The organism is Nitrosococcus watsonii C-113 (assembly GCF_000143085.1).
Classification (GTDB): domain Bacteria; phylum Pseudomonadota; class Gammaproteobacteria; order Nitrosococcales; family Nitrosococcaceae; genus Nitrosococcus; species Nitrosococcus watsonii.
Map to the genome: position 1 here is coordinate 977,592 of NC_014315.1, position 57,671 is coordinate 1,035,262.

Below are 57,671 nucleotides of genomic sequence, written 5' to 3' on the forward strand. Positions count from 1 at the left end.
CTTCTTTGTTGATTTCACCTCGGGATTCTGATGAGGGTGCCGCGCCGCTGTTTAACGACTTAGTTGTTTTAGCCGTTCTTAGTTATCGGCAAGCCCGGCGGATTGTGGTGCTTGTTCTCGGTACTTCGGTACTTTTAGTAGGGGTCGCAATGATTGTGCTGCCGGGACCCGCGGTAGTTGTGATCCCAATTGGTTTAGGCATTTTGGCCATTGAATTTGCATGGGCGAGACGGTGGTTGCAAAAAATACGTCAAACGGCTGGAAAAATTAGACAGCGTATACGACATTAGCTGGTTGGATTATGTGGGTATGAGGAAGCTGATAGGAATGCGAAATGATAAGGATATTCTTTTTGTCTTAAGGCTATTTTTAGCGCTTATTTTTCTCCTCCCTCCTGCTTTATTGGCAGAACTTGCTTCAGTGACATCGCCGGATGGATTAAATTCCTCCGTAGCCTTAGAGCAAGTCCGGAATAAGATGAGAGGGCTGGAAGAGGATCAAGGATTAGATGAGGCACAAAAGAAAAAGCTACTGGATTTATACCAGTTAACTAAAGAGCGTTTGCAGGCAGCTCAGGACTATGGGGACAAGGCTAGGGTTTATCGGCAGGCTATTGAAGCGGCGCCGGCCAAACTAGAAGAAATTAATAGGCACCTCGCTTCTCCAGGCACCGATAAGGCAATGGCAGCCTTGGAACAGATACCTACGGGAACCCCTCTCGCCGAATTAGAACAACAGCTAGCGGCAGAGCAGACTGAACTCGCTGCCCTAGAAAGCTCCCTCTCTGGGTTAGACAAGCAATTGCAAGAGCAACAATCTCGACCTCGGCAGGCCCGAGATCAGCTCATAGAGGTCAAGCAGCAGCAGGAGCTTATAGAAAATGACCTTAAAGCATTACCGCCGGGGGAAACGTCCCTTATTTCTGAAGCCCGTCAGCTAGCCTTGCGGGCACGGCTAGAGGTATGCCTCAATGAAATTGACATGCTTGAGCAGGAACTATCAAGTCACAATATCCGGTTGCAGTTACTGAGGGCACAACGGGATTTGACGGCACAGCAGGTTTGGCAAACCCAGGCGCGGATCAAGCTTCTTGAAGCATTAATTAGACAGCGGCGACGAGAAGAAGTAGGACAAATTCAGGAAGCTGCTGCCCGGGCAGAGCAGGAAGCTATTGGTAAACATCCTGCTATTCAGGAGCTGGCTGCGCAGAATGGCCGCCTCAGTAAAGAGTTTGCCACGTTAGCTGCGCGCTTGAGCCGCATTACTGCTGAACGCGAAGCTGCGGAAACCCACTTAAAGCAGCTGGAGCAGGACTTTAAAAATGCCCGGCAAAGTTTAGAAATCGCTGGATTGAATAAAGCGTTACAGCAGTTTTTGCAGGATCAACGCCGTAGTCTACCGGACCTTAGCCATTACCGAGAGGAAACCGAACAGCACCGGGTGGAGATGGCTGAAGTTGGTCTTAGCCAACTTCGAGTAGATGGACAGCGCCGGCAACTCAGCAAGCTTGAAGATGCCGCCAACCAGGTAATGGCGGAACAAGTGGGGCCGGACTTAGCTCCTTCCTCGCGAGAAGAAATTAAGGTAGAGGTGCGTAATCTGCTGAAAGACAGGCGGGCTTTATTGGATAAGCTTAGCGCTATTCAAGGTCAATACCTGCGCTCGGTGGGAAATTTGGAGTTTGTACAGCAGCAACTCGTGGAGAGGGCCAGGCAGTATGCAGCATTTTTAGATGAACATCTGCTATGGATTCCTAGCGCTGCTCCTTTAGATTTCCAAACGGGACAAGGTTTGCTAGCGGGAATGGCTTGGCTGTTATCTCTAGAGAGTTGGCGGGATACCGCCCAGGCATTGGGCTCTATTGCTATGGAAGAGCCCTTGTTGGTTATCGTGGTAATACTGATCTTTATTGGGTTACTTCAGCTGCATTATAACCTAAGCAGGATTTTAAAAGTTGCTACAGAGAGAATAACCATGCCCTATGCGGATCGTTTCAGCTTTACTCTCAGAGCCTTCATAGCTACCCTGCTGGCTGCGGCGCCCTGGCCCCTGCTGGTAGGTTTTATAGGATGGCTGTTGCGAGTTTCTCCGGAAGCTCCAGGCTTTGCTAAAGCGGTAGGTGCTGGACTGGCCGCTATTTCCCTGCCCCTGTTTTTAATGCATGGATTTCGCCTCTTGTGCCGCAGCCATGGGGTTGCCAGCGATCATTTTGGTTGGCAAGAGCAAACCGTGACACTCTGGCGGAAAAATCTTACCTGGGCGATTCCGGTGATGCTGCCGGCCTTGTTCGTGGCAACAGTGGCGGGTGCCGAAGCGAATGAGATGTATGCTGAAAGTCTTGGCCGGGTAGGACTATTAGTGAGCATGGTGGCACTCGCGGTCTTTTTTCAACGGATATTAAGACCTAAAGGGGGGATTGCCGAACGGTATTTAGAAGAGCAACCGAGAAGCTGGCTGTCTCGTTTCCGTTATGTATGGTATCCGGCTATTGTCTTTCTTCCTATCTTTTTAGCGGGCTTGGCGGTGGTAGGGTATTTCTATACCGCGCTCCATCTTAAAAATGAGATGGTTGTTACCTTATATCTGATCATCGCCGCCGCGCTGGTGCATGATTTAGCTATCCGCTGGCTTGAGGTGACGCAGCGTAAGCTGGCCTTGCTTAAAATGCGGGAGAGGCGGGAAATTGAACGAGTGACCCAATCTGCCAGAGAGGCGGCAGGCCGCTCTGGTGCGGGGGTCCCCACTAAACTGGACATTTACCAAGTGGACATTCAAACGGTTGATTCTCAAACCCGCCAGCTACTCCGGACGGTGGTGGTTTTATCCGTTATTGTTGGCTTTTGGCTTATTTGGGCGCCTACTTTTCCTGCGCTGGGTATCCTTAATGACGTTACCTTGTGGCATCATACCGTGGTTGTGGAAGGCGAAGAGGTGCAAAAACCTTTTACGCTTGCTAATCTGGCGCTAGCCCTGGTTTTGGCTTTGGTGGCCTTTGGCGCGGCCAGAAATCTTCCCGGTGTTTTGGAAATACTGGTGCTGCGCCGGCTTTCTTTAGTGCCTGGCAGCCGTTATGCCATTACAACCTTATTGCGCTATGCCATCGGGAGTGCCGGTATTGTCTTGGTATTTGATGCTGTTGGGGGCAGCTGGTCCCAGATACAGTGGTTGGTGGCCGCCCTTACCGTGGGGTTAGGGTTTGGATTGCAGGAAATTTTTGCCAATTTTGTTTCGGGCCTGATTATTTTATTTGAACGGCCCATTCGGGTTGGCGATGTAGTGACGGTAGGTGATATTTCGGGCACGGTTTCTCGAATTCGAATCCGCGCTACTACGGTAACGGATTTTGATCGTAAAGAACTGATTGTTCCTAATAAGTCTTTTGTGACGGATAGGCTAGTAAACTGGACTCTTTCTGATCCTATTACCCGGATCACGCTGAAGTTGGGAGTTGCTTATGGGTCGGATACTACCCTCACGCATCAGATCATTCTAGGGGTTGTTAACGCTAATCCCTTGGTATTGGAGGACCCTCCTCCTAGCGTTTATTTTGTGGGTTTTGGGGAAGGCACCTTAGACTTTATCGTTTGGGCCTTTGTGCGGGAACTAGGAAATCGTTATCCCTTAATGCACGAACTGAATACGGCTATCAATCGGGCCCTGGAAGAACAGGGGATTGAAATACCGTTCCCCCAACGAGACATTCATGTCCGTTCGATCAATATGCCACCACTAACTGGGTTAGATTCCCAGAGACCATCGGAGATGGATTATCCACCCTCACAACAGGAGGGTTCCGTTACCTAGCACGAGGGATGAGGATACCTCTTCGTACTGATTTTCAGTAATAATTATACCAATGCAGCCGGGTATAAAGTGATTCAATATAATTGGCGTCTCTAGCTATTGTGCAAAAATCAAGTTCTGATTCTAGCCAAAAAATCCCGGTGAGGAACGTGCAAGGAAATTTCCTGCTGGTAAACCTGATATCGTTTTCCCCCTAGCCAGCGTTGAAATAAATCCCACTGCTGGCTGTGGGGGCGGATTGATTCCGCCATCGCTTTTTCAAAAAAATCGAGTTTTGCCAAGAGCGCTTCTTTCTGTAAAGGTAGTATGTTCCACGCCGAAGAAGCACTGTTCACATTAAACCCGTTTTCCAGAAACAATTTTTCCATCTCCCGTCCACAGTGAGCTGCCATGGCTTGGCCAAAATGCTGGGGCCGGTGCATGAGGGATTCGTAACGGCAGCACCAGTGTTCTGTTTCCTTATCAGTAGGGTAAAATCGGATGCCTCGATCCAGATTGAGCGTAAATAAAAACAAGGGAGATTTCTCCGCCCATGCTTGCCGAAATAACTGAAGCAGCCTTTGAAATTGGCTGGCGCTTAAGAGATCGAAAACAGCGTTGGCTAGCACTAGATCGAAGGAGCTTTTATAAATGGGGCAATCCGGCGCTAAAAAATCATCCGCCAGAGGATGAACGGTGTTTATTTCTTCTCCCAAAAAATCAATAATGAATTGAGGGAATTGGCCTAAAAGCTCACTATCCCGTTCTACCAGCCACCACTGGGTTGAGGAAGGCAAAAGGTGGGCATAATAGCAAAGATTAGCTCCAGCACCTGCCCCCAGATCCAGGACCCGAAGCTGTTCCCCCTTTGACAGTTGGGTTAAAGCCTGAGCTTCAAGAGAGCGATCACGAGCAGCCCCATCCAATTGATAGCGGAGTCGAAGCCAATCGAAATGGGCCTTTTGATAAGATCCCTTTGGGTTATTGGAATGTATGTGTGTGACACTATTGTCCCTAATAAATTTCATTATTGAAACCTACACTGTTATTTGGCGCCTAATGACAATAAGAGTTTCTCTTTTGTATACGATAAATAATTAAAGTCAGATGACAGATAAAACCAGCAAATCACTCCGAAAACCATCCAGCAGCAGTGAGGTGGACGCCTTCCTCAAGAAAGTCGCTGCCATGCCCCAGATTAAATCTGGTAGCCGCCATGGCCGGCTAATCTTCGCCATGGATGCCACCGCCAGCCGGGAGCCAACCTGGGACCGAGCTTGCCATATTCAAGCCCAAATGTTCCAGGAAACAGCTGCCTTGGGTGGGCTGGAGGTACAGCTATGTTATTATCGCGGTTTTAAGGAATTCTCCGCCAGCCCTTGGCTCCGCCATTCCGATGCGCTTTTACGGCAAATGAACGCCGTTGCCTGCCGGGGCGGTCACACTCAAATTGAAAAAGTGTTGCAGCATACCCAGAATGAAACCCGGAAACAAAAGGTCAATGCCCTGGTTTTTGTAGGTGATTGCATGGAAGAAAGGGCAGACCGTCTCTGCCATATAGCGGGTGAGCTGGGCATCTTGGGTGTTCCCGTTTTTATCTTTCAGGAAGGCTATGATTTGGTAGCGGAACGAGCTTTTCGGCAGGTCGCTCAATTAACCCGAGGGGCCTATTGCCGCTTTGATGCTGCTAGCGCGGCTCAATTACGGGACTTATTAAATGCCGTGGCTGTCTATGCCACCGGAGGGCGGGCTGCCCTGGAAAATTTCAGCCAGCGCCAAGGGGGAGTCACGTTGCAGCTCATTCACCAAATCAAAAAAGACTAGCCTAGGTGCGTCCTATCGTTCTGCTTGCTTTACTTGGCCTCATCGGGGCTATTTTATTGCGCCGTTGGATCGCTAATACCCCCCGTCCAGTAGTGATACGGGCTATGCGCCGGACCGGTATCGCGCTAATCGTCGGCATCTTCCTGCTTCTTATGGCCACGGGCCGACTACCCTGGATCATAGCTCTATTAGGGGCTCTAGCAGCAGGGGTCACACGGTTGTTGCCTTTGCTTCGTTTTGTTCCTTTGCTGCAACGGCTATGGGCTCACCACCGCGCTAACGCGGGTTTTGGCAATCAGGGCGCTGGCAGCGCCGCCCCCCAGCAGTCCACTGCCGAGGCCCGGTTTGTGCGCATGACTCTGGATCACGAAACAGGGGAAATGAGCGGAGAAGTGCTGGCGGGCACTTTTGCTGGCCGATCAATGGATACGCTGGAATTGTCCGATTTAGCCCAATTGCTGTTGGAGTGTCAGGCCGCGGATGAAAAATCGGCCGCTCTCGTGCGAGCCTACCTAGAGCGGGTTTATGGAGAGGATTGGCAAGCTCAGGCCAGTGCTCAAAAACAGGGAAATACTTCCTCGGGGCAAACGGAAATGACCCGGGAAGAGGCCCATCAAATTCTGGGCTTAGCGGTGGGTGCCAGCGAGCAAGAAATTATGGCTGCCCACCGCCGACTCATGCAGAAAGTTCATCCGGATCGCGGCGGCTCCGATTATCTTGCCGCGAAAATTAACCAAGCTAAGGAAATATTGCTGGGAAAATAAGGAGATCGTTAATTTTTTTCTTGGTAAAGATCCGCGCCTAAAATTTCTAAGCCAGCGCGGGCGCAGTTCTCATCCAAAGCCCCGCCGGGAGCTCCCCCCACACCAATACCCCCGATGACTTCACCTTCCATCTTAATAGGTAGCCCTCCACCCAAAATCAGAATAGATTCGTTCATATCCCTTAGTGCTTGAATTTCGGGCTTTCGGGCAATAAGCAACGCCAGCTTTTGAGTCGATTCCCGTAGGCTCGCGGCTGTGTAAGCCTTACGCTGGCTGCTGTCGACGGTATGGGCGCCAGCTCCATCGGCCCTCAGTAGGGCTTTGATGACTCCCGCTCCGTCCACCACCGTTGCGCTCACCTGGTAGCCCTCTTTTTTGCAATGGTTCACCGCGGCAAGTACCGCTTTATTCGCTAAATCAAGGGGCAGTATGGATTGTTGTGGCAGCTCTTCCGCAAGCGCTAAACGATGAGCATTAATCAACAAACCCCACCCAAAAATCATTACATAGGAGAGGACTCTAACGTTTAATACCGCTTTATTCATCATAGAATTTTCTTCCAAATTGCCTGCTGGATACCGCTATTTTAATAGCGTTGCTCGGATAAGGGGAATTTTCTTGAAACCAAACCCCCTTTTGCTAATCTTAAAATATAGAGGAGAGAAAGCAATGATTAAAGTCCAATCAAGCATTCTCATTGATTGTCCAGTGGATGATGCTTTTCAGTACGTCTCTGCTGGTTTCTTTGAGAACTATCCCAAATGGTCCCCCGAAGTAGTGGAGCTAGAGAAGATAACCAACGGCCCCGTAAGGATGGGAACCATGGCCAGGCAAGTACGTATAGATAAGGGGCGCCGAACAGAATCGATTTTCCAGGTAACCGAGCATCAGCCGCCGTGGCAGATAGAGTTTGGAAGTCTTTCAAGTCCCCGCTATCAGGCACGGTATAATTTAGAGCCAGTGGCTGCTGAAAAGACCCATATCCGGTTTACTTTCGAATTGAGGCTGGAATTCTTTATGAGGCCCTTTGAGAATGTGATTGCTTCTGCTGTAAAGGCGGGGAGCCAAAACGTGGTTTGTAATCTAAAACAGTTACTCGAAGCGGAAAAACCCACCCAATCGATGACGGCATTGGTATTCTGAGGATACCGTGTCTGACTTCCTTCTCCCCTTGGAAGTGGCAATTTCTTGACTGTCGGCCTATTATTTTGTCTGGTTATCCATTATTAGCGTTATCTCAGCCGAATAATAGTGGAAGATATTCTTGGAGCAGACCTATGGCGAAATCACGTAATAATACCCTGGCTTGGGGTGTATGGTTATTATTTTTCTGGCTTCCTTTCTCTTCCGTCACTCTGGCCCAGCCGGTTTGCGATCCAGACAATGGAGGGCTTACCCTGCCCCAGGGTTTTTGTGCCCTTGTGGTTGCGGATAAAGTAGGGAAAGCCCGTCATCTTACCGTAGCATCCAATGGGGATGTCTTGGTCGCTCTTGACGCGAACAAAACATCCTCGGGTGGAGTGCTGGCGCTACGGGATACCTCAGGTGATGGCGTCGCTGACTTAAAGAAGCGCTTTGGCAGCGGTTCCGGGGATGATGTGAAATTCCATGATGGTTATCTTTATTTTGCGACTCACGAAAAAATTGTGCGCTATCCTTGGCGCAATAAAGATTTAGAACCAGCGGGACCGGCGGAGACTATCGTTGAAAAGCTCCCTGCTACCGCCAGCCACCAGGCTAAAAGCATTGCTTTCGGTCCTGAAGGCAAGCTCTATGTCAATATCGGTTCGCCCTCCAACGCCTGTCAGAAACAGGACCGCACCGCCGGCTCACCAGGGAAGGAACCTTGCGATGAACTTGCCACCCGCGCTGGAATCTGGCGCTTTGAGGCCGGCCAACCCAACCAAAAGCAGCAAGATGGCAGCCGTTTTGCCACGGGGCTTCGTAATACGGTCGCGCTAGCCTTGCGTCCCCAGGATGGTCAGCTATACGGCGTGATTCATGGCCGCGATCAGCTGAGTCTGTGGCCTCAATTCAATGATAGCCAGAATGCGGAAAAACCCTCGGAGGAACTGGTGCGCATCCAGGAAAACAACGATTTTGGCTGGCCCTACTGTTACCATGATCCCGCCCTTAACCAGAAAGTCCTGGCCCCTGAATATGGCGGAGATGGGAAAACCGTGGATCGTTGCCAGAAAAAACAACCTCCACTCCTAGCCTTGCCTGCCCATTGGGCGCCCAATGGCTTGCTTTTTTATTCCAGTGAACACTTTCCGAAGCGGTATCGGGGCGGGGCTTTTATTGCTTTCCATGGTTCCTGGAATCGGGCACCCTTGCCCCAGGGGGGTTATAATATTGTCTTTGTCCCTTTTAAGGGAAAGGACCCCACAGGCGAATGGGAAGTGTTTGCCGAGGGTTTCGCCAGCCAGCACAAGACTCCCCGCGCCGCTGAGCATCGACCGGTGGGCGTTGCCGAAGGCCCGGATGGTTCCCTCTATATTAGTGATGATCAGGGAGGTCGGATCTACCGTATTCTCTATAGACCATAGTTGTTTTGCATGCTTAATTTTAGCAGTGCCCGTCTTGGGGAATAGTTCTCTATATATTTTTTGGAGTTTCGCCATGACTGATGTCGATTTTGTTCCTACAAAACCTCATCAGCCTGGAGAATTCGCGCTTCTCAGGGTGCCGATAAGCTGGCTACGACTTAGCGCGCAAGGCTTATCAGTTGGGTACCACCCTCCACGCGCATCACGTCCCCTCCTACCGAGGGTAGGTTGCGCTTGTGGCAACAGGGAAAATCATAGCGCCAATTCATGGCCAAAGGCAAGTTACTTGGCCCTCGTGCCTCTTGTGCCGTTTCACTTCGCAACTCGGCGAGGGGGTCATTCAACATCCATGTTTAATTCCGAAGTTTTCCAGACGGATATTTAGCCTCCAATCTTGCCCCCATCGGTTTTAGTCACTACGATAACGCTGGGCCGCGGCGGTTGGCCGTGGCCCTCCGGCCAGTCGCTAAGCCGCTGACTCAAGGTACCGCCCTCTCCTGGATGCTGGATGTTGACAAAAAGCGTCCGGTTATCCGGAGTAAATTCTGGTCCGCATACTTCGCACCCCTTGGGGCCGCTTAGGAACTGGCGTACCCGTCCTCTTTCCTTCCCTGCGGTTGGCACGGCATAAAGGCCATTATTAATAGGCTCCGCCAAATTCAATCCATGGGTTTCGCCATCCGTGGCAATCCAGAGATTTCCCACCTGATCAAAGGCCAGGTTATCAGGAGAGGCGAGGGGACTAATCTTGGCAGCAGAAGCATACCCCCCAAAATAGGTATCCTGGGGGCCTACCACAGAGGAAGCGGTCAGGGAGGTCAAGAATTTAGCCGCTGGATCAGCTGGATTGCCGCAAAGAATGAAAACCTCCCAACTAAAGGTAAGGGCAGTGGGATCATCGGAATCCTCGGCCATTTCAAGAATATGGCCCATTTTATTGGGCCCGCGGGGATTTGCGCCATCCACTGCCCCCACTATCTGGCGGCCATTAAGGGTTTCCAGCTCCAGGCCGCGCAAAATATTATTGGTCAGCGCTACATAAATTTTACTATTGACCGGACTAACCTCAATATCTTCAGGCCGGTCCATGGGAGTCGCTCCAAGCAGATCGGCTGCCCGCCGCGTGTTAATCAAAACTTCCGCTTGGCTGGCAAAGCCATGGTCCTTATTGAGAGGGTTGCGCCCAAACACCAAGGGCAGCCATTCCCCTGAACCATTCTCCTTAAAGCGGGCGACATAGAGCGTTCCCTTATCCAGGAGGGTTAAATTATGGGCGCGATTGTTGGGATCATAAGCCTCGGCGCTCACGAATTTATAGATATATTCAAATTGCGTATCATCGCCGGAGTAAACGGTAACCTGGCCTTCCGGTCCTACCATCATATTGGCCCCCTCGTGCTTAAACCGGCCTAGAGCGGTTCTTTTCTTGGGAGTGGATTTGGGGTGGTAAGGATCAATTTCAACGACCCAGCCAAAACGTAATGCTTCGGTGGGATTCTCAGCTATGTCAAAGCGCTTATCCACTAGCTCCCAACCCCGGGGACTCAGTTCTCTCGGAGGTGACAAACGCCCATGAAGCGCCGCGTATTTCTTTAATTTTGCCTGGTTTGGACTTTCTTCCGTCGCTAGGCTTTCCAAGCCCTCCAGATTGCCGAAGTATTGATCAAAATTTTCCTCGCAGGTCAGTAAAGTGCCCCATGGGGTTTTGCCGCCAGCGCAATTATTCAAGGTGCCTAAAACTTTTTTACCGGAAGGGTCAGCGGCAGTTTGCAGCAAATCATGCCCGGCGGCGGGACCCGTAAGCTCCATGGGAGTCTCCCCCGTAATCCGGCGATTAAAGGAGGAATTCTGCGCCAAATGCCATTGGCCATCACGCTTAATTACTTCGGCAATCGACACGCCGTGGGCGGCTTTCATGGCGGCGACCATTGCCGGGAATTTGCGCACAAAATTGGCTCGTTCGGGATTGTCATTACCTGGCCAGCCGGAGAAAATAAGCTCTTCGGAGGTGAATTCATGGTTGGTTGCCAATAATCCCCGCCGGGAGGAATTTTGCTGAAAGAGGGGAAAAAAACCGTTGAAATCGCAATTATAGCCAAACCGCTTCGCCTGAAGATCCGCTCCCTTGGGAGTCAGCAGCGTTTCCAAGTGCTGGAGATCCAGATCCGGTACTTCCGGAAATAGGGCTTTCCCCCAGGAAAGAAGCACCTGGGCCTGGTAGCCCTTGGGCACAGTCACTCGATCAGCGCCGCTGCCGGTAATCGTTTCAAACCGTAACGCTGACTCAGAATCTGCTGGAACCTGCTCTAAGGCCAAGAGGGGAGAGGCCCAGGTTAGCATGGGGGAGGCTGCTGCTAACCCGACACCTTTTAGCAGAGTGCGCCGCTTGAGACGGCGTGCCAGAATAGAAGTAAACGGATCACCTGCAGCAGTCAGCCTAACTTCATTGGAGGCAAGAGGAGCGGTTTTCTCTTTACATTTATTGCTCCTTATTTTCATGTTGCCTCCTTAAATTCTTGGCCTTGATGCGCTGAGTTACCAGTATTCCGCAATATTAGACAGCTGTAGTAGTTATTATGAATTTTTTGCGTTTAGCTTTGCAGACTTTAGCAAAATTAAAGGCATCACTTCAGTATCCTTGAAAACTGATACTGCCAAGTAATGGGTTGAAGATCTTAGCACGGGAATGCCTTCCTCTACCCAGCCTTGGTCCCCAATGGCTTTAGTAATAAAGGTAGGGCGGGGAAGCGGAGCGCATCCCGCCCTATGTGCTTCCAACTTCAAGATAAGGTAGGGAAAATCCTACTACCTAACTCTTTCCTGGGAAGCTAGAAGCGAGTCTGATTGATAAATCGAGCGCTTAGCAATCTATCGTTTAAATTTGAGCCGCCCTAGAAACTTTGATGCGGTGGAGAATGTCAAACCCGTCGGCTGGCAGAGCCAGGCCCTGGGACGGGTGAGAAATAGCCGCCGATGGGGCGTATTCTGGTAGCGGGTCAGGTTCTATCAGGCTATTCCGTTGAGAAAGCCAGACCATCAGTTTAATCTTCCAAGCATTAATGTCCTAAGAAATAATATAAAGAGGAGCGCTTTGATGATCCGAGTAGAAGCGGTGACAAGAACTTATGGCGACTTGGTCGCGGTTGATCAAGTGTCCTTCCAGATTGGCCAGGGGGAAATCGTCGGCCTGCTGGGCCATAATGGGGCGGGTAAAACCACCATCATGAAAATGTTGACCGGCTATTTGGAGCCCACCAGCGGTTCCATCGAAATAGATGGTTTGGATATTGCTACCTGCCGGGAAGCTGTGCAAAGCCGCATTGGCTATCTGCCAGAAAACGATCCGCTTTATCCCGAGATGACGGTCATCGACTATCTGGATTATTCGGCTTCCCTGCACGGGGTTCCAACGGGAGAGCGGGACGGGAAAATCAGGGAAGCCATCGCCAGTACCGAACTATCCCTCAAGGCGGCGGATACTATCGGCACCCTTTCCAGAGGTTATCGCCAGCGGGTCGGGGTGGCGCAAGCGATTTTGCATACTCCCCGCTTGCTTATTCTTGACGAGCCCACGAACGGCTTGGACCCTACCCAGGTGCAGCATATGCGGGAGTTAATCCGTACCTTGGCGAAACGAGCCACGGTTATCCTCTCTACCCACATCCTCCAGGAAGTTCAAGCCATCTGCGATCGGGTCATTATTATCCGTAATGGCCGTAAGGCGCTGGATGCCACCATGGATGAATTACAAGCGGGCAGGCGGTTACTGGTGGCCGTTGATGCGGAGCCAGAGCGAGCCCTCGATGTGCTCAAAGCAGTGAAGGGCATTCAATCGGTGGAGCGGATAGAGGAAAGAGGGCCAGGCCATCGCTACGCCCTGGATCTGGCTGGCCGGGACGAGTTGACTGTTACCGCACCCCGGGTAGCTAGCCAGATTGCGAACGCAGGCTGGAAGCTCTACGCTTTGCAACCCGAGAGTCGGAATTTGGAAACTCTCTTTGGTGAAATATCAGCCCAGGATGGGAGGTAACCAGGATGGGAAATATATTGAGAATCGCCCGTAAGGAATTTGCCGGTTTCTTCTCCTCGCCCACTGCCTTTATTTTTCTCGGTGCTTTTCTGGCAGTGATCTTGTTTATTTTTTTCTGGGTGGAGACTTTCTTTGCCCGTAATATTGCTGATGTGCGGCCCCTTTTTGAATGGATGCCTTTATTGCTGATTTTCCTGGTGGCAGCCATCACCATGCGGATGTGGTCGGAAGAGCGGCGTACGGGTACGTTGGAATTTTTGTTGGCCACGCCGGTAAAAAGTTACCAGTTTGTGCTTGGTAAGTTTCTCGCCTGCCTAGGACTGGTGGCTGTGGCATTGCTGCTCACCCTGCCGTTGCCCTTGCCCGTAAGCTTCCTTGGTCCCCTGGATTGGGGACCGGTATTGGGGGGCTATGTAGCTACCCTGTTTCTAGCGGCAGCCTATGGGGCCATCGGATTATTTGTGAGCGCCCGTTCGCCGAACCAGATCGTGAGCTTGATCCTAACCACGGTGGTCTGCGGCGTTTTTTATTTGTTGGGCTCTGATGCTTTAACGGGGTTGTTCGGCAATCGGGTCTCGGAGTTTCTTCAATTGCTGGGCTCCGGCTCGCGTTTTGACTCTATTACCCGGGGCGTGATTGACCTGCGGGATCTTTACTATTATTTGAGCCTAGTCGGCATATTTCTCACCCTCAATGTTTTTGTCTTGGAGTGGCTGCGATGGGCGGGCAACCCTACTAACCCTACCCATCGGCGCTGGGGTCTTGTAACAGGGCTGTTCGTGGCTAATTTTCTGACCGCTAATTTGTGGCTCGCGCCCCTGGGTGGGGTCCGGGCCGATGTGACCCAAGGTAACGTCTATTCTATCTCTGAAGCGACCCGGGGTTACCTAGCGCAATTGCAAGAGCCTATGTTGATTCGTGGCTATTTTAGCGCCCAAACCCATCCCTTGCTGGCGCCCTTGGTGCCGCGCCTGCGTGATTTGCTGGAAGAATATGCGGTGGCGGGTGAAGGCCGGTTGCGGGTGGAGTTTATCGATCCCCGGGAGCATCCGGAACTGGAACAGGAAGCCAACGAGAAGTACGGTATTAAGCCGGTACCCTTCCAGTTTGCAAGCAAATATCAATCCTCGGTAGTCAACTCTTACTTCGATATTTTGATCCAGTACGGGGATCAGTATCAGGTGTTGGATTTTCGGGATCTCATCGAGATCAAGGTGCAGGGACAAACTGATCTCAGTGTGGATTTGGGTAATCCCGAGTATAGCTTGACTCAAGCTATCAAGAAGGTGCTCTATGCTTATCGAAGTGCAGGCAATCTATTCGGAAATATCCCCTATCCAGTGCGCTTCAAGGGGTATATCTCAGGGAATAAAAAACTACCAGAAGTGCTCCAGACGCTCCGTCAGGATTTGGATGCAGTACTGGATGAATTGCAACGGGAGTCAGGAGGCAAGTTAACCGTTGATATTCGCGATCCAGAGGCTGATGGGGGCGCTCTTGCCCAGCAAATTGAGAGCGAGTTTGGTTTTCGTCCCATGGCTGCTAGTTTGCTTGATAGCAATACCTTTTGGTTTTATATGACCCTTGAAGGAGGGAAGCGCATCATCCAGGTACCTCTGCCGGAAGAATTTAAAAAGGCCGGGCTTGAACGCAGTCTCAATGCCGCGCTCAAGCGTTTTTCCCAAGGTTTTCTGAAGACCGTAGCTTTGCATACACCGCCCGCAACGCCCTCTCTGCCCCAGCTTGGTATGATGGGTGGAGGCGGTAAGCGCTTCAATTTGTTGCGGGACACCCTAGCGGAAGAACACAATGTTATTGCCGCCGATCTTAAGGATGGACAGGTGCCTTTGGATGCCGATTTATTACTGCTGGCGGCTCCGGAGACGCTGGATGAGAAACAATTGTTTGCCGTGGATCAGTTCTTAATGCGAGGCGGCACCGTGGTAATGGCTACAGCGCCCTTTACAGTCGATACCCAACAGGCATTGGCCGCCAAGCCCCACAGCTCAGGGCTGAAAGACTGGTTAGCCCATCAGGGCTTAGTATTTGAAGAACAAATGGTGCTTGACCCACAAAACGCGGCCTTTCCTATTCCGGTAGATCGGAATATTGGAGGCTTTGTGGTGAAGGAGACACAGTTGGTGGATTATCCCTACTTTGTGGATATCCGCAGTGACGGTATGCCTCAGGATAATGCCATCACAGCCGGTCTTAATCAGGTCACGCTAACCTGGGCTTCTCCCATTGCTGTCGATTCGCAGAAAAATGAGGGACGTAAGGTCATCCCCTTGTTGGAGAGTTCGGAACGATCCTGGACCTCCGATAGCCTTAATATCCAGCCTGATTTCCGTGCCCACGGCCAACTGGGCTTTCCCGTTGGTGAAAACCCGGGCAGGCGGTTGTTGGGGGTGGCGGTGGAAGGCCGTTTTGATTCCTTTTTTAAGGATAAACCTTCGCCTTTAATGGCCGCGGAAGAAGAACCGGACGCCGGTAAGGAGAAAAAGGCGGCGGGCTCTCAAGAAGATGAGGCCCAGAGCAAAGAGAAGCCGGAGCCGGTGATTGCGCGGGTGATTGAACGCTCGCCTGAGTCGGCTCGTATTATTCTGTTTGCTTCTAATAGCTTCCTTAGCGATGAAATGCTGGATCTGGCTGCCGCCGGGTTGGGTACGCATTATCTTAAACCCGTCGAGCTGGCGGAAAACGCGATTGATTGGTCCTTGGAAGATCGAGGTTTACTCGCTATTCGTGGCCGAGCCCAATTCTCGCGTACGCTTTATCCCCTGGAGCGGGAGGCTCAAGTATTCTGGGAGTACCTCAACTATGGCCTTGCCCTGTTGGGGCTGCTGTTGGTGTGGCTGTTTCGCAGGCAAGCCAATCGGCGGACTCGGCAGCGCTATGCAGGCATATTGGGTGAAACCAGATAAGCGGAGAGAATAAGCATGAAAAAGTGGATTATCATTTTGAGCGGCCTGCTATTAGCCCAATTGGTTTTGGCAGTGGCGGTCAACCTGATGAGCGAGGATTACAATGCCTTTGAGCCGCAAGAGTCGCTACTCGCTTTCGATGTTAAGGCGGTGGAAGGTTTGCAGATTGAAGATGGGCAGAATAGCTTGGTGCTCAAGCAACAAGATGACCAATGGCGGTTGCCGGAAAGCGGGGACTTTCCGGCTGACCAGGACGCCGTGGAGCGGTTGCTAGACGAGCTTGCCGGGTTGGAGAGGGGCTGGCCGGTGGCGACTACCCCAGAGGCAGCTAAGCGCTTTAAGGTGGACAAAAATGCCTTTGAACGGAAGCTGACGCTACTGGGAAAAGATGAAAGCGAGGTGGTGCTCTATGTGGGCACTTCGCCTGGATTTCGCAAGGTCCATGTTCGGCCCGCAGGGGAAGAGGCGGTTTATGCCGTAGTCTTTAATACCTGGGAGGCGAATGCTAAGGCTAGCGACTGGATTGACAAGGATATTCTCAAGTTGGATGCTAATCAGGTAATTCGGCTGGAAATGCCAGATTTCGTCCTGGAACGGGATGGCGAAGTGCTGAAGGTAGCCGATCTGGGCGCGGAGGAAGAAACCAAAGAGGAAGAAGCCCGTGCCTTGGTGGATAAGCTGGCCGATCTTCGCATCCAATCCCTGTTGGATTCCGAGGTGGAGTCGGAGTATCAACAAGCTGAGCCTGAACTGGAGATTAAACTAGTCCGTGAATCTGGCGATCCTCTGATTTATCGTTTCTTCAAGTCCGAGGAAGAAGCTTATTACCTGCTTAAGCGTTCAGATTGGGAGCCCTATTTTAAAGTCGCCGCGTTCGTCTTAGAGCCGATTAAAGAAATAGGGCGGGAAAATCTGGTGCAGGCTAAGACAGAAGAGACGCCAAAGGAAACCGCCGAGAGCAATGCTTCTGCCGAAGCAGGAATGGTTACACCGGAGGTAAAGGAATGATAAAAGTGTTAAATGCTCCTACAATAAACTACAAGTAGATGTTTTTAGGGAATTGAAAAATGCATAGATATCGGATGATTTTGTTATTGCTAGTGGTGCTTTTTGCATTACCAGCCCAGGCTCTTGAGAAAGGTGGCGTTGAGAGTCTGCGGCAGACGGGCAAAGCCTTTGCCGCCGTGGCCCGTGAAGTATCGCCCTCAGTGGTCTTTATTCAGGTGGAGAGTATCCGTGAGGAGCAGGGCTCGCAGGCGTTTCCTCCACCCTTTGGCGATGAGTTTTTCAGGCGCTTTTTTGGCGAGCCCTTTTCGCCCCGGGGCGAGGCGCCTAGGGGCCACCAGCGCCGTGCCGTCGGTCAAGGATCAGGCTTCATTTTTTCATCGAAAAAGGGCTTGCTGTCGGATAAGACTTATATTCTGACTAACAGCCATGTAGTGGAAGACGCTGACAAAATTCGGGTCCAATTTCAAGATGATCGTGAGTTCGAGGGTGAAATCGTAGGAACCGATCCCAAATCGGACATTGCGGTTATCGAGATCGCCGCCGGTGGACTTCCGGCCCTGAAATGGGGTGATTCCTCCAAACTTCAAGTGGGGGAATGGGTGGTAGCCATGGGCAATCCCTTTGGCTTGAGCCATACTCTGACCGTTGGCGTGGTGAGCGCCACGGGCCGCACTAGTTTAGGTATCAGCGATTACGAGGACTTCATTCAAACGGATGCCGCCATCAATCCTGGCAACTCCGGCGGTCCACTGGTAAATCTGAACGGCGAAGTGGTGGGTGTTAATACCGCTATCTTCAGCCGCAGCGGGGGCTATATGGGTATAGGATTTGCCATTCCCAGCAAGCTGGCCAAAGTTATCGCCAATCAGCTCATTGAAACAGGCGAAGTGACCCGGGGTTATTTGGGGATTGTCATTCAGCCCCTGACGGCGGAGCTGGCGGAATCCTTCAATATGGAGCAGTCCCAGGGTATTCTTGTTGCCCAGGTATCGGAGGACTCGCCTGCGAAAAAGGCAGGACTCAAACAAGGGGACGTAATTGTCGGTTATCAGGATAAGCCGGTTAAAGATATTGGCAGTTTCCGTAACCGGGTTGCGCTTACCGCGCCTGGTAGCCACGAAACTCTTACTATTATTCGCGATGGTAAGCAGCAGAAGGTGAAAATCACTATTGGTGAACTCAGCCAAGAGCAAACGCTTACCGAGGCACCTACCCAAAGTGCGGAAGAATTGGGGTTGGCAGTTCAGACCTTGACTCCGGAGTTAGCAAAACAATTTGATGTCAAAGCGGGCGAGGGTGTGGTCGTCACTGGGGTTGAGCGTGGTTCCATCGCCGCCATGGCGGGGATCAGGACGGGTAACGTGATTCTCCAGATCAATCGTAAGCCGATCCATAGTGCGAAGGAATTCAATCGTGCAATCCAGGAAAGCCAGGAGGGTAAGCGTGCTTTGTTGCTGATTCGCTCAGGCAATATGCAACATTACGTTGTGCTGCGCTGGTAGCGCTTTCCTGCTTAGCTGTGCTTATTGAAGAGTTGGGTAGCCTGTAAATTGCCCCCGGTTTTGCCGGGGGTACTGCAGCAGCCATAATGAGTAGGAGATGAGCTAATGAAAGCAACGGCTGAATTACAAGTAATTCCGATCGGGAGTGAGACCTCCGTCAGGGCAGAGATTTCCCGTGTGATTGAAGTACTCCAAGAGCATGATTTTATTTTGGAAACTCATGCCTCGGGAACGAATATTGAAGGGGAACTCGAAGATATCCTCAGCATCGTCAGGCAAATACATGAGACGCTACATAGGGAAGGTGCCGTTCGACTCATCAGTTATCTAAAACTAGAAACCCGCACCGATAAGATTCCAACCATCGCTGGTAAACGGCTTTAACAGCGGTTTAATCGGTATCTAATTAGGGTAAACCCCCGGCTTTGCCGGGGGTAATGTACTGGTTGGAAGTGCGGAATGTCTTTAACCTTGCTTTAGCAGATTGCGAAGGTCAATAAGGGCAGCGTTGGCTGCGGCTAAATAAGAGGCTAATACCAGGGAGTGGTTAGCTAGCATGCCAAAACCGTCACCGTTGAGTATCATCGGACTCCAAATAGTTCTCTGGGAATTTTCTAGGCCGCGAATAACCTGCGCGAGGCTCACCTCGGCGTTTTTATCCTGCAGGACATGCTCGAATTCAACTCGCAGAGCATGAAGGAAGTGCACCAGTGCCCAGGCAGCCCCCCGGGCTTCGTAAAAAACGTCGTCGAGTTCCCACCAGGAGGTTTTGACCCGGACCTCGCGGGGCTCAGGCTTGGCTGATCGGCCTTGTCGATCCCCCGCCAGGTTAACATTAAATTGCATCTCCCCCACAGCGGCGGCTAGACGCTGGGTTAACCCCCCTAGTCGCTTTTCCACTACTTCCAGGTAGGAGCGTAGGTTATCCGCGCGGACGAAGAACTGGCCATCATTTTCCTTGTCGTCCGAGAGCCGTTTTAGATAACGGAGCAAGGCCTTGTTGCCCTTCCGGTATTGACTTTCCGTAGAGGGGAGTATCCAGGACTCCGAGTTGAAATTAAATTGGGGATCGGCAATCTGCAAGTCTTTGTCCTCAAGGGATTGGGTTTGGGCGCGGGAGAAATCGTTGCGTAGGTTACGGACAAAGTCCCGTAACTGGACTAATACGCCGAATTCCCAATTGGGGACATTATCTAGGTAGACTCCGGGGGGGAAAACATCGTTACTAAGATAACCGCCGGGTTTTTCCAGCAAAACGTTGGCGACATGAATTGCTGCGGTTGTAGCGATAAATCCAGCAGGCAAGTCTTTCTGCTTATCTTGGGGCAGGCCTATTTCCCTAGCCATTTCTTCGGCCATTACCTTGGTTACATCTTCGGTATGGGCGTGACCCTCAAAAGCTGCTGGCTCGAATGACCACAGGATACCTAGAATCACTACGACGACCATATAGGTCGCCAGGGCAAGACCAATTGTCCAGAGAATCCCTTTTTCCTTCCAGGTCCGGGGACGGTACAGCCAGGCCAGGCGACGAACGCCTTCCTTAGATTTGTGCGCAATAGAACTTGTCACGCTCATAGTATTATCCTTGAGTTGTTCATTTATATTTTAATGCTCGTTAGCCTCTTTATCCGATATTCATCCATACCCCTGCAGGTTTCTTCAAAGATAGGATTTTGCATGGATAAAGCCAGGGAGTAAATGAAAGCTCTTCGTCATTAATAGATACGAGAAGCATGTATTGCTTATTATGCAATATAATATCTAAGTTATAGAAGGTAATTAAGGAAATGTATATAGGAATGTATGGAGCTCGCTTTAGCAGGGATGGACGGCAAGGAGACCAAAAAACCTTCATTTCCTTTGGAATTGGCTTTATTCAGGTGTTATTTTTTCTAAAGGAAAACTTGACTCTCTTTTGCCGTTAGTCAATTAAACCTTATGGCATGGTTTTTTCGTTATTTACCATAAAACTATGGTGGATGATGATTTCCTAGATTGGAATTAAATAGGAAATCATTTTTTAAAACGCTATCGGGGTTAATAAAATTAATGTATCAAAAAGTATTCCGTCTCGTCAAAATTGGACTTGAAAAACAAGTTCCGGCGTTAGGGCTTGGGGTTTTTCGTATTTTTTTGGGTTTGGTTATTTTTCAAGAAATCGTTTTTCTCTATTATTTCCGCCATCTTATTTTTGATACTATTCCTTTTATTGACGTCGCTTCGCCTTCCATTTATTTTTTTCTAATTCTATGGGGTATTAATACCCTTTTTTTAACGGTGGGTTACCATACGCGTCTCGCTGCTATTGTCAACTATTTTTTCTGGGTGATCTTTACCGCCTTTACCCCTATGTGGCGAGATTTTGATGGAGGGTTTGATCAGTTTATGATTGGATCGGGTTTTCTTCTTATTTTCTTGCCCACGGAAAGAGCACTCTCCTTAGACAATCTTAAAGTAAGGCTTAAATGTTTTAAATCAGGATTACACTATGATCCTGTTAGCACCGTTTCTGTCCTTAGCTATTATCTTCCTCTCGCTATCTCTTTAGGATTCATTTACTTTGATTCGGCCGTTCATAAATTATTTGCGGAGCATTGGCGTAATGGATTAGGGGCATGGTTACCTTTGACGATGCCTTATTATATTTCCGCGATCGATATGACGTGGTTTTTGAATCAAGAGATTCTGCAAAAAGTTATTGGTTATTTAATTATAATTTTTGAATTTATTTTTATTTTTACTTTTTATCTCCGGTCTTTTCGGGTGCCTTTGATGATTACGGGGATCTCTCTCCATAGCGGTATTATTTTATCCCTTAATATTTATCCTTTTGGCTTCGGAATGTTGGTTTATTACTTTTTGATGGTTCCTTTTTCATGGTGGCAGGGCTTAAAGGAAACATTACAGCTTAAGACGCCAAAATTGGTTGTTTTCTATGATCAACAATGCCCACTTTGCAATCGCACCAGAATTATTATAGAGCATTTTGATGTTTTTAAGGCTATCAATTTTGAAGGACTGCAAAAGCATGCAAGAAAATATCCTGAACTGAATAACATTTCTGAAGAACAATTGCTAAAAGACATTTATGCTCTTGATCAAAAAGGGCATCTGTACGTGGGTATAGACGCCTATCGGCAAATTTTATTGAAAATGAAATATCCTGCTCTTGCAGGAATTTTTATAAGAATTCCAGGAATTTATCATTTTGGGAAAAAAATATATCGGCGAATTGCTGATCAGCGTACTCGGCTTGCCTGCGATGAGAGCTGCTTTGTTTCTTCAGAAAACACCCTGCAGGAAACATATAGCTTCAAAAAAATTTATGAATATTATGCTGGAACAAAAAAACAACGCTCTAATCGTATTACCAAGTTTCTAGTATTGGTTATTTTTTTGCAGCTAAATAGCACGATCCACTATGGAATATTTTATCGCCTCAACGAGCATGGAACAGAAAGCGAGATCGGTCAAATTTTATCGCCGATAAGCAATGCAGTATTATTTCTGTCCCATGCCTTTTTAGGAATAACGCCGCATGCGCTTTATATGCACGATCATTTTCAGGGTTATAACCACATTTTGGCACTTACCTACAAAAATGAACTGGGACAAGAGCAATGGCTTCCCTTTGTAAACAGGGAAGGACGGCTAGTTGCACCAAACTGGGGAAGAGTTCAATCCATGTGGGCGAATGTGGCAGTAACTCCTCATATAGAACAAAAACGCCTTTATAAATTTATTAAAAAAATTACTGCTTTTTGGGGTAAGAATCTAGGTTTAGATTTACAAGATACTGAATTTATCATAAAAATGAAGCGAATAAATGTTCCTGTGCACTGGGAAAGTAATCTGCGTAATAAGAATATAAATCGGCCGTGGGTAAATATTGGCAGAGTAGTTTGGCGCGAGGGTGTAGCAAGCATAGAGGTACAGGATGTTAAACTTGAGTCATTATAGAAAATAGATGGCGGTTTATTACTTATGGGATTTTAATATGAAAAAAGCAGTTTTTTTTACATTACTATTGGGGTTATGTTTAGTGGCTACGCTTGGAGCTTGTGCTGAAAAGTTATCGTCTTATGAAGTAGCTGAAAAATTTTGGACGGCGGTAAAAATGAATGATGTTAAAACCATTCATACATATATTTTGACAGAATCCTTAAATAAAGAAGATTTAATATCTTCGTTGTTGCCTATCACTAATTTTAAATTAGGTAAAGTTATTATTGATGGAGATCAATCTTGGATTGAAACTACCGTGACTGTAAGTAATGAACGTCCGGTGACTATCCCCCTTGATACTGTGCTTGCCAAGGAAAACGGTTACTGGAAGGTACGCTATGATGAGACTGTGAAAATGTTGTCTGAAGCGAGTGAGCTGGCACAGGCCTTGGAGGGGTTTGGAGTCATGACTGAACAGTTTTCAAACAAAATTGATCAATCCCTTGATGAATTACAACGTTCCTTACCTAGGGTCCAACGTGAGTTGAAGTCTATCGAAGAGAAGCTAAAAGCGGCACTTCCTGAAATTCAAAAACAGATGGAAGGCTTCGCAAAAGAGTTACAGGATTTATTCAAATCCCTGGAACAGACACCGCCACCTGAGAAAGAGCAAGCGATATAGGTGGCGGTTTGATTGATGTAGGCATCTTTTTCGCGGAATTTATCTTCTTTTTTTAGAAGGCAGTGTGGGCTGGATAACTTTACTTCCTGCACTGGCAGCGATTTTAATAGGAATCTGGAAAAGGGAGGTTATTCTCTCTCTGCTGGTAGCCCTTTATCTCTCCGAAACCTTACTTGCTGGAAACAATCCTGCGCTGGGATTTATCGGATTATTAGAACGTATTACCGCTGTATTTCAAAGTCAGAGTAATACCCAAATCCTGCTGTTCAGTATACTAGTGGGAGCGCTATTAATTTATATGAATCAGTCAGGTGGAGTCAGTGCTTGTGTTCAAGCACTGACTCGTGTGGGTTTTACGCAGACACCACGCCGTGTGGGACTCCTCACTGCTTTCGTTGGAGTCGCTATTTTTATCGAGAGTAATATGAGTATGTTGGTTGCGGGAATACTGTCACGGCCATTATTTGATAAATTTCGGATGAGCCGTGCCCGGCTGGCTTATTTTGTGGATTCTACTTGTGCGCCGGTGTCTATTTTGATATTGCTCAATGGGTGGGGGGCCTATTTATTAGGATTACTGACAGAGCAGGGATTTTCTGAGCCCATTACTATTTTGGTAATGAGTATACCGCTCAACTTCTATGCCCTTATTACTTTAGCTTTGGTTTTTTATACTGCCATTGTACAGCGTGTTTATGGGCCGCTACGGTCTTCAGAAAAGCGCCGGGGAGAAGATATTAAGGAGGAACCTATTGCCCCTACGAGAGTAAGATATATGTTGCTGCCATTGTTGGTTATGGTGAGCGCCGTTTTGTTTTTCCTCGGCTATACCGGGAATGGCGATTTATTGGCGGGTTCGGGATCGAGTGCCATTTTTTGGGGTACAGCTTTGGCTACGCTAGTAGCCTATTTTTTATTACTTAAAGATAGAGTTTTCTCCCATCAGAAGCTCATTACGTTAGGCTTTGAGGGAATGGGAAAACTTCTGCCGGTAGTCACCACGGTATTGTTGGCACTTGCTTTAAGCGCTAGCATGGGCGTTCTGGGAACGGGGAAATTCGTGGCTCAAATAGTAGGATCGTCCCTGCCTCCTCCCCTTATTCCAGTATTGGTTTTTATAGCAGCAGGACTGATATCTTTTACCACGGGCACCTCATGGGGTACGTTTGGGATAATGATTCCCATTGCATTACCTCTTGCCCAAGCTGCCGAATTACCTCCAGCCTTGATATTGTCTGCTCTTTTGGGGGGCGGGGTTTTCGGCGATCATTGTTCTCCCATTTCTGATACTACCCTTATTTCTTCATTAGCAGCAGGTTGCGATCATCTTGAGCACATTCAGACCCAGCTTCCCTATGCCTTGAGCGCAGCAGGGGTAACCCTCTTACTTTACTTTGTTACTACCTGGCTACTGTGGTGAACAGATGCGAAATCCAAATTAACGGCTCCAGTTTGTTATAGTGATGCTTTGAATAAATTTTCTGCTGCTATTTGAACCTAGTCGTCGCAATTTAGTCCCGTCGTGACTAGGGTAATGAGATTAACCACGTTAAGGTAGCTATATTGGGAAGGTGTTTTATTTGCTTTCAAAAATTCTTGTTGGCCCCAAACATCAGATCCCAACCAAACATTCCAATCGCTTAATAAGACGGCGTAAATTAGCTTTCCTGGGAGTATTTATAATATTCATTGGCTTAGCGAAAAGTTATCCTAGAAGGGGGGCTTGACTGTGATATTTTTTCGGATCGTACCGTTGGCACCGTTTACTATCATTAATTTTGTGGCTGGTGCCTCCCACATTAAAATTCGAGATTACTTCATTGACTCGCTGCTGGGGATGGCGCCTGGAATATTTGTTATGGTTTTCTTTGTTGAGGGTTTAATGGCTGCCTTGTATAAACCTGGGATGCTCAGTTCTATTTTTTAATTTTATTCGGTTTCTTGCCGCTTGTTATCACCATTTTTGGGAGATATTGGTTGCGGTGGGAGAAAGCCGAAAGAAAAGAAAAAATCTAATGTCTAATATTTAATGCGGTTTGCGACTTATAATATCAGCAGCTGTATTGGCACGGACCGCCGTTTCGATCCTGCCCGAACAGCTTCCGTCATCCGATCTCTCAAGGCCGATGTGCTTGCTTTGCAGGAAGTTGAACATCGCTCGATAAAGGGTCAGGATTTGCTGGATTATCTTGCCCATCAAACTGGGTTAAGGGCTATTCCGGGTCCAATATTTTTGCGGCGTTCGCTGCGTTATGGTAATGCTTTATTAACGCGCACAGAATGGCTAAAGGTTCAGCGCCATGAATTGAGCGTCCCGCGGCGTGAGCCTCGTGGGGCTATTGATGTAAATCTCAAATGGCAGGGGCAAAAAATCCGGGTAGTAGCCACCCATTTAGGATTGAGTGCGCGGGAGCGCAGCTTTCAAGTACAACAGCTACTCAACTTGGGGCTTACCCCAGATGGAGAGCGCACAGTGCTTATGGGAGATTTCAATGAATGGTGGCCTTGGAGTCGGAGCCTGCATCGGCTACGGGGTGAATTTGGCTGTTTTTCCAATCTTCCTTCTTTTCCTGGTTGCTACCCCATCCTTGCGCTTGATCGGATTTGGCTCCATGGCTATCAACGTTTATTAGCCTTGGAAGTGGAGACTTCCTCGCTGGCGCGAGTAGCCTCCGATCATCTTCCTCTCAAAGCGGTGGTGGAATGGTAGGGGTCTAGAGGAGGGGCTATTTTTAGCCTTTGGCTCCGGGCACTTTGCTAGCCACGGATTCGTAAACACCGAATATCTGACTAGGTTTTTCCTTCTCTACCGCATCATAGTAAAGAGAATGGAGCTTGAAGTCCGCGGGTGGGTCAAGCTGTTCCCCTTCCACCAAAATGTCAAAGGGTTCCCCGCCTAGTATTCGCAGGGCATGGGTTAGATAGAGGCGGTTAAGCATTTGAGCAGCTAATAATGTTTTTAAAACGCCAGGGCCAGCAACCGAATAAATGGTGGTAAACCCTTCTTGTCCTAGCGCCGCGATCAACTTTTGACCTTCCACGAGTAATCCCGTACCTGCCGTAATTATCTGGATGCCTTTCGCTTTGAGTTCCTGGGCTCGGAGCTGGTTTGCCTCCGAGCCAGTCGCAACATAAAGGGGGCGATTGGCCTTTAACAAGGCCTCGGGAATGGGAATATTCAAGCTATCACTTACGATTACGATGGCAGGCTGGGGAGCAAGTCCTTGCGATTGACGCCATTGGATAAGATCTGCATAAGCGGGTTGCTCGCTGATCGGTAGGATGTCCTGGGCTACATTCTGTGCAAGCTGGCGAATGTAACGGCCGCTGGTGAGCAGCACATCTGCTTGGGCGGCTAATTCTTGAAATAAGCGCCAATCACGGAGGTTAGCAATTGCTTTTGGAACAACAAAAGTTTTCTTTTGTGGGTGTTCTAATGAAATCCGCCCCTCCATGCTAGCGATAAAATTGCTATAGACAAAGGGTTGTGAGGATGTTCCTAATTTATGTAATTGCTGATTGAGATAAAGTCCCTTTAGGGCTACGGATTCTACCGGGGTCGGAAACAATCTTAGAAGTTTATTTCTGGGGCTATTTATGCTATCCATTTAATATTGCTCTATTTGCAATTGAATATAAAAGTATGGTTTTGTGGATTTCTGGCTAGCGTGGTGCTTGAAAGTAAAGAACAAGGAGGGAGAAATGACTAAAAACGAGGAACTTATAGATAAGCTTTGCACTGAACTACAGCAACTATATACAGAGCTAGAGAAGGTAAAAACTGTTTCGGAAGAAAACTGCGGCAGAAGCATTACAGACAATATAAAAATGAAAGGTGTTAACTCTACTATAAGCAAAAATAAGAATCTTAGAAAGGTAAAATCAGTAAGATAGCATGTTACCGAGGAAGCTTTAATCATTAAGTTAATGGGAACGGGGTAGAAGCAATCTTCTTTAAGGCGGATAAACGGTTGCATCCGTGCTTGCATAGGAGAGATTTCGTAATAGTTTGGGTTAGGGGTTGGCAGCATTTATACGCTAATTTTATATCTATGATTTTGTTCATTTTATGAATAACGATACTTTAGAGGGCCAATACTGGCATGCTCGAGACTTAAAGGAAGTCTTGCAGCGATTAGACGTTCATCCAGAACAGGGGCTGACTTTGGAAACCGCCAAGGAAAGGCTGGCGACTCATGGCAAAAACACTATCCAAGAAGCTACTCGGCGTTCTGTATGGCGCATGATATGGGGCCAATTCAGAGACTTTATGGTCATCGTCCTGATCGTGGCAGCGGTCGTTTCGGGTATTGTCGGTGAACCTCGGGATGCCATTGCAATTGTAGTGATTGTGGTGTTGAACGCGATCGTGGGTGCATTTCAGGAATATCGCGCGGAACGGGCGGTTGCTGCTCTGAGAAGGATGGCGTCGCCCGATGCCCAAGTGTGCCGAAATGGAGAGATTCGAACTATACCTGCCACTGAGTTAGCGCCGGGTGATATTGTGTTGCTAGAAGCGGGTAATGTGGTCCCGGCGGATCTCCGTCTTTTGAAAACTTCCAATCTCAGAATCGATGAGGCGGCGCTTACGGGGGAGTCTCAAGCCGTTCAGAAAACCCCCGAGACTCTGAGTGAAAATGAAGTCCCCTTGGGGGACCGTTTTAATATGGCTTATAAGGGCACGTTTGTCAGCCATGGCCATGCTACAGGTATCGTGGTGGCGACCGGTATGGAGACTGAGTTGGGCCAAATCGCCGCCCTGTTACAGCAAGAGGAAGGCGTTAAAACGCCTCTCCAGCAACGTTTAGCTCACTTTGGGCAGAGGTTGGCTGTTGGCGTGCTTATTGTTTGCGGGGTTATTTTTGTCACCGGTCTGCTGCGGGGCGAGGAAGGGGTCTTAATGTTTCTAACCGCGGTAAGCTTGGCGGTAGCCGCCATCCCGGAAGCTTTACCGGCGGTTGTTACCGTGTCTCTGGCTATGGGGGCTCGTAAGATGAGCCGTCGGAATGCTTTGATTCGGCGTTTGCCCGCCGTGGAAACACTTGGCTCGGTGACCTATATTTGTACTGATAAAACCGGCACGTTGACTGAGAACCGGATGACTGCAGAGGGTTTTTGGGTAGCCGGCGAATATCAGCATGAAATTCCACCTCTAGCTTCGGAATCTCCTCCCTGGAATCGGCTGGCCCAAGCCTTGGCCCTCTGTAATGAGGTAATGTTTGATAAAGAGCAGGGCGTGTGGGGAGATCCCACCGAAGTCGCCCTTTATCAGGCAGCCCATGAGGCGGGTTATAAGCGGCAGTCCCTGGAAAAGAAGCTACCCCGTATAGGCGATATCCCTTTTGACTCTGACCGTAAGCGGATGACGACTGTGCATCGAGTCTCAGAGCGTGAGGCGATTGCCTTTATCAAGGGAGCGCCAGAGAAAATCTTGTCCCGTTGCTCCCGGATGCAAATGGCTAATGAGGTCGCCGAGGTGGATAGGGACATTTTGCTGAGGGAAGCAGAACGCCTTGCGGAGCAAGGCTATCGAGTGCTTGCCATGGCGTTCCGGTCCCTTACAAACATCCCGGTGGAATGGACGCCGGAAACCCTGGAAAAGGATCTTATCTTTCTGGGACTGGTGGCCTTGATTGATCCACCCCGCAAAGAGGCCTTTAGGGCGGTGGCTGATTGCATCTTGGCGGGTATTACCCCGGTAATGATTACGGGAGATCATCCGGGAACCGCACGAGCTATTGCTGTTCGATTGGGGATTGATAAGGAGGATGGTTGGGTGATCAAGGGCCAAGATTTGGCGCAAACCCCAGCCCCAGATTTTGCCCATCAGGTGAAGCAAATCAGAACGTATGCACGGGTCACCCCGGAGCAAAAAATTACGATTGTGAAGGCGTTGCAAGATGAGGGAGAGTTTGTGGCTATGACCGGCGATGGTGTCAATGATGCGCCTGCTTTAAAAAGGGCCGGGATCGGGGTGGCCATGGGCCAAAAGGGAACCGATGTGGCCCGGGAAGCGGCCGATATGGTGTTGCTTGATGACAATTTTGCCACCATTGTGAGTGCGGTGCGGGAAGGGCGCCGTATCTTTGATAATATCCGCAAATTTATCAGATATACGATGACCAGCAATTCAGGAGAAATCTGGACTTTATTCCTCGCTCCTTTCCTGGGCTTGCCTTTGCCTTTGGTGCCCATCCAAATTCTTTGGATCAACTTGGTAACGGATGGACTGCCTGGCCTAGCCCTTTCTGCGGAACCTCAGGAACGGGGAGTTATGCGGCGTCCTCCCCGTCCCCCCAATGAAAGTATTTTCGCCCATGGTATGTGGCAGCATATGCTTTGGGTGGGCCTGCTGATTGGCGGATTATCTCTCTTGGCCCAAGCTTGGGCGTATCATGGAGGCGATGCCCACTGGCAAACCATGGTGTTTACCGTCTTGACTTTCTGTCAATTGGCTCATGTGTTGGCTATTCGCTCGGAGAAAGAATCCCTCTTTACCCAGGGCCTTTTGAGTAACCCATGGCTGCTTGGGGCCGTGGCAATGACGGTGGCTTTACAGTTAGCCGTGATTTACCTGCCATTTTTGAATCCCATTTTTAGAACGGCCCCCTTAACCATGGAAGAATTGGCGTTCTGTTTTGCCTTGCCCATGGTAGTGTTCGTTGCCGTGGAAATTGAAAAATGGCTGGTTCGAAAAGGCTGGATTTATGTTAATTGCGCCTCCTGATTGACGTTCGCCCTAATTGATTGCGGATGGGTCTAACCCTCGTCTCGTTACACGCATTGGTTCTGCGAGTGGCTAGCAGCATCGAAACGACCTGGGTATTGCTGGGCTAATACAGTGGGACTGCCTTGCCAATAGCAACACTTGCCCAACTACGTTAATCAATTCAATGAGCAAGAGGCAGGGACTAACTTGGTATTTCTCGCCATCCTCGGTAGACTATCGAGCCTTGTTGCGAGGTAGAGAGTAGGATGATTTTTGAGGTGAGAAAATTAAATTGTTTTTTCGCCGAAACGACTTTCCGGTATTTAAGAAGCAGCGAATAAAGGGCCATTCATTACTTTCTATGCTGATACTGCTAACCTAGCCCAAATTTGTAGTAACCATTATTTTCTAGAGGAGAACCCATGTCCATTACTTCCTTTCATCCTCCCGCCCGTATTCTTATGGGACCGGGACCGTCCGATGTGAATCCCCGTATTCTTGAGGCTATGTCCCGGCCAACGATAGGCCACCTAGATCCCGTCTTTATTGCCATGATGAATGAAATGAAGGCCCTCCTGCAATATGCTTTTCAAACCAGCAATGAACTGACTTTTCCTGTTTCTGCGCCAGGTAGTGCGGGGATGGAAATCTGTTTTGTGAATCTGCTGGAGCCAGGCGATAAGGTTGTCATCTGCCAAAATGGTGTATTTGGTGGGCGAATGAAAGAAAATGCCGAGCGTTGTGGCGCAGTTCCTATCCTTGTGGAGGATCCTTGGGGTGCGGCTGTCGATCCCAATAAGCTTGAAGAGACCCTTAAATCCCATCCAGACGCCAGGGTAGTGGCCTTTGTCCATGCGGAAACGTCTACCGGCGCTTGTTCTGATGCGAAGACGCTTGTGGAAATAGCCCATCGCCACGGTTGCTTGACGATAGTGGATACGGTGACATCGCTTGGGGGTAGTCCCGTGAAGGTAGATGAGTGGGGCATCGATGCCATTTATTCCGGAAGCCAGAAATGTCTTTCCTGTACCCCCGGATTATCGCCAGTAAGTTTTAATGAGCGGGCTGTTGAGCGGGTTCGATCTCGCCAAAACAAAGTACAAAGTTGGTTTCTCGATTTGAGTCTGGTAATGGGTTATTGGGGAGGGGATGGCAAGCGAGCTTATCACCACACCGCGCCTATTAATGCCCTTTATGGGCTCCATGAAGCGCTGGTTGTGTTACAAGAGGAAGGCTTGGAAAACGCTTGGGCACGCCACCAGCGCAATTATCAAGCCCTGCGGGCGGGTATCGAAGCGATGGGGTTGCAGTTTGCAGTTAAGGAAAAGGAGCGGCTTCCCCAGCTCAACGCAATCACTATTCCGGCAGGTGTTGATGATGCCGCAGCGCGCACCCGGTTGTTGCAAGAATATGGCCTGGAAATTGGGGCGGGTTTAGGTGAAATGGCGGGAAAACTTTGGCGTGTTGGCCTGATGGGGTATAGTTCTAATCCGCGCAATGTGCTGATCTTCCTAGGGGCTTTGGAAACGGTGCTTCATGATTTGGGAGCCGGTATCGAGCCAGGCGTTGCCGTCAGAGCCGCTCGGGCGGCTTGGTAGTTGGCCTGGAATTGGCAGCCAAGCCATTCATGGGAAATAACCGCCGACAACGAGTATCTGACTGCCTTAATTCCCCGTTCCAGGTAAGGTATGAAAATGCGGCCCGCCTTCAAACCCTATTAAACGAGGAGGGTCTCTTGGCGGTTATTTCCTTTGGCCAAGAGCATGAGACCAAAGATGCGCGTTTAGTGACGGTGGAATTGCCGGAACTGGGTGGTAACTCTACCCTGGAAGTTTGGCATACTCCCTGCTCCCCGGAAACGGGCTATGTAGGAGAAATCCGGTATAGTCGGACCGATACGGTGTTATTTGGCTATATACAATTCGAAGTAAGCCGGGTTCCAGGGATGGAACAAGCTACTTATGACGCCTATCGTGCCATCTTGGCCTGCCAGCAACACCTAGGTTATCCTTACTTGTTGCGAACCTGGAACTATTTGTCGGATATTCACCGGGAGGAAGACGGACTAGAGCGCTACCGGGCCTTTTGCCTGGGACGGCACCGAATCCTAGAGACAACTCCGGATTTTGAGCGCCATCTAGTGGCAGCTACCGCCATGGGAACCCGTACCTCCCAAGTGCTGATCTATTTCTTGGCGGCGCATGAACCCGGTTTTCGATTAGAAAATCCGCGCCAAGTGAGCGCCTTTCGCTACCCATCCCACTATGCTCCTCGTAGTCCTTCGTTTTCCCGCGCCACGTTAAAACCTTGGGGCGCTGAGGCCCATCTTTATATTTCCGGGACGGCTAGCATCGTTGGCCATGAAACCCGGCATGTAGACAACCCGCTAGCCCAGCTTGATGAAACGCTTAATAACTTGCAATCGCTGGCGGATAATGCGCGGCGTTTGCATGGATTAGCGATTCAATCGCTGGATGAATTGAGTTTGCTAAAGGTTTACTTACGTCAGGGTGTGGAGATGGCGCCCATTGTCCAATGTTTGCAGCGGCGCCTCGGTGGCAGAGTGCCAGCTTTGTTTCTCCAGGGGGATGTTTGTCGAAACGACTTATTGCTGGAAATTGAGGCCTTCCATGCGGGGATATTAGGAATTCCTGAAAAGGCGCTCGGGGGATAACGCTTACCTGAGCAGCGTCGCGTTTAATGTTCGCGACATTTTATTCTGTAAGTAATATCTCTAATAGGCGGCTGTAGATTCGGGAGAGTGTTTCCAGATCTGCCACAGCAACGCATTCATTGACTTTGTGAATGGTGGCGTTGATGGGACCAACCTCCACGACCTGTGCTCCTGTGGGAGCGATAAACCTTCCATCCGAGGTGCCGCCAGTTGTGGAAAATTCCGCATCAAGTCCAGTGATGTCCCGTACCGCCTGAGAAACCGCTGCCATCAAATTCCCTGGCATGGTGCGGAAAGGCTTTCCAGAGAGGGTCCACTCTAATTCGTAGTTCAAACTTTGCTGGGATAATACTTCCTCCACCTGCTGTTGTAACTGTTGGTGGGTAACTTCCGTGGAATAGCGGAAATTAAACAGAACTTCCACCTCCCCTGGAATGACATTAGTCGCTCCTGTTCCCCCTTGAATATTTGAGATTTGAAAGGTAGTGGGAGGAAAATCCTCATTGCCCTGATCCCATGTTCGAGCACATAGCGTGACTAATGCCGGTGCTAGGCCATGTATGGGGTTGTCGGCCAGGTGAGGGTAAGCCACATGCCCTTGAATGCCACGTACAATTAGACGGCCACCCAGCGAACCTCGGCGGCCATTTTTAATCATATCTCCAAGTTGCTTCTGGCTAGTAGGTTCTCCCACCAGGCAGTAGTCGATTTTCTCACCTCGAGCTTGCAGGGTTTCCATTACTTTGACAGTCCCATCGATTGCCGGTCCTTCTTCATCACTGGTGAGTAGGAAAGCGATTGAGCCGGCGTGTTCTGAATGGGCGTTAATAAAGCGTTCGCAGGCAGTCACCATGGCAGCAAGGCTGCCTTTCATATCAGCTGCGCCACGGCCGTAAAGCAGGCCATTACGAATCTCAGGCGTAAAGGGATTAGTCAGCCATTGGTCGGGTGGTCCCGGGGGGACCACATCGGTATGGCCCGCGAAAACAAAGAGCGGTGGTTTTTGGCCTCGCCGCAGCCAGATATTATCTACTTCTCCAAAATTCATCCGTTCACCCTGGAAACCAAGGGCCGTGAGACGTTGAGCCAGCAGCGTTTGGCAGCCGGCATCATGGGGGGTGATCGAGGTGCAAGCGATCAGCTCTTTTGCTAATGCTAGGGTAGCAGACATGAAGTTTCCGTAGTTGCCCAAGGGGAATGTCTTGGAAATTTATATATTCCGTAGAAGCTCATTGATCCCGACCTTGCTACGGGTTTTTTCGTCGACCTGTTTGACGATAACAGCGCAATAAAGGCTGTATTTACCGTCTTGAGAAGGTAGATTGCCGGGTACAACCACTGAGCCGGCGGGGACACGACCGTAGCTGATGGTATCCGTTTCCCGATCATAAATTCGGGTACTCTGGCCAATAAATACGCCCATGGAAATTACTGATCCTTCTTCTACGATGACCCCTTCCACAATTTCAGAGCGGGCGCCAACAAAGCAATTATTTTCGATAATGGTGGGTTTGGCTTGTAGGGGCTCTAATACCCCGCCAATACCCACGCCTCCGGAAAGATGGACATTTTTTCCAATTTGGGCACAGGAACCCACAGTGGCCCAAGTATCCACCATGGTTCCCTGATCTACATAGGCGCCAATATTGACATAGGAGGGCATGAGTACGACGCTGGGTGCAATAAAAGCTCCTTTGCGCACGGAAGCTGGGGGTACGACGCGAACTTCATCCTGGCGGAAGTCCCGTGAGCTGTAATCAGCATACTTGGAGGGAACTTTATCAAAATAGTTGGTATAGCCCCCTTTCATAAAAACATTATCCGATAGCCGGAACGAGAGGAGAACGGCTTTTTTAAGCCACTCATTGACTATCCACTCACCCTTTTGTTTTTCCGCCACCCGGGCCTTGCCCGTATCAAGCAGGTATAGTGCTTCTTCCACCGCATCCTTGACCAGGGTCTCTGCTTTGCGAGGGCTAATTTCAGCGCGGCGCTCAAAAGCTTCTTCAATAATTGCTTGAGAATCATTCATTACGTTACTCCATTAGTATAATTTTACAGGGCATTTACAAAATTTTTGATCCGCCACGCGGCTTCAACACATTCCTCTAGGGGCGCGACGAGAGCCAAGCGGATTCGCTGCTCTCCGGGGTTGGTGCCGTGGGCTTCCCGGGCGAGAAAACGTCCGGGAAGAGTCAAAACATTTTCTCGCTGATATAGCTGCTGGGCAAAATCAGTGTCGGGAATTGGGGTCTCCGGCCATAAATAAAAACTTGCCTTGGGTAGCGAGCAGGAAATTTCAGAGCCTAGGATTTCGAGAACTGCAGCGAATTTTTCTCGGTAGCGGTGGCGATTTTCTATCACATGGCGCTCATCATTCCAGGCAGCTATGCTAGCGGCTTGCGTTGCGGGGGGCATAGCGCAGCCATGATAGGTGCGGTAGCGCAAGAATTGTTCGATGAGGTGAGCATCGCCAGCGACAAAACCGGAGCGTAGTCCAGGTCCATTAGAGCGCTTGGAGAGGCTGTGAAATACTAAGCAGCGGCGAAAATCATCTAAGCCAGTGTGGATGGCGGCTTGCAATAGACCCGGTGGAGGATCGCTTTCATCTAAGTATATTTCGGAATAGCACTCATCCGCAGCGATAATAAAATCAAAACGCTGGGCCAGCTCAATAAGGGCGGCGAGTGTTTCCAGATCTAAGACCGCGCCGGTGGGGTTGCCAGGAGAGCAGAGATAAAGCAGTTGGCAGCGTTGCCACACCTGTTTAGGTATGGCCCGATAATCAGGGATAAAATAATTGTCAGCGGTACAGTTAACATAATAGGGTTGAGCGCCGGCCAGCAAGGCAGCTCCCTCGTAGATTTGATAAAAGGGATTGGGCATGACTACCAAGGGATCCTGGTTAGAATCGATTACGCAGTGAGCAATGGCGAATAGGGCTTCGCGGGTTCCATTGACAGGGAGGATATGGTGTTCAGGATCAGCTGCTCCGGCAGGCAAATGAAATCGTTGTGTTAACCAGGTGGCGATGGCTTCTCGAAGGCCCGCCATGCCTCGGGTAGTGGGATAGGTGGCCAGGCCATGCAAATGACTGACGAGTGTTTCGACGATAAAGCTGGGCGTAGCGTGCTTGGGCTCTCCGATAGAAAGCGCAAGGGGAGGCTTTGAAGGTGGTGGAGTGGTTTCCCTTATCAGCTGGGCCAGGCGCTGAAAGGGATAAGGCTGAAGCCGGTTGAGATTAGGATTTGTCATAGGGAGGATTCTACTTTGAGCACCTTAGTATAGGCGATTGTAGCTAATCTCCCAAACCTTGGGGGAGAGAACTTAAGGAGCATTGCTGAGTTTGTGACGGCCCGCGAAATCACGGGCAAATTGCCATGCGGTACGGCCGCTACGGGAACCTCTTAGCAGAGCCCATTGGAGGGCCGCTTCGGTGGCCTGTTCCCTTAATTCAGGGGTGATGCCATAATAATCGAGCCAGGCGCTGGCGATCTCGATATAGCCCTGCTGATTAAAAGGATAGAAGGATAACCAGAGACCAAAACGATCAGAAAGCGCAATCTTCTCCTCCGTTGCTTCGTTGGGGTGAATTTCTCCTTTTACTAACTGGCTTTGTTGATTTTCCTCTATGTACTCAGGCAATAAGTGGCGGCGATTAGAGGTGGCATAGACTAGGATATTTTCTGGCGCAGCGCTAACAGAACCATCGAGTACGACCTTAAGTGCCTTGTAGCTAGGATCATTAGCGTCAAAAGAGAGGTCATCGCAGAATAAAATAAAGCGTTCTGGGCGATGGGAAGTAAGCGCGACAATGTCAGGCAGGTTTAGTAATTCGTGCCGATCAACTTCGATAAGACGTAAGCCTTGATTAGCAAAAGTGTTGAGGAGTGCTTTAATAAGCGAGGATTTACCTGTACCCCGGGCGCCCCAGAGAAGGATGTTATTGGCTGGTAAGCCAGAGAGAAATTGGGCGGTATTCTGAACGATTTGCCGCTTTTGCACTTCAATGCCACGGAGCTCGCTCAACTGGATGTTATGGGCATGGGGGACCGCTTCTAAGTAGCCCGGACCCCGCGCGTGGATGCGGCGCCAACGGAAGGCAACCGACCGCTCCCACTCGGGCTCTGATGCCTGAGCCGGCAGCAAATTTTCAAGGCGTTCCAGAAGCTCTGATGCTTGTTCAATGAGCTGTTCAACAGATGTTTTCATGGGAATTCTCCATAGAGGGTGAACGTGTTCCCCTAGTGAGGTCACAAAGTGAAACGGCGCGTCGAGCGAGAGGACTCAGATGACTTGCATTTCGATGAATTCGCACCATAATTTTCTCGCTCTCGGAGCCTGGGGTGGGGAACGCTCGAGTAACCCCTTTGTTGAGGACTGCCGGGAAACGCAAATTCTTCAGTATGTTGCCTTTAGATAAAGGATGTAATTATTAATTTAGTTTTTTTGCTTAACACAGTTTTTCCGTATCTACTTATAGCTTGAAAGCGCTTTCTCTATTAGATATCATATAGAAACATCGAGGTTACAGATGCGGGGTGGAGCAGTCTGGCAGCTCGTCGGGCTCATAACCCGAAGGTCGCAGGTTCAAATCCTGCCCCCGCTACCAAGTTTTAAACGATAAACCCCGAAATCGGGGTTTTGTCGTATACAGGGCTCGCTAACCTTGGAGGATGTTGTTATTAAAATTGGGCCATTGGCCCTTTTTTTATTTCTGTCAGTATGTGGGGCGATAAACGAATTAGCAAGTTGGTGGGACCGGTCGTGGCCGCTCTTGGCTATGAATTGGTAGGTGTAGAACGCTTATCATCGGTAGGTAAAGGGGTTCTTTTGCGTATATATATCGATGCACCATCTGGGGTAACGGTCAACGACTGTGAGCGAACAAGCCATCAAATTAGTGCCCTGCTAGATGTAGAGGAGCCAATGGCGTCAGCGTATACCCTGGAAATTTCTTCCCCTGGACTGGATAGGCCATTGTTTACGGAAGAGCATTTCAAGCGTTTTACAGGAGTGGAGGCATCCATCACTCTGAGCGAACCGCTAAACGGGCGCCGCGAATTTAAAGGCTTACTGCAGGGGATTCGTGGTGATCGCGTGGTTATTTTAGTGGCTGGAGAAGAGTTTGAATTGCCGCTAGAAGGCATTAAAAAAGCGCGATTAATACCAGAATATTGAGGATGTATCTGGCTTGAGGGCGGCAATGAACAAAGAAATTCTGATGGTAGTAGACGCTGTTTCTAATGAAAAAGGCGTCAACAAGGAAGTCATCTTCCAAGCAATTGAGGCGGCTTTGGCGATGGCCACTCGCAAGCGCTATCAAGAAGATATTGCAGTGCAAGTTGTTATTGATCGGACCACGGGAGATTACCAATCCTTTCGGTCGTGGGAAGTTATTGAGGATGAGGCGGAATTAGAAGCGCCAGAGCGCCAGATGTGTTTAAGCGAAGCGTGCAAACGGGACTCTAGCGCCGAAGTGGGGGGGGTTGTGAAAGAGCCCATGGAATCGATAGCATTTGGGCGTATTGCTGCCCAAACCGCTAAACAAGTGATCGTTCAAAAGGTGCGGGAGGCGGAACGGGCTAAGGTTGCCGCAGCTTACCAGGGCCGGGTTAAAGAGATGGTCATGGGGGTAGTTAAACGCATGGATCGTGGCAACATTATTCTGGATCTGGGAGACAATGCCGAGGGTATTATTCCTCAAGAAGAGATGATACCCCGTGAGGCAGTCCGGCCAGGAGATCGATTGCGAGGTTACCTTAAGGAAGTACGAGCTGAAGGGCGAGGACCCCAACTAGTTATTAGCAGGACTGCCCCGGAGCTTCTCATTGAATTGTTCAAGTTAGAGGTTCCTGAAATCAACGAGAACCGTATTGAAGTCAAGGGTGCTGCTCGGGATCCAGGTCTTCGGGCTAAAATTGCCGTAAAAACTAATGAGACTCGTATTGACCCGGTAGGAGCCTGCGTAGGCATGCGGGGTTCTAGAGTTCAAGCCGTGTCGAATGAGCTTGCTGGTGAGCGGGTGGATATTGTGCTTTGGGACGAAGATCCGGCGCGTTTTGTAATTAATGCCATGGCGCCAGCGGAAGCCGTCTCTATCGTGGTTGATGAGGAACGCCATAGCATGGACGTTGCTGTGGCTGAGGGGAATCTCTCTCAAGCCATTGGCCGTGGAGGGCAAAACATACGTTTGGCTAGCCAGCTGACCGGCTGGGAGTTGAATGTAATGACAGAACAAGAAGCAGAAGAAAAAGGTGAAAGTGAGGCAAAATCGCTTCAGCAAATGTTTATGGAACAGTTAGATGTGGATGAGGAAGTGGCAGCTATTCTAGTACATGAAGGTTTTTCTAGTATTGAAGAAATGGCCTATGTGCCAGAACAAGAGATTCTTGCTATAGAGGAGTTTGACTCCCAGATCGTTCAGGAACTACGCAATCGAGCTCGTGATGTTCTTCTTACGCGAGCAATCGCTAATGAAGAGACTATTGAAACCGTACAGCTAGACCAGGAATTATTGGACATGGAAGAGGTTGACCATGGATTAGCCTCTGCACTGGCCAGCAAGGGTATTACAACCAAAGAAAACTTGGCGGAACAGGCAGTGGATGAACTCATGGAGATTGAGGGAATGAAGAGGGAGAAAGCTGCTCGCCTCATTATGGCGGCACGAGAATCTTGGTTTGCTGACGAGGAGCAGAGTGATGAAACGGAGGAGCGGCAATGAGTGAAGTAACCGTACGGCAGCTAGCCGATGTGGTCGGTACTCCTGTCGGCCGCTTACTTGAACAGCTACGGGAGGCGGGCATTGGAGTCGACCGGGAAGATGCGGCGATTACAGAAGCGCAAAAGTTGCAGCTGTTGAGATACTTGAGGCACAGCCATGGCGCTAGCGTAGAGGTTGCAACGCCTAAAAAAATTACCCTAAATCGCCGGAGCCATAGTGAAATTCAAGTGAATGCAGGGGGGGGGCGCTCCAAGACAGTCAACGTTGAGGTGCGTAAAAAGCGCACCTATATCAAGCGCAGCGCGATACTAGAGCAAGAGCAAGAGCGTTTAGCGAAACTTCATCGGGAGGAAGAAGAGGCGCAGGCAGAAGTTCGTGTACAACAGGAACGAGAAGCGCGGCTTATAGCCGAGGAGGAAGTCAAACGCCGGGCCGAGGAGGAAGTCAAACGCCAGGCCGAGGAGGAAGTCAAACGCCAGGCCGAAGAGCAAGCCAAACGCCAGGCCGAAGAGCAAGCCAAACGCCAGGCCGAAGAGCAAGCCAAACGCCAGGCCGAAGAGCAAGCCAAACGCCAGGCCGAAGAGCAAGCCAAACGCCAGGCCGAGGAGCAAGCCAAACGCCAGGTCGAGGAGCAAGCCAAACGCCGTTTTGATGCGGAAAAGAAACCAGAGAACGAGTTGGAGACAGCCAGAACGGACAAGCCTGCTAGCCGGAAAGCGAAATCTCGATTCCGTTCCGAGGATCGGGAATCTGAGCAAAAACAAAGGGGAACTAAGTTCGGTCGCAAAGAGCTACACATAGCTCCTGGCAAGGTTGGTACCAGTAAGCGTAAAAAATTTCGGCCCCAAAAAGTGGCACCCGCAGCTAAGCATGGATTTGAAAGGCCAACGGCGCCTATCGTGCGTGAAGTCTCTATTCCCGAGACGATCACTGTTGCCGAGCTAGCTCAAAAAATGTCAGTGAAGGCAGCCGAAGTGATTAAGTCACTGATGAAATTGGGTATTATGGCGACTATCAATCAGGTTTTAGATCAAGATACGGCGACCATCGTTGTGGAGGAAATGGGCCATAAACCTAAGCGCTTGCAAGAAAACACGCTCGAGTTGGAGTTGGTCCAAGCTGAGCAAGAAGTAAGCAGACAAGTTTCACGGGCTGCCGTGGTCACTATTATGGGCCATGTAGATCATGGTAAAACCTCGCTGCTTGATTATATCCGGCGAGCGAAAGTTGCCACGTCTGAGGCGGGGGGAATTACCCAGCATATTGGAGCCTATAAGGTGCGTTCGGATAAAGGTGAGATTACTTTTATCGATACACCAGGCCATGCGGCCTTTACCGCGATGCGCGCCCGGGGGGCTAAAGTCACCGATATTGTTATTTTGGTGGTCGCTGCGGATGATGGCGTCATGCCACAGACGGTGGAAGCTATTCAGCATGCTCGTGCAGCAGGCGCGCCACTTGTGGTGGCGGTTAATAAGATTGACCGGCCTGATGCCGATCCAGATAGGGTTAAGCAAGAGCTTGCTAATCATGATGTAATTACCGAGGAGTGGGGAGGGGACACTCAGTTTGTCAATGTCTCGGCTAAGACGGGGGAAGGCATTGATGATCTAATTGAAGCTATCTTGCTTCAGGCTGAAGTAATGGAGATTAAGGTATCCGCCGAAGGGCCTGCTCGCGGTGTCGTTATCGAATCTCGGCTAGATAAAGGGCGCGGCCCGGTAGCTACAGTATTAATGCAAAGTGGTACTTTACGTAAGGGTGATATTCTTCTCAGTGGAGTGGAAACTGGTCGGGTTCGCGCCATGCTTACCGAAACTGGTCAAGAGATAATGGAAGCAGGGCCATCAACACCGGTGGAAATTCTAGGTTTGTCGGGGGCACCCAATGCAGGCGATGAGGCAGTGGTAGTGCCGGATGAGCGTAGAGCGCGGGAGGTTGCTGGGCATCGCCAAGCTAAAGAACGGGAAGTTAAGCTGGCGCGGCAGCAATCCGCCAAGCTTGAGAATATGTTCAATGAGATGGAAGAAGGAGAAATTAGGGCGCTTAATCTCGTAATTAAGGCTGATGTGCAGGGATCTGCTGAGGCTCTTTCCAGTTCCTTGACTAAACTTTCTACCGATAAGGCAAGGGTTAAGGTCGTCGCTGCGGGTGTCGGTGGTATTAATGAGACAGACGTTAATCTGGCGGTTGCTTCTAACGCTGTTGTGATTGGCTTTAACGTTCGGGCGGATGCTACAGCGCGCCGTCTAATTGCCGAGAAAGGGGTTGATTTACATTATTATAGTGTAATCTATAATGCTATTGATGAAATAAAAGGGGCTTTAATCGGCATCCTAGATCCCGAGTACCGGGAAGAAATCATTGGCTTGGCCCGGGTAGACGATGTATTTCGTTCACCTAAGCTGGGGGCTATTGCGGGTTGCTTGGTGGTTGAAGGTACCGTACGCCGCAATAATCCTATCCGTGTACTGCGCGATAACATCGTCGTTTTTGAAGGCCAGCTAGAATCCCTGCGTCGCTTTAAAGACGATGTCCAGGAGGTTCGGGCAGGCACCGAATGTGGTATTGGCGTTAAGGATTATAAGGATGTTAAAGTGGGAGACCAGATTGAAGTTTATGAAAGAGTAAGAAAAGAGCCCGCTTTATAACCAAGGGATATGAGTCAAGAAATTTCTCGCGCTCGCCGGGTTGGTGAATTACTGCAAAGGGAACTGGCTCGCCTACTCCAGGCGGAACTAAAGGATCCCCGGGTAAAGTTAGTTACCGTTTCTCATGTGAGAGTGTCGCCAGATTTTAGACAGGCTAAAGTCTACGTTACTTTTCTAGGGAAAGAAGAAGACACTCAGAGACAGTTAACGATTTTAAATAAGGCAACCGGATTTCTCCAGCATGGTTTAAGCCAGCGGGTGGAGTTACGGGTCGTCCCGCGCTTGCAATTTGTTTATGATGACTCTATCAAGCGTGGTAGGCGCCTAAGCGCGCTTATTGATAAAGCGGTTCAGAAAGATATAGACGGGGGATCAGATAATTTAACTGAATAATCCCCTCTGCCTTTATTAGTTGAGTGGTCGAAAACGTAATAATACAAGGATGAAGAAAAAACGCCGCCTTCAGGGCCAAGACGTCCATGGAATGTTGCTTTTAGATAAACCTGCAGGCATCAGTTCTAATGGTGCTTTGCAGCGAGTTAAGCAGATATATCAAGCCCGGAAAGCGGGGCATACGGGCAGTTTAGATCCTCTTGCAAATGGATTGTTGCCAATTTGCTTGGGGGAGGCAACTAAATTGTCGGGGTTTTTGCTAGAGGCTGACAAGCGCTATCAGGTGAGGTGCCGTCTCGGTGTAGTGACTACCACTGGGGATGCTGATGGTGAGGTAGTAGAAACCCATCCTGTCAATGAGTTGGATGAAGATGAGGTGGCAAAATTTTTATCCAGCTTCTCTGGCCCGCAAGAGCAGGTGCCTCCTATGTACTCGGCAATTAAATATCAGGGCCAGCCGCTCTATAAACTTGCCCGCCAAGGAATTGAAGTGGAGCGTAAATCTCGCCAGGTGACTATCCATACCATTAAATTGACAGGATTATCCAATGATCAATTAGAGTTTGAAGTTTTTTGCTCTAAGGGGACTTATATTCGTACCCTGGCTGAGGCTATTGGTCAGGCGCTGGGATGTGGCGCTCATGTTATAGCACTGCGTCGTACCCAAGTCGGCTCTTTTGGTGCGTCGGATATGGTTTCCCTGGAAGAGTTGGAAATGCTAGCCGAAACTAATACTGAGGCACTCGGAAATTTGCTGTTACCCGTAGGGCAAATTTTGGCTGATTGGCCTGCAGTAGATCTAATTGCTGATTTAGCCTACTACCTGCGGCAGGGGCAATCGGTACGGGTTCCGCAAGCCCCAAGCGAAGGCTGGGTTCGTTTAATGGAGTGTGACAAGGGATTTTTTGGGGTAGGACGGGTTATGGAGGATGGTCGTGTTGCTCCGCGCCGTTTGATTTTCAGCCAAAATGGTTAACCTATAGATAGGGATTAGGGGTTAGGAGTTTGTTTTGGGTGACTTATTATTGTTAGGGAATCTTATTTGTGAGTAAAATTGAAGACCTATCAAATAGCCAGTCAATATCAGCTAAAAGCGAGAATGGGGAATGAAAATATGTCCTTAAGTAGTGAAAGAAAAATACAAGTTATCAAGGAACATCAGTGTTCTGCCAATGATACGGGTTCACCGGAAGTGCAGGTTGCCCTGCTTTCGGAACGTATCACTCAACTGTCCGGTCATTTTAAGCAGCACACCCATGATCATCATTCACGCCAGGGGCTACTGCGGGCTGTGGGGCAACGGCGTAAGCTATTAGATTATTTGAAGAAAAAAGATTTAAATCGTTATCGTACTTTAATTGGTAGGCTTGGATTGCGCCGCTAGCTACTTCTCCAAGCAGATCAAAATCTGCACATCGCTATCGTGGTTGAGCTGCTTTTTGTAAGTGAGGCCGCATGGCGGTTGGTTATTCCTCTTTCCCAGCTATTTAGTGTAAGGAAATAAATGTGACCCCCATTAAAAAGGTAATTGAATACGGTGATCGCCCCTTAATTCTTGAGACCGGTTGTATTGCACGCCAGGCCAGCGGAGCTGTTGTCGTCCGCTATGGTGAAACAGTTGTGTTGGTGACGGTAGTGGGAATGAAAGAGGCGGTTGAGGGGCGTGATTTTTTTCCACTGACAGTTAATTATCAGGAAAGAACCTATGCTGCTGGTAAAATTCCGGGAGGTTTTTTTAAGCGTGAAGGAAGACCCACTGAAAAGGAAACACTGACTTCCCGGCTGATTGATCGTCCACTCCGACCCTTATTCCCTAAAAATTTTGTTAATGAGGTGCAGGTGATCGCAACCGTTATCTCCTCAGATAGTGAAAACGATCCCGATATTCCTTCCCTTATCGGTGCCTCTGCTGCCTTGACGCTTTCCGGAATTCCTTTTGCCACACCTATTGCGGCAGCCCGGGTGGGCTATATTGACGGCCAGTATGTGCTCAATCCAACGCTGAGCCAGATGGAAGAATCAGCGCTTGATTTAGTAGTTGCAGGGACGGAAAAGGCGGTATTGATGGTTGAGTCCGAGGCTCAAGAACTGCCTGAGGAAATCATGTTGGGATCTGTCATGTTTGGTCATCAAGAAATGCAAGAGGTGATCCAAACCATTCGAGAACTAGCGGAGGAAGCTGGTAAACCCGCTTGGGATTGGCAGTCTCCCATTGAAGAAGAAGATTTGAAATCGGCTATCCGGGACATTGGAGAGGCCCGCGTGCAAGAAGCCTATCAGGTACGCTCGAAACAGGAACGCCAGGCTTGCTTGACGGAATTACGGAATTCCATTGTTGGAAGTCTGGTACCTGAGGATAATTCCCAGTGGAGTCGGGAGCAGGTGCTAGAGGCTATGGGTGCCTTGGAAAAGCGCTTAGTGCGTGAGCAGATTCTAGCTGGTGGGGAACGTATTGATGGCCGTGATACTACGGCCATCCGGCCTATTAGCATTACCACTGGGCTGTTACCTCGAACTCATGGTTCAGCTCTCTTTACCCGCGGCGAAACTCAATCCTTGGTGGCGACGACTTTGGGCACCGAACGGGATGCTCAAGTGATTGATGCTATTGAAGGGGAGCGCCGGGAGCGCTTTATGTTGCACTATAATTTTCCCCCCTATTGTGTTGGCGAAACGGGTTTCGTTGGCTCTCCTAAGCGTCGGGAAATCGGCCATGGACGCTTAGCTAAGCGCAGTTTGAATGCAGTGGTGCCAGATGAAGAAAGTTTCCCTTATGTCATTCGGGTGGTTTCTGAGATTACCGAATCTAACGGTTCTAGCTCCATGGCGACGGTGTGTGGAACTAGCCTTTCCCTAATGGATGCGGGAGTTCCTATTAAGGCGCCGGTTGCGGGTATCGCCATGGGGCTTATCAAAGAAGCGGATCGCTTCGCTGTTTTGAGTGATATCCTCGGCGATGAGGATCATCTCGGCGATATGGATTTTAAGGTGGCGGGTACGGAGAAAGGAGTCACGGCCTTGCAAATGGACATTAAAATTGACGGCATTACCGAGGAGATCATGCGGACGGCTCTGACTCAGGCGCGTGAAGGCCGTTTTCATATCCTCCAGAAAATGAATGAGATTATTTCTACCCCACGCCAAGAGATGTCCGAATATGCCCCGCGCATGATCGTGTTCAAAATTAATCCAGAAAAGATCCGTGATGTAATCGGCAAAGGGGGTGCAACTATTCGGGCACTTACCGAGGAAACGGGTACTACGATTGATATCGTAGATGATGGAACGGTGAAGATTTTCTCTGCGGATAAGGCGGATGGTCAAGAGGCTAAGCGCCGAGTGGAAGAGATCGTCTCTGATGTGGAAGTGGGCAAAATCTATGAAGGGCGGGTTTCCCGGCTAATGGATTTTGGGGCCTTTGTCACTATCCTGCCTGGTAAAGACGGTTTGCTTCATATCTCGCAGATTTCGGCCGAGCGGGTAAAAAATGTGAGCGATAAGTTATCCGAAGGCGATATTATTCGTGTTAAGGTTTTAGAAGTAGATAAACAAGGCCGAGTCCGTTTGAGTGTAAAGGCAATTGGAAACGAATAACCTTAAACTTATCCTTCCCTAATTACATTACAAAATAACGGGTGCTAGTGGGATATTGTTACCAACTAGTGAATAGAGAAGATCGAGATAGTTGATATTACGCTTAAATCCCAAGAGCAATGTTCCATGTCAAAGCACTTTTATAATACGATATCCTTATCCAAACTTATGGGATTGCCGCCGTTGGGGATGGATAGGCAGAGTTTAGCTGAAGACTACAAAGGCTATTTCGGCCGCTTTCTGGGGCGTGACGAAAGCCTTGTATCAAAACATTATTTGTATTTTGCCCTAGTGCTTACCGTTCGTGATCGATTAATGGAGCGCTGGAGAAATACTAAGCGCGCCTACGATGAAAGCCGTTGTTCTTGGGTATATTATTTCTCCATGGAATACCTGCTAGGGCGTTCCCTGAGCAATGCCATGCTTAACTTGGATCTTGAGGATGAGGTGAGCGCTGCCTTACAGGAATACGGTTTAAATTTGGAGGGATTGGCAGAGTTAGAACACGATGCTGGTTTGGGTAATGGAGGTTTAGGGCGTTTAGCCGCTTGTTTTTTGGATAGTTGCGCAACTTTGCAGCTTCCCGTTATGGGGTATGGTCTACGCTATGAGTATGGCATGTTTCGGCAGGAATTTGATAATGGGTATCAGGTGGAAGAGCCTGACCGCTGGCTTCGAGATGGTAATCCCTGGGAGTTAGAGAGATCGGAATATACTCAAAGGATCAAATATGGCGGCCGTACAGAATATCTAGATGATGGCCGCGGAGGCTGGCGTGTGTGCTGGGTTGATACCCATGATGTACTTGCAGTGCCTTACGATATTCCTATTCCGGGATATCGTAATGATACGGTCAATACTTTACGGTTATGGAAAGCTGAGGCGACTGATGTTTTCGATCTTGGCGAATTCAATGCGGGAAGATATCCAGAATCTGTCGCAGCGAAAAACGCCGCCGAAAATATTACCATGGTACTCTATCCTAATGATGCGATGGAGTTGGGTAAGGAAACCCGCCTGCGCCAACAATACTTTCTGGCTTCGGCAAGTTTACAGGATATCCTGCGCGATTGGATACGGCGTCGGGGTGAGGATTTTAGCCAGTTTGCTGAGAAAAATCGTTTCCAGCTTAATGATACTCATCCTACTTGTATGGTGCCGGAGTTGATGCGCTTGCTAATGGATGGGCGTGGGCTAGGGTGGGACGATGCCTGGGAAATTACCAGTCGTACCGTGGCCTATACTAACCATACTTTGCTGCCGGAAGCGCTGGAGAAATGGCCAGTAAGTATGTTTGGCTCGCTATTGCCACGTATTTTAGAAATTATTTATGAAATCAATGCTCGCTTCTTAACTGAGGTTGCGCGTTGTTGGCCGGGAGATACCACGTTGCGGGCGCGTATATCTATTATAGAAGAGGGAGAGAACCCGCAGGTACGTATGGCCCATCTTGCCATCGTTGCTAGTTTCTCTGTCAATGGGGTTGCTGCCTTGCATACCCATTTACTTAAGCACGGCTTATTTCATGATTTTTATCAACTTTGGCCGCATAAATTTAATAATAAGACTAACGGGGTAACTCCCCGCCGCTGGCTGGCTAAATGCAATCCTGATTTAGCTGGTTTAATTACCGAGACCATTGGCGAGGAATGGGTTACTGATTTAAGCCAACTTCGCCGGCTCTCCCTCTGTGCGGAAAATCCAGAGTTTCGCGCCCGATGGCATAGTATCAAACATGAAAACAAGAAGCGGCTGCTCGCTCTTCAGGCCCAACAAGGTATCCAGGCCAGCGCTCATTTCTTATTTGATGTGCAAGTAAAACGTATCCATGAATACAAGCGGCAGTTGTTGAATATCCTGCATATTATTCATCTCTATGATCGGATTAAGCGAGGGGACATGGAGAATTGGGTTCCTCGTTGCATGCTGATCAGCGGAAAGGCAGCCCCTGGTTACTGGATGGCAAAATTAATTATTAAATTAATTAATAATGTTGCCGATGTAGTCAACCATGATCCGAGAACGGATGGTGCCCTCAAAATCTTTTTCATGCCCAATTATGGGGTTTCAATAATGGAAACTATTTGCCCTGGAGCTGATCTCTCAGAGCAGATCTCTACCGCTGGCAAGGAAGCGTCTGGTACCGGCAACATGAAATTTATGATGAATGGTGCCATTACTATCGGTACGCTAGATGGTGCCAATATCGAGATTCGTGAGGAGGTGGGCGATGAAAATTTCTTCTTATTTGGGTTGACGGCTGAAGAGGTGGAAGCGACGCGACAGCACTATGATCCTAATGGGGTTATTGCTAGTGATGACGAATTGCAACGGGTGATACATCTGCTTGAATGCGGTCATTTTAATCAGTTTGAGCCAGGAATTTTCAACCCTATTTTGGATTCACTGCGTAGCCCACGAGATCCATGGATGACGATTGCTGACTTTCGGGGTTATATTGATAGTCAACGTCGAGTTGCGGAAGCCTACTGTGATCAGGAACGTTGGACTCGTATGAGTATTCTCAACACTGCAGCAAGCGGTAAGTTTTCTGCTGATCGCACCATCCAAGAATATAATACTGATATTTGGAAACTGGAAAAAATTCCGGCTTACATCCCTTAGAGAGTGCTCGATTTCGCCTGCATAAACGAAGGCTTTTCCTATAACAAATTATCGTGCATTTGACGGAGGCTCTTTAAAACGGAGTCCAGGGCACGGTCTAAGATTAAGTCGTCAGCCAGTATTTTAATATGGCCGTGGCGCATTCCTTGTGCAAGATCGGAAGGAGATTGCTCCAATATTTTGGCGCCTGTTCGGTTTACAAAAACGTAATTGCCGCCTCCGGCAATTCGAATGGAAAGCTTGCCGCGGCGTTTCTGTTTTTTGGGGTAGGTAAATAAAAACCAACTCCCGAGGGGTACAGCCGCTAATTCTCGCAGGTATTTATCCTCTTCAGGAGGGGGAGGGTCTTTCTGGTTGGTGGACGAGGAAAGCGGAATATCATGAGTTTCTTCACTTGACTGAGGATCAGGCTGATTTCCAAGAGACGGGGTCTGCTTTGATTGACTTGCATTTGGGGTTAGGTGCTTGTGGTTTGTCGAGGTTGTTGCCTGCTTTTCGTTAAAATGAGAATCGCCATGAGATGAAGCACGAATGCAACTGATATGGCATGTCTCCAGGGTTTTGAAAAACCGTACGGTATCCATTGGATTGCACTGTACCTGATTAAAGCCGTGGCGTAGCTCTTGCAGCAAACCTGGTATGGTGACTAGAAGTTTTTTTCTTTCTTCTCCTGTTTGTTTAGGAACCAGCGTCCAGGCCAATTTATCAAGGGTGGCTATGGCTTGCTGCCAATCCTTGCTGTTAGGCCCCTCTCTAAGATAGATAAGCAGTGGAATCCTAGACCAAACTTGGTGAAGTAGGGTGGTCATGGTTTCAGGTAATCTACTGGCTTGGACACGAGTTGCTATTTCTTTTTGTATCTGAATACGCGCTTCTGTAACCCGGGATTTGCCTTCTTCGGCTTGCTGGGTGCGCTCTTCAATAATTCTTATTTTACTCTGCTCCGCGCTTAGAAATTCTGAAAACTCTTGCTGGAGCTCTACAAAAATTGAAATATCGTCATCGAATTCATTGAGAATCCGGTTGACGGTATGCTTCATTTGAGCATAGACCCCCTGCTGGATTATAGGCTCATCTTCATTCCAGCCTGTTCCTGCCCTTGCCAGGTCATTTAATAACATCCGTGCTGGATGTTGTTTTTTGCTAAAGAAAGTTTTATCCAGGATACTTACCTTGAGCATTGGAATCTGGAGTCGCCCAATCAGCGCTTTAATGGTATCCGGTATTCCCTGGTCGTCAAGGATAAAATCGAATAGCATGCTAACAATATCGATTACATTGTCTTCGGTACGGCCAAAGTTCTCTAGCTTTTGTTCTGACGAGGCTTGCTCGAGTACCCCGATGATTCGTTGTTTGAGATTATCCTTGCCAAGGTAAGAGGGAGAGGAATTTAGTGATGCCTTTTCTTCCTTTTCGACCTTATTTTGGACCGCTGACAAAACGTTAATCAGCTTTTCCTCGCTCCAGGCCGGTTGATATTCTTCACATACAAGTGGAGTATCGTGTTGAGTATGGTTGAATGGGGCAGAAGCATTCAAGAACTGCTGCATTAATTGAAATAAATCAGAGGAATCTATATTTGTATTTACTACTGAAGCTTGCTCTTGAGTATCAAGCGGATGGGTGCTGCCGATATGTTCTGCTTTTTGGCCTTGTTGATGGTGGGGGAGCCAGAGGTTTTGCGTAAATTCCGCTAATATACCCGCATCGATGAGAAGCAGATTTAGCTTTTCGTAGAGTTCTCCAAGATGGCTTATTAGATGTTTGTCGAAGAGTTTAAAAATGATAAGTTTGCTCTCAAGAGAAAGCTCCAGATCTCGAATGGTTCTATCAAAGGCGTTTGCGATAATTTCGGGGTCAACAGGATTGGAATGGGAATCAATGCTTTTGCGATCAATGAGAAAAGCCAAGCGGATTTCCAGCTGAGATAAAGGCAGCGAGAAACAGGTTCTTGCTCTGGCAACCATGCCAGTAAGAGCTAAGCTTTCTTCTAGTTGGTTATCCTCTACTAGTGAAAGCCCATTAGGGACAATAGAGTTAGGCTCAACCGGTTTTTCTATTGGGGCAGGAAGCGAGTGTTCGGGGAATTTATTGAAATGGCTGCTGATGTCATTGAGAAAGGTGCGTTCGATAACTGTTCGCTGCATTCGTACTAGACGCATGCCATCTAGGTAGGCGGATTGTTCACTATTATTGACTGCTCTCTCGGCACGCTTGAAAAAAGTATCGTCAATTGCCCCAAAGGTGCCCTCGAGAAGAGTCTTAAATTGCTCGAGTGTTTGAGAACAAAGAAGCTCAATAATCTGATGAACTGGAAATTGTGTTTGTTTATTGGCCCCTGTGGGTGAGGCATCAAGGTAATGGACGTTGGTCGCCATCATGGGTACCTGCAGCAATGAAAATCACTAGATTGTATGGCTTTATAGCCGGTACCGACTCTTATAATCCCCTATTGCTAGAGATGGCGTGCAATGCATCACAAAATGCAAATGATGCGATGGAATCGTAATGTTAATGAAGTAATTGAAGGACTTTTTAAAGGCTTAGCTGGTAAAATGCTAGAATGAATCCGTTGAGACGAACAGGCCAACCCGAAGATCTTTAGCAAGGTAGATTTCCCGGCCATCCACCGCCATAATGCCATCGGCAATGCCCATCACTAGCTTGCGCATAATCACGCGTTTAAGGTTAATGTGGTAGCTAACCAATTTGTTTTTAGGGGTGACCTGGCCCGTGAATTTTACTTCTCCTGAACCTAAAGCACGACCATGGCCAGGGCCGCCACGCCACGCAAGATAGAATCCCAAAAGTTGCCACATGGCATCCAAGCCCAAGCAACCTGGCATCACGGGGTCGTTCGGGAAATGGCAATTAAAGAACCAAGAGTCGGGTTTGATTTCCATTTCAGCATTAATTTCTCCCTTGCCAAAAGGGCCGCCTTCATCGCTGATATAAGTAATGCGATCAAACATTAGCATAGGAGGCATGGGCAGTTGAGCATTGCCGGGACCAAACATTTCGCCGCGGCCGCACCGTAAGAGATCTTCATAGCTAAAAGCACTGGGTCGTGTCATTATCTTTAATATCGCTAGTGATTAGAAAAAACACTGAATTTCCGCGAGTACCTTGTTTAGAGGCACAGAATGCTAATTTGGCAACGGAGCGGGTAAACAGAATAAATGATACTCTCTCTTAGGCAGAGAAGCGAGTAAAATGGCAGGGTAGTTGGAAAGTAAAAGTCGATGTTATGTCTCTAGTAGGGGGAAAAACAACGCTTGGTGAGGCAGCTTTGCATTGCTTGACAGTCTGTGATCCGGAAGAAAAAGTCGAGGCGACTTGCGATGTGGCGCAGCTTTGGAAAGCTGGATGCCTGCAGCTTGGTTTTCCTCCTGAGAGTTGCTTGCCCGAAATTCCCGGCCGTCCCCTATGGCCACCTCTAGTGACACCGGGGGAATTGCCCCGCCGTAGGCTCACCACGGTTTTGGGGCGAGCGGCATTAATTCATGCCATTGCCCATATTGAATTTAACGCAATTAATTTGGCCTGGGATGCCGTTTGCCGTTTTCGTGGTTTGCCTGGGGCATTTTATGATGATTGGGTGCAAGTTGCACTGGAAGAGGGCTATCATTTTTGTCTTCTTCAGGATCACTTGCATTCGATGAATCATGAGTATGGTGATTTTCCAGCCCATGACGGCCTTTGGGAGATGGCGCAAAAGACGGCCCATGATCCTTTGGTGCGCATGGCCCTTGTTCCCCGTGTACTAGAAGCACGAGGGTTGGATGTCACGCCGGGCATGATAGAGCGGCTGCAACAAGCAGGTGATGTGCGGGCAGTTTTAATCCTTGAAATCATTTTGCGCGACGAGGTAAGCCATGTTGGGATTGGTTCCCATTGGTTTCGCCATCTATGCGAGAGTCGTAAGCTTAACGCCGAGCGTACGTTTCGTGATTTAGTGAAGGGCTATTTCAAGGGTAAAACCCGCGGTCCCCTGCATCGTGAAGCGCGGTTGCGGGCAGGATTTTCTGAAGCCGAACTGAGAATGTTAGAAAGGGATTAAATGATCCTCGGTTCTGTTAAGAAGGGCAATTTAACTTGACCATTTAATATAAAAAAAGAGACCATACTCCGCTTTGTTAGCAGAGCGCTCGCCAAAGTCTAAAGGAAATTCTTCCAGAATACAGATTGATAGATACCCAGAGGGGGATATGAAAAAGATTGATCGCAAACGGTTACTGCGGGAGATGGTTTTTTTCCGCCGCTTCGAGGACCGTGCCTTTGAAGCCTACATGGAGCGTAAAATTGGTGGTTTTCTGCATCTTTATTCGGGGCAGGAAGCGGTGGCAACAGGGGTGCTCGAGGTGGTGCAGGCGGAACATGGGGTCGGCTTTGATTATGTTATTACGGGTTACCGAGATCATATCCATGCCATCAAGGCAGGCGCGCCAGCGCAGGAGGTGATGGCGGAATTGTATGGCAAAGAAACCGGAAGTTCCAAAGGGCGTGGGGGGTCAATGCATATTTTTGACCCGAGCGTGCGCTTTATGGGGGGGTATGCCCTAGTAGGCCAGCCCTTCCCCTTGGCGGCAGGGTTAGCCTTGGCTTGCAAGCACCAGAACGAAGGGCGAATCGCCGTCTGTTTTCTTGGAGAGGGGGCTAATAACCAGGGCACCTTCCATGAAACTATGAACATGGCTTCCCTATGGAAATTGCCAGTATTGTTTGTATGCGAAAATAACCGCTACGCTATTGGCACCGCTATTCAACGATCAACGGCTGTCATTGATCAATACAAGCGCCTTGAAGCTTATAATATTCCCGCTAGCCAGCACCTTGGCCAGGATATTGAGGTGGTGATGGAAGCGGCCCAACCTGCCGTAGACCATGTACGTAGTGGCGCGGGACCTTATTTTCTGGAGTTTCTAACTTACCGCTATCGGGGTCACTCCATGTCGGATGCAGGCGCTTACCGCAGCAAGGAAGAGGTGGCGGAATGGAAGCAGCAGGACCCCCTTCAGATTTTAGCCAAGCGCTTGATTGAAGCCGGTGAATTAACAGAGGAGGAATTTAAGGCCATGGAACAGGCGGTCCAGGATGAAATCGACAATGATATCATCAAATTTGCGGAGGAGAGCCCCGAGCCGAAAGTAGCCGATCTGACAAAATACGTACTAGATGATAACCCTGATCCGCGCTGGATTGGGCCACTCCAGGCGCAAGGAGGGCGGCAGCATGGCTGAGCTGGCTTATTGGGAGGCATTGCGCCGCGCCCATGACGAAGAATTGGCCCATGATCCCCTGGTCATTGCCATGGGCGAGGATATTGGCGTGGCGGGCGGTACTTACAAGGTTACCCTGGGTTTGTACGATAAATATGGGGAAGAGCGGATCATTGATACGCCTATTTCCGAAAATTCCTATACCGGTATTGGGATTGGGGCCTCAATGGCTGGCATGCGGCCCATCATTGAGATCATGTCCATTAACTTTGCCTTGCTAGCCTTGGATACGCTTATCAATGCGGCCGCCAAGATCCATTATATGTCAGGTGGTCGAGTGCAATGCCCCATTGTGATGCGAACTCCGGGCGGAACGGCCCATCAGCTTGGCGCTCAGCATTCAGCACGGCTGTCGAGACTATTTATGGGGACTCCGGGCCTGCGGGTCGTGACACCCAGTACCCCCTTGGATGCCTACGGCATGCTTAAATCCGCGGTGCGTTGTAATGATCCGGTGATCTTTCTTGAGCATGAGAGTATGTATAACCTCAAAGGGGAAGTACCCGATGAGGAGACTTTTCGGCCCTTGGAGGGTGCTGAGGTCGTTCGCGAAGGGACGGATATTACCCTGATAGGCTATAACTATAGTGTGCATTGGTGTTTAGCTGCGGCGGATAGGCTGGCTCAGGAAGGTATTCATGCCGAGGTTATCGACTTGCGCTCCCTCAAGCCGATTGACCGGGAAACCATTCGCCGCTCCATAGAAAAAACTCATCGAGTGCTGGTGGCCGAAGAAGATGAGGCACCGGTGGGTGTTGGCAGCGAAGTGATCGCTGGAATCATCGAGGATTGCTTCTTTGCTTTAGATGCCCAGCCAGTACGAGTTCATGCGGCGGATGTTCCGGTACCTTACAACTATAGTCTGGAGAAGGCGGCGATTCCTGATGTCAAGGATGTTTATCAGAGTGCCCTTAAGGTATTGGGAAAAGTTTAGCGGCAAAATAATTAGAATTAGGTTTTGATTTTATGGCTGAGCCCTATGTCATCAAGATGCCCCAGCTCTCGGATACCATGACCGAGGGAGTGTTGGTTTCTTGGGAAAAAGAGATTGGCGAATTTATTGAGCGTGGTACGGTGGTAGCAACGGTGGAAACCGATAAAGCTATCATGGACGTGGAAGTGTTCCGTGAAGGTTATCTTTCTGGACCTCAGTTACCCGTAGATGGAGTTGTCGCTGTCGGTGAGCCTATCGCTTATTTGGTAGCGGAGGCGGAACAAGTTGTATCTACCGAAGCTGATTCCAGCCCCAAGCCAGCGCCCGAGGTTGATGAGCCGCCCAAGTTTGAGCCTGCCGGCGCCTCTAAACCCAAGACCAGGATTCCGGCCATGCCGGAAGGCGCAACCCCCGCGCCCCATCCAAGCCATACCCGTGCTACTCCCTACGCGAGACAGCTTGCTGGCGCCCATGGCATTGACTTAGCGGGCATTAAGGGTAGCGGCTCGGCGGGTGTTATTGTGGCGGCTGATGTGGTGAGCGAGGAGGGTACTAAGGGAGTAGCCCGTCGTATCTTCAAACTTCCAGGCGCGGGCCGGCCCATGGACAGTATGGAGAAGGCGATTGCCCATAATATGGAATACTCCCTTTCCATGCCCCTGTTTCGAGCGACGGTTTATGTGGACCCCTCCCGGCTTGTGGCGGCAGCTAAAAAGCAGGGCAGTTCGGTGACCGTAGTCTTGGCCAAGGCAGCGGCGCTGGCCATTGAGAAACACCCCAAGATTAACAGCGTCTATCAGCATGAAGACCGAATTCTGGAACGGGAGCAGATCGACGTGGGGTTGGCGGTTGCAACGGAAGGAATGGGCCTGGTGGTGCCGGTGCTGCGGGATGCTTCCCAGCGTGATATCGCCGATCTGAATGCTAGTTGGATTGATCTGGTGGAACGGGCGCGGATTAAACGGTTAAAACCGGAAGAGTATTCTAATCCCACCTTCGTTATCTCTAATATGGGTATGTTGGGGGTAGCTTATTTTGATGCTATTCCCTCGCCAGGAACTTCCGCTATTTTAGCGATTGCCACCACTGGTCCCCAAGGGATGCCTGTGACCATCACCGCCGATCATCGGATTGTTAACGGTGCTGATGCCGCCCGTTTTCTGAATACCTTTAAGGAGCGGGTAGAGCACCCAGAAGCTTGGATCAGCAGCAGTGGTGGTACCGTGCCAGCTTCCAAGCAATCACCAAAGGCTCCCCTGCCCTTGGAAGGAGACTGGGATTATGATGTGGTGGTGATTGGTGCAGGCCCTGGGGGAGAGGATTGTGCTCGGGAATTGGTCGAACACGGTCTTAAAGTTGCTCTTATTAATGACTCTCCTCTGCCAGGAGGGGAGTGTCTGTGGCGGGGCTGTATTCCTTCCAAAACGTGGCGTGCAGCGGCTGATCGTATCCGTGACCGAGCCCACGATGCCCGTTTAGGAGTGGAAGGTACAGCTTCCACGGCGCTTAATTGGAAAACACTGAAGGCTACTCGCCACCAACTGCTCCAATCCCGAGGCGAGATGGCGCTAAAAGCCGATAAGGGGATGAAAATCAAATTCATCCAGGGTCATGCCCGTTTTGCCGATGAGCATCACGTTGAGGTTGTTACCGCAGGCAATAGTGATGATCCTTTTAGCCGTACTCAACCTGGATCGGATTCTCCAAGCCAAAAAATAAGTTTTGCCGGAGCCGTGATCGCCACCGGTGCGCCACCTTTTATTCCGCCTATTCCTGGCGCACAGGAAGGCTTGAGGGGAGGAGGAGTGCTGACCTCCGATACAGTTTGGGGCTTGGAACAGATCCCTAAACGCTTGGCGGTGATTGGCGGCGGGGCCATTGGCGTGGAAATGGCGCAAATTTTCCAGGATTTTGGTACTGAAGTCCTATTATTGGAAGCCCAGGATCGGTTGCTAGCCGAGGTGGAGCCAGAAGTGGGTAAATTGCTGGCAGGCGTGCTCAATGCCGATCCACGGCTTACAGTGCAAACCTCCGCCAGGGTCCAGGCTATCAGTGGCCAACCAGGAGCTATGGAAGTCAGCTTTACTGATGGGGGGGGTACTAGCCATCGGCTGGAAGTGGACCGTGTCATTATGGCGACTGGGAAACGACCCCATCTGGAGCCTTTGGCCTTGGACCAAGCCGGTGTGGCTACGGAAAATGGTGCCATTCGAGTGGACGCCCAATGTGCGACTTCTAAACCTCATATTTTTGCAGTGGGTGATGTTATTGGCGGTTTGATGCTGGCCCATACTGCGGCGCAGCAAGGACGGGTAGCAGCAGCTACCATGTTAGGCGAGGCCCATGCCTATGAGTTGGAGAAGGATTGTGGAGTGATTTTTACCCGTCCCCAAGCGGCTTTCGTAGGCCTATCGGTGGCCCAAGCCAAGGAAAGGGGAATGGATGCGGTGGAAGTGAAGATGCCTGTCCGCATTGATGCCAAGGCGATGATCAATAATGAAACCGAGGGCCTCATTAAAATAGTGGCCGACAAAGCCAGTCACCGTATCATTGGGGTCCATTTCTTGGCGGATCACGCCGATACCTTGATTGGGGAAGCGGTTATGATGGTAGCGGGGAACATGACTTTGGAGCAGACCGCCCGCGCTATTCATCCCCATCCAACCCAGACCGAGATGTTTGGAGAAATGGCACGGCGTTTACTTTCGCGCTTGCGCCGTACCCAACGGCGATAGCAAGGGAACGTTCCTTTAGTTCAGATATTTTATTTGGAGTAAACGAGGCCATGTCAGCAATAAAAAAAGTCGTGTTGGCTTATTCAGGAGGACTAGATACCTCCGTGATCTTGAAATGGTTGCAGGAGACTTATGGCTGCGAGGTGGTGACCTTCACCGCGGATATCGGCCAAGGGGAGGAGGTAGCGCCGGCGCGGGCCAAGGCGGAAGCCTTAGGGGTTAAGGAGATTTATATCGAGGATCTGCGCGAAGAATTCTGCCGGGATTATGTTTTTCCCATGTTTCGGGCTAATACTCTCTATGAGGGAGAATATTTGCTCGGTACTTCTATTGCTC

General features: G+C 49.4%; 45 protein-coding genes and 1 tRNA gene (2 of these 46 cut by a window edge). 34 read left to right on the plus strand and 12 right to left on the minus strand.

Annotated elements, in window-relative coordinates; translation table 11 throughout:
* Positions 1 to 290, plus strand: the 3' end of a protein-coding gene (locus NWAT_RS04605) for a TerC/Alx family metal homeostasis membrane protein (RefSeq protein WP_013219980.1). Its footprint begins 928 nt before the window's first position; the window shows 290 of its 1,218 coding nt (coding positions 929–1,218); the start codon falls outside the window, past its left edge; its stop codon occupies positions 288 to 290.
* Between the two features lie 37 nt (positions 291 to 327).
* On the plus strand, positions 328 to 3,804 hold the full coding sequence (locus NWAT_RS04610) for a mechanosensitive ion channel domain-containing protein (protein ID WP_013219981.1): 3,477 nt from the start codon (positions 328 to 330) through the stop codon (positions 3,802 to 3,804).
* Between the two features lie 110 nt (positions 3,805 to 3,914).
* Here NWAT_RS04610 and NWAT_RS04615 read toward each other — a convergent pair whose 3' ends face one another.
* On the minus strand, positions 3,915 to 4,811 hold the full coding sequence (locus NWAT_RS04615) for a class I SAM-dependent methyltransferase (protein WP_013219982.1): 897 nt from the start codon (positions 4,809 to 4,811) through the stop codon (positions 3,915 to 3,917).
* Positions 4,812 to 4,890: 79 nt separating this feature from the next.
* Here NWAT_RS04615 and NWAT_RS04620 point away from each other — a divergent pair, with 79 nt between their 5' ends.
* Together NWAT_RS04620 and NWAT_RS04625 are read left to right on the plus strand one after the other, a co-directional pair.
* The gene (locus NWAT_RS04620; protein ID WP_013219983.1) at positions 4,891 to 5,607 is read left to right on the plus strand and encodes a vWA domain-containing protein; all 717 of its coding nucleotides are present in this window, start codon (positions 4,891 to 4,893) and stop codon (positions 5,605 to 5,607) included.
* Positions 5,608 to 5,612: 5 nt separating this feature from the next.
* Entirely contained in the window at positions 5,613 to 6,371 is a 759-nt protein-coding gene (locus tag NWAT_RS04625) for a DnaJ domain-containing protein (protein ID WP_013219984.1), read from the plus strand.
* Positions 6,372 to 6,379: 8 nt separating this feature from the next.
* Here NWAT_RS04625 and NWAT_RS04630 read toward each other — a convergent pair whose 3' ends face one another.
* Positions 6,380 to 6,919: a GlcG/HbpS family heme-binding protein gene (locus tag NWAT_RS04630; protein ID WP_013219985.1), complete on the minus strand. Its 540-nt coding sequence runs from the start codon at positions 6,917 to 6,919 to the stop codon at positions 6,380 to 6,382.
* Between the two features lie 121 nt (positions 6,920 to 7,040).
* Between NWAT_RS04630 and NWAT_RS04635 the strand changes: the two genes are divergently transcribed.
* Both NWAT_RS04635 and NWAT_RS04640 read left to right on the plus strand, forming a co-directional pair.
* Positions 7,041 to 7,514, plus strand: a complete 474-nt coding sequence (locus tag NWAT_RS04635; protein ID WP_013219986.1) for an SRPBCC family protein — start codon at positions 7,041 to 7,043, stop codon at positions 7,512 to 7,514.
* 134 nt (positions 7,515 to 7,648) lie between these two features.
* Positions 7,649 to 8,920: a PQQ-dependent sugar dehydrogenase gene (locus NWAT_RS04640; protein WP_013219987.1), complete on the plus strand. Its 1,272-nt coding sequence runs from the start codon at positions 7,649 to 7,651 to the stop codon at positions 8,918 to 8,920.
* A gap of 158 nt (positions 8,921 to 9,078) precedes the next feature.
* On the opposite strand, the gene NWAT_RS16945 is transcribed toward NWAT_RS04640, so the two are convergent.
* Together NWAT_RS16945 and NWAT_RS04650 are read right to left on the minus strand one after the other, a co-directional pair.
* Positions 9,079 to 9,267, minus strand: a complete 189-nt coding sequence (locus tag NWAT_RS16945; RefSeq protein ID WP_013219988.1) for a hypothetical protein — start codon at positions 9,265 to 9,267, stop codon at positions 9,079 to 9,081.
* Positions 9,268 to 9,301: 34 nt separating this feature from the next.
* Positions 9,302 to 11,419, minus strand: coding sequence for a PhoX family protein (locus tag NWAT_RS04650; protein ID WP_013219989.1), 2,118 nt, complete (start codon positions 11,417 to 11,419; stop codon positions 9,302 to 9,304).
* Between the two features lie 595 nt (positions 11,420 to 12,014).
* On the opposite strand from NWAT_RS04650, the gene NWAT_RS04660 reads away from it, so the two are divergent.
* The 5 genes from NWAT_RS04660 (at position 12,015) to NWAT_RS04680 (ending at position 18,768) form a co-directional block, all read left to right on the plus strand.
* Positions 12,015 to 12,950 (plus strand): ABC transporter ATP-binding protein, encoded by a 936-nt coding sequence (locus NWAT_RS04660; RefSeq protein ID WP_013219991.1) that lies wholly within the window; start codon positions 12,015 to 12,017, stop codon positions 12,948 to 12,950.
* Positions 12,951 to 12,955: 5 nt separating this feature from the next.
* Positions 12,956 to 15,874, plus strand: a complete 2,919-nt coding sequence (locus NWAT_RS04665; RefSeq protein WP_013219992.1) for a Gldg family protein — start codon at positions 12,956 to 12,958, stop codon at positions 15,872 to 15,874.
* A 15-nt stretch (positions 15,875 to 15,889) separates the two neighbouring features.
* Positions 15,890 to 16,882 carry a DUF4340 domain-containing protein gene (locus NWAT_RS04670; protein ID WP_013219993.1) on the plus strand — a complete coding sequence of 331 codons (993 nt, stop codon included), beginning with the start codon at positions 15,890 to 15,892 and terminating at the stop codon, positions 16,880 to 16,882.
* 59 nt (positions 16,883 to 16,941) lie between these two features.
* Positions 16,942 to 18,384, plus strand: a complete 1,443-nt coding sequence (locus tag NWAT_RS04675) for a DegQ family serine endoprotease (protein ID WP_013219994.1) — start codon at positions 16,942 to 16,944, stop codon at positions 18,382 to 18,384.
* A 105-nt stretch (positions 18,385 to 18,489) separates the two neighbouring features.
* Positions 18,490 to 18,768 carry an MTH1187 family thiamine-binding protein gene (locus NWAT_RS04680; protein WP_013219995.1) on the plus strand — a complete coding sequence of 93 codons (279 nt, stop codon included), beginning with the start codon at positions 18,490 to 18,492 and terminating at the stop codon, positions 18,766 to 18,768.
* A gap of 81 nt (positions 18,769 to 18,849) precedes the next feature.
* On the opposite strand, the gene NWAT_RS04685 is transcribed toward NWAT_RS04680, so the two are convergent.
* Positions 18,850 to 19,962, minus strand: a complete 1,113-nt coding sequence (locus NWAT_RS04685; protein WP_013219996.1) for a DUF2333 family protein — start codon at positions 19,960 to 19,962, stop codon at positions 18,850 to 18,852.
* Positions 19,963 to 20,436: 474 nt separating this feature from the next.
* On the opposite strand from NWAT_RS04685, the gene NWAT_RS04690 reads away from it, so the two are divergent.
* From NWAT_RS04690 to NWAT_RS04710, 5 genes are all read left to right on the plus strand, one after another.
* A complete protein-coding gene (locus NWAT_RS04690; RefSeq protein ID WP_013219998.1) occupies positions 20,437 to 22,347 on the plus strand; it encodes a DCC1-like thiol-disulfide oxidoreductase family protein in 1,911 nt (636 codons plus the stop codon).
* A gap of 7 nt (positions 22,348 to 22,354) precedes the next feature.
* Positions 22,355 to 23,014 carry a hypothetical protein gene (locus NWAT_RS04695; RefSeq protein WP_013219999.1) on the plus strand — a complete coding sequence of 220 codons (660 nt, stop codon included), beginning with the start codon at positions 22,355 to 22,357 and terminating at the stop codon, positions 23,012 to 23,014.
* Between the two features lie 64 nt (positions 23,015 to 23,078).
* Positions 23,079 to 24,434 carry a Na+/H+ antiporter NhaC family protein gene (locus tag NWAT_RS04700; RefSeq protein ID WP_013220000.1) on the plus strand — a complete coding sequence of 452 codons (1,356 nt, stop codon included), beginning with the start codon at positions 23,079 to 23,081 and terminating at the stop codon, positions 24,432 to 24,434.
* A gap of 309 nt (positions 24,435 to 24,743) precedes the next feature.
* Positions 24,744 to 24,941: a VTT domain-containing protein gene (locus tag NWAT_RS17275; protein ID WP_049772921.1), complete on the plus strand. Its 198-nt coding sequence runs from the start codon at positions 24,744 to 24,746 to the stop codon at positions 24,939 to 24,941.
* A 102-nt stretch (positions 24,942 to 25,043) separates the two neighbouring features.
* On the plus strand, positions 25,044 to 25,724 hold the full coding sequence (locus NWAT_RS04710; protein ID WP_013220001.1) for an endonuclease/exonuclease/phosphatase family protein: 681 nt from the start codon (positions 25,044 to 25,046) through the stop codon (positions 25,722 to 25,724).
* A 22-nt stretch (positions 25,725 to 25,746) separates the two neighbouring features.
* Here the strand turns inward: NWAT_RS04710 and NWAT_RS04715 are convergent, their stop codons facing one another.
* Complete coding sequence (locus NWAT_RS04715) at positions 25,747 to 26,622, minus strand: RibD family protein (protein WP_013220002.1); 876 nt, start codon at positions 26,620 to 26,622, stop codon at positions 25,747 to 25,749.
* Between the two features lie 94 nt (positions 26,623 to 26,716).
* On the opposite strand from NWAT_RS04715, the gene NWAT_RS04720 reads away from it, so the two are divergent.
* The 4 genes from NWAT_RS04720 to NWAT_RS04735 all read left to right on the plus strand — a co-directional run bounded on the left by NWAT_RS04720 (position 26,717) and on the right by NWAT_RS04735 (position 32,397).
* Positions 26,717 to 26,908 carry a hypothetical protein gene (locus tag NWAT_RS04720; RefSeq protein ID WP_013220003.1) on the plus strand — a complete coding sequence of 64 codons (192 nt, stop codon included), beginning with the start codon at positions 26,717 to 26,719 and terminating at the stop codon, positions 26,906 to 26,908.
* A 175-nt stretch (positions 26,909 to 27,083) separates the two neighbouring features.
* On the plus strand, positions 27,084 to 29,741 hold the full coding sequence (locus NWAT_RS04725) for a calcium-translocating P-type ATPase, PMCA-type (protein WP_013220004.1): 2,658 nt from the start codon (positions 27,084 to 27,086) through the stop codon (positions 29,739 to 29,741).
* Positions 29,742 to 30,145: 404 nt separating this feature from the next.
* Positions 30,146 to 31,321, plus strand: coding sequence for a pyridoxal-phosphate-dependent aminotransferase family protein (locus NWAT_RS04730; protein ID WP_013220005.1), 1,176 nt, complete (start codon positions 30,146 to 30,148; stop codon positions 31,319 to 31,321).
* Positions 31,322 to 31,350: 29 nt separating this feature from the next.
* On the plus strand, positions 31,351 to 32,397 hold the full coding sequence (locus NWAT_RS04735; RefSeq protein ID WP_013220006.1) for a chorismate transformation enzyme, FkbO/Hyg5 family: 1,047 nt from the start codon (positions 31,351 to 31,353) through the stop codon (positions 32,395 to 32,397).
* Between the two features lie 40 nt (positions 32,398 to 32,437).
* Here NWAT_RS04735 and dapE read toward each other — a convergent pair whose 3' ends face one another.
* The 4 genes from dapE to NWAT_RS04755 all read right to left on the minus strand — a co-directional run bounded on the left by dapE (position 32,438) and on the right by NWAT_RS04755 (position 36,609).
* Positions 32,438 to 33,568 carry a succinyl-diaminopimelate desuccinylase gene (gene dapE / locus NWAT_RS04740; protein ID WP_013220007.1) on the minus strand — a complete coding sequence of 377 codons (1,131 nt, stop codon included), beginning with the start codon at positions 33,566 to 33,568 and terminating at the stop codon, positions 32,438 to 32,440.
* A 39-nt stretch (positions 33,569 to 33,607) separates the two neighbouring features.
* Entirely contained in the window at positions 33,608 to 34,429 is an 822-nt protein-coding gene (gene dapD / locus NWAT_RS04745; protein WP_013220008.1) for a 2,3,4,5-tetrahydropyridine-2,6-dicarboxylate N-succinyltransferase, read from the minus strand.
* A gap of 23 nt (positions 34,430 to 34,452) precedes the next feature.
* Complete coding sequence (gene dapC / locus NWAT_RS04750; RefSeq protein WP_013220009.1) at positions 34,453 to 35,652, minus strand: succinyldiaminopimelate transaminase; 1,200 nt, start codon at positions 35,650 to 35,652, stop codon at positions 34,453 to 34,455.
* A gap of 72 nt (positions 35,653 to 35,724) precedes the next feature.
* Complete coding sequence (locus NWAT_RS04755) at positions 35,725 to 36,609, minus strand: ATP-binding protein (protein WP_013220010.1); 885 nt, start codon at positions 36,607 to 36,609, stop codon at positions 35,725 to 35,727.
* 323 nt (positions 36,610 to 36,932) lie between these two features.
* Here NWAT_RS04755 and NWAT_RS04760 point away from each other — a divergent pair.
* The 9 genes from NWAT_RS04760 to NWAT_RS04800 all read left to right on the plus strand — a co-directional run bounded on the left by NWAT_RS04760 (position 36,933) and on the right by NWAT_RS04800 (position 48,387).
* Positions 36,933 to 37,009 (plus strand) — tRNA-Met (locus tag NWAT_RS04760).
* A 113-nt stretch (positions 37,010 to 37,122) separates the two neighbouring features.
* Positions 37,123 to 37,578, plus strand: coding sequence for a ribosome maturation factor RimP (rimP, locus tag NWAT_RS04765; RefSeq protein WP_013220011.1), 456 nt, complete (start codon positions 37,123 to 37,125; stop codon positions 37,576 to 37,578).
* Positions 37,579 to 37,603: 25 nt separating this feature from the next.
* Positions 37,604 to 39,124: a transcription termination factor NusA gene (gene nusA, locus NWAT_RS04770; RefSeq protein WP_013220012.1), complete on the plus strand. Its 1,521-nt coding sequence runs from the start codon at positions 37,604 to 37,606 to the stop codon at positions 39,122 to 39,124.
* Complete coding sequence (infB, locus tag NWAT_RS04775) at positions 39,121 to 41,775, plus strand: translation initiation factor IF-2 (RefSeq protein WP_013220013.1); 2,655 nt, start codon at positions 39,121 to 39,123, stop codon at positions 41,773 to 41,775. Before nusA ends, infB begins: the two co-directional genes overlap by 4 nt.
* A gap of 9 nt (positions 41,776 to 41,784) precedes the next feature.
* Positions 41,785 to 42,168, plus strand: a complete 384-nt coding sequence (rbfA, locus tag NWAT_RS04780) for a 30S ribosome-binding factor RbfA (RefSeq protein WP_013220014.1) — start codon at positions 41,785 to 41,787, stop codon at positions 42,166 to 42,168.
* 49 nt (positions 42,169 to 42,217) lie between these two features.
* Positions 42,218 to 43,144 carry a tRNA pseudouridine(55) synthase TruB gene (gene truB / locus NWAT_RS04785; protein WP_013220015.1) on the plus strand — a complete coding sequence of 309 codons (927 nt, stop codon included), beginning with the start codon at positions 42,218 to 42,220 and terminating at the stop codon, positions 43,142 to 43,144.
* Positions 43,145 to 43,282: 138 nt separating this feature from the next.
* On the plus strand, positions 43,283 to 43,552 hold the full coding sequence (rpsO, locus tag NWAT_RS04790; RefSeq protein ID WP_013220016.1) for a 30S ribosomal protein S15: 270 nt from the start codon (positions 43,283 to 43,285) through the stop codon (positions 43,550 to 43,552).
* Between the two features lie 122 nt (positions 43,553 to 43,674).
* On the plus strand, positions 43,675 to 45,762 hold the full coding sequence (gene pnp / locus NWAT_RS04795; protein ID WP_013220017.1) for a polyribonucleotide nucleotidyltransferase: 2,088 nt from the start codon (positions 43,675 to 43,677) through the stop codon (positions 45,760 to 45,762).
* 126 nt (positions 45,763 to 45,888) lie between these two features.
* Positions 45,889 to 48,387, plus strand: a complete 2,499-nt coding sequence (locus tag NWAT_RS04800; protein WP_013220018.1) for a glycogen/starch/alpha-glucan phosphorylase — start codon at positions 45,889 to 45,891, stop codon at positions 48,385 to 48,387.
* Between the two features lie 38 nt (positions 48,388 to 48,425).
* On the opposite strand, the gene NWAT_RS04805 is transcribed toward NWAT_RS04800, so the two are convergent.
* Together NWAT_RS04805 and fabA are read right to left on the minus strand one after the other, a co-directional pair.
* The gene (locus tag NWAT_RS04805; RefSeq protein ID WP_013220019.1) at positions 48,426 to 50,768 is read right to left on the minus strand and encodes a DUF1631 domain-containing protein; all 2,343 of its coding nucleotides are present in this window, start codon (positions 50,766 to 50,768) and stop codon (positions 48,426 to 48,428) included.
* A gap of 177 nt (positions 50,769 to 50,945) precedes the next feature.
* On the minus strand, positions 50,946 to 51,461 hold the full coding sequence (gene fabA, locus NWAT_RS04810) for a 3-hydroxyacyl-[acyl-carrier-protein] dehydratase FabA (RefSeq protein ID WP_013220021.1): 516 nt from the start codon (positions 51,459 to 51,461) through the stop codon (positions 50,946 to 50,948).
* 173 nt (positions 51,462 to 51,634) lie between these two features.
* On the opposite strand from fabA, the gene NWAT_RS04815 reads away from it, so the two are divergent.
* The 5 genes from NWAT_RS04815 to NWAT_RS04835 all read left to right on the plus strand — a co-directional run.
* Entirely contained in the window at positions 51,635 to 52,447 is an 813-nt protein-coding gene (locus NWAT_RS04815; protein ID WP_013220022.1) for a ferritin-like domain-containing protein, read from the plus strand.
* A 148-nt stretch (positions 52,448 to 52,595) separates the two neighbouring features.
* Positions 52,596 to 53,627: a pyruvate dehydrogenase (acetyl-transferring) E1 component subunit alpha gene (gene pdhA / locus NWAT_RS04820; RefSeq protein ID WP_013220023.1), complete on the plus strand. Its 1,032-nt coding sequence runs from the start codon at positions 52,596 to 52,598 to the stop codon at positions 53,625 to 53,627.
* Complete coding sequence (locus tag NWAT_RS04825) at positions 53,620 to 54,600, plus strand: alpha-ketoacid dehydrogenase subunit beta (RefSeq protein ID WP_013220024.1); 981 nt, start codon at positions 53,620 to 53,622, stop codon at positions 54,598 to 54,600. Before pdhA ends, NWAT_RS04825 begins: the two co-directional genes overlap by 8 nt.
* 32 nt (positions 54,601 to 54,632) lie before the next feature.
* Positions 54,633 to 57,335: an FAD-dependent oxidoreductase gene (locus NWAT_RS04830; protein WP_013220025.1), complete on the plus strand. Its 2,703-nt coding sequence runs from the start codon at positions 54,633 to 54,635 to the stop codon at positions 57,333 to 57,335.
* A 50-nt stretch (positions 57,336 to 57,385) separates the two neighbouring features.
* Positions 57,386 to 57,671, plus strand: partial view of an argininosuccinate synthase gene (locus NWAT_RS04835; protein WP_013220026.1) — the 5' end (the start) only. The gene runs 932 nt beyond the window's last position; the window shows 286 of its 1,218 coding nt (coding positions 1–286); it begins with the start codon at positions 57,386 to 57,388; the stop codon falls past the right edge of the window.

Bases quoted from the DNA above. Each gene is read 5' to 3' on its own strand.
- NWAT_RS04610 (WP_013219981.1), top strand. From the start codon at position 328: ATGCGAAATGATAAGGATATTCTTTTTGTCTTAAGGCTATTTTTAGCG.
- NWAT_RS04615 (WP_013219982.1), bottom strand. From the start codon at position 4,811: ATGAAATTTATTAGGGACAATAGTGTCACACACATACATTCCAATAAC.
- NWAT_RS04620 (WP_013219983.1), top strand. From the start codon at position 4,891: ATGACAGATAAAACCAGCAAATCACTCCGAAAACCATCCAGCAGCAGT.
- NWAT_RS04630 (WP_013219985.1), bottom strand. From the start codon at position 6,919: ATGATGAATAAAGCGGTATTAAACGTTAGAGTCCTCTCCTATGTAATG.
- NWAT_RS04635 (WP_013219986.1), top strand. From the start codon at position 7,041: ATGATTAAAGTCCAATCAAGCATTCTCATTGATTGTCCAGTGGATGAT.
- NWAT_RS04640 (WP_013219987.1), top strand. From the start codon at position 7,649: ATGGCGAAATCACGTAATAATACCCTGGCTTGGGGTGTATGGTTATTA.
- NWAT_RS16945 (WP_013219988.1), bottom strand. From the start codon at position 9,267: ATGTTGAATGACCCCCTCGCCGAGTTGCGAAGTGAAACGGCACAAGAG.
- NWAT_RS04650 (WP_013219989.1), bottom strand. From the start codon at position 11,419: ATGAAAATAAGGAGCAATAAATGTAAAGAGAAAACCGCTCCTCTTGCC.
- NWAT_RS04660 (WP_013219991.1), top strand. From the start codon at position 12,015: ATGATCCGAGTAGAAGCGGTGACAAGAACTTATGGCGACTTGGTCGCG.
- NWAT_RS04665 (WP_013219992.1), top strand. From the start codon at position 12,956: ATGGGAAATATATTGAGAATCGCCCGTAAGGAATTTGCCGGTTTCTTC.
- NWAT_RS04670 (WP_013219993.1), top strand. From the start codon at position 15,890: ATGAAAAAGTGGATTATCATTTTGAGCGGCCTGCTATTAGCCCAATTG.
- NWAT_RS04675 (WP_013219994.1), top strand. From the start codon at position 16,942: ATGCATAGATATCGGATGATTTTGTTATTGCTAGTGGTGCTTTTTGCA.
- NWAT_RS04680 (WP_013219995.1), top strand. From the start codon at position 18,490: ATGAAAGCAACGGCTGAATTACAAGTAATTCCGATCGGGAGTGAGACC.
- NWAT_RS04685 (WP_013219996.1), bottom strand. From the start codon at position 19,962: ATGAGCGTGACAAGTTCTATTGCGCACAAATCTAAGGAAGGCGTTCGT.
- NWAT_RS04690 (WP_013219998.1), top strand. From the start codon at position 20,437: ATGTATCAAAAAGTATTCCGTCTCGTCAAAATTGGACTTGAAAAACAA.
- NWAT_RS04695 (WP_013219999.1), top strand. From the start codon at position 22,355: ATGGCGGTTTATTACTTATGGGATTTTAATATGAAAAAAGCAGTTTTT.
- NWAT_RS04710 (WP_013220001.1), top strand. From the start codon at position 25,044: ATGCGGTTTGCGACTTATAATATCAGCAGCTGTATTGGCACGGACCGC.
- NWAT_RS04715 (WP_013220002.1), bottom strand. From the start codon at position 26,622: ATGGATAGCATAAATAGCCCCAGAAATAAACTTCTAAGATTGTTTCCG.
- NWAT_RS04720 (WP_013220003.1), top strand. From the start codon at position 26,717: ATGACTAAAAACGAGGAACTTATAGATAAGCTTTGCACTGAACTACAG.
- NWAT_RS04725 (WP_013220004.1), top strand. From the start codon at position 27,084: ATGAATAACGATACTTTAGAGGGCCAATACTGGCATGCTCGAGACTTA.
- NWAT_RS04730 (WP_013220005.1), top strand. From the start codon at position 30,146: ATGTCCATTACTTCCTTTCATCCTCCCGCCCGTATTCTTATGGGACCG.
- NWAT_RS04735 (WP_013220006.1), top strand. From the start codon at position 31,351: ATGGGAAATAACCGCCGACAACGAGTATCTGACTGCCTTAATTCCCCG.
- dapE (WP_013220007.1), bottom strand. From the start codon at position 33,568: ATGTCTGCTACCCTAGCATTAGCAAAAGAGCTGATCGCTTGCACCTCG.
- dapD (WP_013220008.1), bottom strand. From the start codon at position 34,429: ATGAATGATTCTCAAGCAATTATTGAAGAAGCTTTTGAGCGCCGCGCT.
- dapC (WP_013220009.1), bottom strand. From the start codon at position 35,652: ATGACAAATCCTAATCTCAACCGGCTTCAGCCTTATCCCTTTCAGCGC.
- NWAT_RS04755 (WP_013220010.1), bottom strand. From the start codon at position 36,609: ATGAAAACATCTGTTGAACAGCTCATTGAACAAGCATCAGAGCTTCTG.
- rimP (WP_013220011.1), top strand. From the start codon at position 37,123: ATGTGGGGCGATAAACGAATTAGCAAGTTGGTGGGACCGGTCGTGGCC.
- nusA (WP_013220012.1), top strand. From the start codon at position 37,604: ATGAACAAAGAAATTCTGATGGTAGTAGACGCTGTTTCTAATGAAAAA.
- infB (WP_013220013.1), top strand. From the start codon at position 39,121: ATGAGTGAAGTAACCGTACGGCAGCTAGCCGATGTGGTCGGTACTCCT.
- rbfA (WP_013220014.1), top strand. From the start codon at position 41,785: ATGAGTCAAGAAATTTCTCGCGCTCGCCGGGTTGGTGAATTACTGCAA.
- truB (WP_013220015.1), top strand. From the start codon at position 42,218: ATGAAGAAAAAACGCCGCCTTCAGGGCCAAGACGTCCATGGAATGTTG.
- rpsO (WP_013220016.1), top strand. From the start codon at position 43,283: ATGTCCTTAAGTAGTGAAAGAAAAATACAAGTTATCAAGGAACATCAG.
- NWAT_RS04800 (WP_013220018.1), top strand. From the start codon at position 45,889: ATGTCAAAGCACTTTTATAATACGATATCCTTATCCAAACTTATGGGA.
- NWAT_RS04805 (WP_013220019.1), bottom strand. From the start codon at position 50,768: ATGATGGCGACCAACGTCCATTACCTTGATGCCTCACCCACAGGGGCC.
- fabA (WP_013220021.1), bottom strand. From the start codon at position 51,461: ATGACACGACCCAGTGCTTTTAGCTATGAAGATCTCTTACGGTGCGGC.
- NWAT_RS04815 (WP_013220022.1), top strand. From the start codon at position 51,635: ATGTCTCTAGTAGGGGGAAAAACAACGCTTGGTGAGGCAGCTTTGCAT.
- pdhA (WP_013220023.1), top strand. From the start codon at position 52,596: ATGAAAAAGATTGATCGCAAACGGTTACTGCGGGAGATGGTTTTTTTC.
- NWAT_RS04825 (WP_013220024.1), top strand. From the start codon at position 53,620: ATGGCTGAGCTGGCTTATTGGGAGGCATTGCGCCGCGCCCATGACGAA.
- NWAT_RS04830 (WP_013220025.1), top strand. From the start codon at position 54,633: ATGGCTGAGCCCTATGTCATCAAGATGCCCCAGCTCTCGGATACCATG.